A 54,311-nucleotide genomic window follows, 5' to 3' on the forward strand; every position below is an offset into this window, starting at 1 on the left:
GCGATCGGCAGGCCGGCCTGGTGCAGCGCGATCACGTCCATGTAGCCCTCGACCACCACGATGCGCTGCAGGTTCGCGTTGGCCTGCTTCACCTGCCACAGCGCGAACAGCTCGCGGCCCTTGTGGAACAGCGGCGTTTCGGGGGAGTTGAGGTACTTGGGCGACTGCTCCGAGCTCAGCACTCGCCCGCCGAACGCGATAACGCGCCCGCGGCGGTCGAGGATGGGGAACATCAGCCGTTCGCGGAAGCGGTCGTACTTGCTGCCGCGCTCGCCGGTGGAGACCATGCCTGCCTCGCCGAGCAGTTCCATCCGCCGCGGGCTGTTGCCCAGCGCCTTGGTCACGCCGTCGTAGCCGGCCGGTGCCCAGCCGAGGCGAAAGCGCGCGATGGTGTCGGCGTCCAGTCCGCGCTTCCTGCAATAGGCCTGCGCCTCGGTGTTTTTCGGCAGCTGCCCCTGGTACCAGCCTGCGCAGGCGTCGAGCAGGGCGTAGAGGTCAGTCTTGTCCTCGCGCGGGCGATCGTCGCGGCCACCTTCGCGCGGCACGGTGAGGCCCACCGACTGCGCCAGCTCCTCCACGGCGTCGGGGAATTCCAGCCGCTCGTAGTCCATCAGGAATTTGATCGCGCTGCCGTGCGCGCCGCAGCCGAAGCAATGAAAGAACTGCTTGGCGGGGCTGACGTAAAACGAGGGCGTGCGTTCGTCGTGGAACGGGCAGCATGCCGTCCACTCGCGTCCCGCTTTCTTGAGCGGCACGCGCCGCTCGATCACGTCGACGATGTCGACGCGGGCGAGCAGTTCGTCGATGAAGCTGTCGGGGATCAGGCCGCGCATAGGCCCCGTAGTTTAGAGGGTCGATCCCCCACGGGGGCGAACCGGCCAGGTACGGGTGGCGATGCGGCCAATCCGCGGGTCCTCGCCTGGCCGCGCCCTTGCTGCTGGCTAGCATGCAGCAGGCCCAGGCGGGGAAGGTGATGGCAGACAGTCCGGCAGTGCAGTTTCGGGTAGCCACCGCGCAGGACGCGGGGGCCGTGGTGCCGTTGATCTACAGCTCCGGCCCGGCGGCGTTCGACTACGTTTTCGCGCTGCCCGGACACGGCGACGCGCAGTCCTTCCTGCACCGCGCCTTTGTCGATGGCGCCGGCGAGTTCGGCTGGCGCAATCACGTGGTGGGCGAATGCGAGGGCGTGGTGGTGGCAACGGGCGCAGGCTACGGTGGCGAGACGCCGCTGGCGTTCACGCTGGCCGCGGCGCGGCAGATCCTTGCGCACTATGGCCTGCGCCGTGCGCCAGGGGTGATCGCACGCGGGCTGCGGGTGGAGCAGGTGATCCCGCCACCTGCCCGCGGCATGCACTACCTCGCGCACCTGGGGGTATCGCCGGCCCTGCGTGGGCAGGGCATCGGGCAGGCCTTGATCGACGAGCTGGTCCGGCGTGGCCTACAGCAAGGGCGACGACGCATGGTGCTGGACGTGGCCGCGAGCAACCCGCGGGCGCAGGCCTTGTACGAGCGGCTGGGCTTCGAGGTGACAGGCGAGCGGCATTCCGCGCTGGCCAATGCGCAGGGCGCGGTACCGGATCACCGGCGGATGGAACGGGTGCTCGGGTAAACAGGGTGCGGCACTTTCTCCACCCCCTGCCGGAGAGGGGCTGCCGGACTCGCCATGCCGAGGTGAATCCAGGGGTCATGGATCGGCGGGCGTCAAAGGATGCGGAACACCCCGATCACGGCCAGCACGGCGATCAGGAACAGGATCAGGAAGATCGCGAACAGGAACCTGGCGATGGTGGCGGCCACGCCGGAAATGCCGCGGAAACCGAGCATGCCGGTGACCAGCGAGATGATGGCGAAGATGATGGCCCATCGGAGCATGCGTTACTCCTGCGGCCGACGATGGCCGCATGCGAGGGAAGAGAGCCGCGGGTCGGGGGTATCCGCGGCACCTTGCTTGTAACGGCGCGCTCGTGAACGCAATGCATGTGGCTTGCGCCAGGCCGGCGCCATCGGCAAGCTGCCGCGGCACCGGATTCGGGAGAAAGCGATGCTGTTGACGGCGATGCTGATGCGCAGGCAGCGCGCGATCGTGCGTGCGTTCGAACAGGCCGGCGCGGTCACGGTGGACAGCGCGCGCAGCGTCGAGCAGCTGGGCTTGCCGGTGGGCATGGCCTGGCAGCAGTTGGCCAGCCTCGCCGTGCTGCGCAGCCCTGCCTCGGGGCGCTGGTTCCTGGATCGGCCGAACTGGCAGCGTCTGTGCCGGCGCCGGCTCAGGTTGGCCGGTGCCGTCGCGGCCGCCTTGCTGTTGGTCCTGCTGTTCGCCTGGTCGATGCGCTGGCGTTAGCCCGCCAGCTTCGCCTTGATGCGCGTCGAGACCTGGGCCATGTCGGCGCGGCCGGCAGCCTTTTCCTTTACCGCGGCCATCACCTTGCCCATGTCGCGCGGCGAGCTGGCGCCGGTGCCGGCGATGGCGGCATCGATCAGCGCGTCCAGCTCGGCTTCGTCGAGCTGGGCGGGCAGGTAGGCCTCGATCACCGTCATCTCGGCGCGCTCGACGTCGGCCAGGTCCTCGCGGCCGGCGCCGGCGTATTGGCTTACCGAGTCGCGGCGCTGCTTGAGCATCTTTTCCAGCACGGCCAGGGTCTGGGCGTCGTCCAGCTCGATCCGCTCGTCCACCTCGCGCTGCTTGACCGCGGCCAGGATCAGCCGGATCACGCCGAGGCGGTGCTTGTCGCCGCCGCGCATGGCGGTCTTCATGTCGTCGGTGATCTGCTGTTTGAGCGTCATGGCAGGTGTTCCGGATGGCGGAAAGGGGATTTTACGGAAACGACAAGGCCGGCGTTGCCTTGCGGCAACACCGGCCAGTCGAATTCCGGATGCGCGCGGTGGCTGCGAATGTCCGCGCCGACCGCGTTTCCTGCAGGTGCGGCGCAGGGCGCCGCCGTCCGCCAGAGAGGCGGAGCCAGGGAAACTCAGTACAGCCGGGTCTTGCGCGAGACGTCGCGCGACAGGCGGCGCAGGTGACGCTTCACCGCGGCGGCACGCTTGCGCTTGCGCTCCTGGGTCGGCTTCTCGTAGAACTCGCGCTTGCGCGTTTCGGCGAGGACACCGGCCTTCTCGCAGGTACGCTTGAAACGGCGCAGAGCAATCTCGAACGGCTCGTTCTCGCGGACTTTGACGTTGGGCATGGAAACTCCGAGTGTTAATCTGTCCCGCTTCCGGGACTGTTGAATACGGCGAGCCGCGAAGTATACCGTGTCTGACGACAGATTTTCAAAGCCGAATCCAGAGGCCGACAGCCGCCTGCCCGTGACGGGCAAGCCGGTGCTGGGCATCGAATCCTCCTGCGACGAGACCGGCGTGGCGATCCTGCGCTGGCAGCCGGAGGCGCCGGGCCGCGGTCTGCTGGCCCATGCCCTGTACAGCCAGGTCAAGCTGCATGCCGACTACGGCGGGGTGGTGCCGGAGCTGGCCAGCCGCGACCACGTGCGCAAACTGCTGCCGCTGGTGCGCGAAGCGCTGGCCGAGGCCGGCCTGCAGCCCGCCGACCTGGGCGGGGTGGCGTATACCGCCGGCCCCGGCCTGGTCGGCGCCCTGCTGGTGGGGGCGGCGGCGGGCCGGGCGCTGGCCTGGGCGCTGGGCGTGCCGGCGATCGGGGTGCACCACATGGAGGGCCACCTGCTGGCGCCGCTGCTGGAGGACGACCCGCCGGAGCCGCCGTTCGTGGCCCTGCTGGTGTCCGGCGGGCATTCGCTGCTGGTCGAGGTGAAGGCGATCGGCGAGTACCGCATCCTGGGCGACACCTTGGACGATGCTGCCGGCGAAGCCTTCGACAAGACCGCCAAGCTGATGGGCCTGCCGTATCCCGGCGGCCCCGCTCTGGCGAAGCTGGCCGAACAGGGCCGGCCCGGCGTATTCCGTTTCTCGCGGCCGATGACCGACCGGCCCGGGCTGGATTTCAGCTTCTCCGGCCTCAAGACCCAGGTGCTGCTGGCCTGGCAGCACTCGGACAAGAGCGAGCAGACCCGCGCCGACATCGCCCGTGGCTTCGAGGAGGCGATCGTCGACACCTTGCTGATCAAGTGCCGCCGTGCGCTGCAGGCCACCGACACCCACCGGCTGGTGATCGCCGGCGGCGTCGGCGCCAACCGCCGCCTGCGCGCGGAACTCGCCGCAGCGGGCGAAAAGGATGGCTTCCGTACCTATTTCCCGCGTCTGGCGTTCTGTACCGACAATGGCGCGATGATCGCGCTGGCCGGCGCGATCCGCCTTGCCGGCGGGCAGCATCAGGGCGAGGCGGTCGAGGTGCGCCCGCGCTGGAATCTGGAAGACTTGCCTGCGGCGTGATGTTCTCGTCGTAGGAGCGCACCCCTGTGCGCGATGCTTTCCGTTACGTGACGAAGAGCCATCGCGCACAGGGTGCGCTCCTACGGGAGGCTGCGGCTCACCACTGCGTGCGGCCGGGCAGCAGGCCTTTCAGTTCCGCATCGGTGAGGTTGCGCCACTGGCCCGGCTTCAGGTGGCCGAGCTTCACGTTGACGACGCGCACGCGGCGCAGCTGGGTCACGCGGTAGTCGAACGCGGCCGCCATCAGGCGGATCTGCCGGTTCAGGCCCTGGGTGAGCACGATGGCGAAGCCGAACTTGGCGATCTTGCGCGTGCGGCAGGGCTTGGTCATCTGGCCGTGCACGCGCACGCCGCGCGCCATGCCGGCGAGGAATTCCTCGGTGACCGGCTTGTTCACCGCCACCAGGTATTCCTTCTCGTGGTTGTTCTCCGCGCGCAGGATCTCGTTGACGATGTCGCCGTTGCTGGTGAGCAGGATCAGTCCTTCCGAATCCTTGTCCAGCCGGCCGATCGGGAAGATGCGCTGCGGGTGGTCGACGAAGCTGACGATGTTGCCGTCCACGCTCTGATCGGTGGTGCAGGTGATGCCCACTGGCTTGTTCAGCGCGATGTAGACCGCCTTCTTCGCGGCCGGCGTGGTGGCGAGGATGCGTGCTTTGACGACTTCGCCGTCCACGCGCACCTCGTCGCCCTCCAGCGCCTTGGCGCCGGTGCCGACGACTTCGCCGTTGATGGTGACACGCCCGGCGATCAGCCATTCGTCGGCTTCGCGGCGCGAGCACAGGCCGGCTTCGCTGATGTATTTGTTGACGCGCATCTTACGAACGCAAGCCGACGCCGCGCTTGAGCAGCTGCAGCCCGAACGCGGCGAGCGCGACCACGAAGCCCAGCATCACCGCGAACGCCACGCCCACGTGCACGTCGCTGATGCCGAGCACGCCGTAGCGGAAGGCGTTGACCATGTACAGGATGGGATTGATCCGCGAGATCGCCTGCCACGGCTCGCCCAGCATCTGGATCGAATAGAACACGCCGCCCAGGTAGGTGAGCGGGGTGAGCACGAAGGTGGGTACCAGGGCGATGTCGTCGAACTTCTTCGCGTACACCGCGTTGACGAAGCCGGCCAGCGAGAAGATCACCGAGCCCAGCAGCACCGAAGCGAAGGTGATCAGCGGGTGCTGCACGTGCAGCGAGGTGAAGAACAGCGCGATGCCCAGTACCAGCACGCCCACGGCGAGGCCGCGCACCACCGCGCCGGTCACGTAGCCGGTGAGGATCACCCAGTTCGGCATCGGCGACACCAGCATTTCCTCCACCGCGCGGCTGAACTTGGCGCCGAAGAAGGAGCTGGAGATGTTGCCGTAGCTGTTGGTGATGATGCTCATCATCACCAGGCCAGGCACGATGTACTGCATGTAGGTGTAGCCGCCCTGGATGGTGCCGATGCGGCTACCGATCAGCTTGCCGAAGATCACGAAGTACAGCGTCATGGTGATCGCGGGCGGGATCAGCGTCTGCGTCCAGATGCGCAGGATGCGCACGATTTCGCGGCGCACGATGGTGTTGAGGGCGACCAGGTTGGCGGCGGCGTTGCTCATGCGGCCTGCTCCTGGCCGTTGCGGCCCTGTTCCACCAGCCGCACGAACAGCTCCTCCAGCCGGTTGGTCTTGTTGCGCATCGAGGTCACCGTGATGCCGCGCGCGGTAAGTGCCGCGAACAGCGAGTTGAGGTCGTGGGTGCGCGCCATCTCCGCTTCCAGCGTGTGCTCGTCCACGCGGCGCAGCGCTACGCCGGGCAGCGCGGGCAGGCCATCCGGCGCGTGCGCCACGTCGAGCACGAAGGTCTCCACGTCGAGCTTGGCCAGCAGCTGCTTCATCGTGGTGTTCTCCACGATGGTGCCGTGGTCGATGATCGCGATGTTGCGGCACAGCTGCTCGGCTTCCTCCAGGTAGTGCGTGGTGAGGATCACCGTGGTGCCGGCCGCGTTGATGCCGCTGATGAACTGCCACATCGAGCGGCGGATTTCGATGTCTACGCCCGCGGTGGGCTCGTCGAGGATCAGCAGCTTCGGCTCGTTCATCATCGCGCGGGCGATCATCAGGCGCCGCTTCATGCCGCCGGACAGCATGCGCGCCTGGTGCTGTGCCTTGTCCCACAGGCGCAGCTCCTTCAGGTACTTCTCCGCGCGCTCGGCGGCGATCCGCCGCGGAATGCCGTAGAAGCCCGCCTCGTTGACGCAGATGTCGAACGGCTTCTCGAACTGGTTGAAGTTGATCTCCTGGGGCACCAGGCCGATCAGCTTCATCGCCTCGTTGCGCTGGCGGTTCACCGAGACGCCGAACACCTGTGCGTCGCCGCCGCTGGAGTTCACCAGGGAGGACAGGATGCCGATCAGGGTGGATTTGCCGGCGCCGTTGGGGCCGAGCAGGGCGAAGAAGTCGCCGGGCTGGACGGTCAGCGAGACGCCTTTGAGGGCCTCCACGCCGTTGCCGTAGGTTTTGCGCAAATTGTCGACGACGAGCGCGGGAACAAGGCTCATGGGCTGCACCGGAGTGGGCTAGCCTTTTATTATAGCGGGCCAACTTCCGCCGCCCGGTGCCACCGGGTACACGCACTGTTTCCCGGAACCCCTTCATGGCCGACCATTTCCAGCTACGCCTCGTCGACAGCCGCATGCTGGCGCCCACCGTGCGCCATCTCGCGTTCGAACGCGTCGACGGCCAGCCGCTGGCCTTCGTGCCCGGGCAGTTCCTGCAGATCCATTTCCACTACGACGACGGCACGCCCACCAAGCGCAGCTATTCGGTGGCCACCGTGGGCGATGGCAGCGCGCCGGGCGTGTCGATTGAAGCCGGACGCGTCGAGATCGCGGTGAGCTACGTGGACGGCGGTGCGGCCACCAAGCTGCTGGGCGAACTGCCGATCGGCGGCATCATCGACGCCAGCGGCCCCTACGGCCGCTTCTGCCTGCAGGCCGGCGACGTCCATCCGCGCTACCTGCTGCTCGCCACCGGCACCGGTGTCACCCCCTACCGCGCGATGCTGCCGCAGATCGAACAGCTGCTGGCGAAGGGCGGCCGCGAGGTGGTGCTGCTGTACGGCGCCCGCAACGAGACCGAGCTGCTCTACGGCGAGGAGTTCGAGGCCTTCGCCCAGACCCATCCTGGTTTCACCTTCCATGGCTGCCTCAGCCGCCAGCCGCGCGCTGTGCCGCGCGCCGGCGATCGCAGCGGCCATGTGCAGGGCATGCTGGCCGAGCTGGCCCCCCACGAGGGCCGCGACATCGCCTACCTCTGTGGCAACCCCAACATGGTCGACGCAGCCTTCGCCGCGCTGAAGGAATGCGGCCTGCCGGTGCCGCAGATCCGGCGCGAGAAGTACATCTCGTCGCGTTGACCCTTGTCGCATGGCGCGTCCGGGGTTCCCGGATGAACGGAAGCTGGCCGGCCCGAGCCGTTGGGCTCAGGTTTGTTATCGCGCAGTCGATAAAACCCGCGTGGGCACAGACGCCCCCTTTACTGCCAACTCACTGATCCGCGTACGCAGGTCGATCTCTTTCTGGAGTGTGATGAACATCACATTTCAGGAAGTGTGCCCGGCGCACACCATCAAGTCCCTATGGGAGGTGCCGACAGCCCTCCCAAGGTGCGCGATTTCTCGTGTGCCGGGCGAGGTGGATCATGAACGGTCGTTGCCGCTGGATGGTCGGTTCGCTTGTCGCGCTGGCGATGTCGAGCGCGTGGGCGGGTAGTGGTGGGCGGATCAGCTTCTCCGGCGCGGTGCTGGAGCCCACTTGCGCTGCCGACACGGTACCGGTCGACCCGGCCGGTCCGCTGCCGCTCCAGGCCGCGCAGGCACCCCGTCGCCTGGTGTGCGGGCAGACCGCGGCCGATGCAGGCCGAAGCTATTCGCGCAGCGTGCAAACCATCGACGCGGCGAGTGCCGCCAATGAACGCCTGCTCGGCTACTTAGCCAGCTACGCGCCTGTCGGACCCGATGGCAAGCCGGCGACCGGCTTGATCGTGCGCACCTACGATTGAGGGCGGGACCGGACGGTACGGTCCGACGTGTTGCCGAACGATTGTCCGGCACAGCGGGTGAGTCGCGCGATTACTGATAGGTCAGCGTGTAGGTGGCCGTGGCACTGACTTGGCCGACGGCCACGTTGCTAGTGGAGGTTTGGTAATAGCGCGCGAAGAAGGGCAGGCTCATCGTGCCATTCTGGGTGGGACCCTCGGAGATGGCCGTGCCGAATTTGACAGGGCTGACGCCGTCCTGCTGGAGGATCTGCACACCCACGTTGGTGGCGTACCCGGTGCCGGTGGTGTTGTTGATCACGCCAAGGTTATTGCTGTAGCTGCTGGTCGTGCTCAAGGTGATCCGGAGATTGGCGCCGGCGACGCAGTTCAATTGCACCTGGAACGGTTGTTGGCCTGCGGTGGAGTTCTTGCCGCTGAAAGCCGTGACGGGCACTGCGGAGAGCGTCACCACGGTGGGGTCGATCGCTGGGGTGCAGGTGGGGATGACGAAGTTGATGTTGGTGATCTTGAAAATCTCGACAGGATTCGTGCCGTTCGTCATGTCGACATTCCACTGCGCGAGCTGTCCGGCAGGAATGGTCATTTGCTGCGTGCTGCCCTGTTGACCCTGGGGGATGGGTCCGGTCACCACCAGCTGCAAGGCAGAAGCCACGCTGAAACCGATAAATCCCGCCGGTACGGACGCATTGTTCGGATAGGACGACAAAGGGTTGGACGTATCCGGATGCAGAATCCGGAAAGACAGCCATGAAAGATTGGTTGGATAGAGGGTCGCGTCGCCACCCGTCGGCGGGCCATAGGCACTCACGATGCCATTGTTGGTGGTGCCCGAGCAGTTGAGGCTGGGATAATTTGCGGGGGTGGCCTGCGACGATGTCCACAGGATGGTGCCCACGGCCACGCCGGTGCTCGACAAGGTGATCTGGCCACCGGGTGGCGAAAACGTCACGGTGCCGGGATTGTTGGTGCTGGAGCAAGTGGCATGGGCGTGGCCAGACAGGGCCAGCGCAACCAGCGCCAGCAGAAATACCAACCACTGCGCATATCTGGCGTGTGGCCGTGCCTGAGCTGGGACGGCAGCGGTTGCCGTCAGTCGTCCAGCCGCAGGGCAGAATGCCTGATGCGAGAGTGGCGTGCCGACGGTTGCCTTGCGGGTCATGCTCCACCCTCTTTCTGCGGCTGCGCCGCGGTATCGCGCGCGACGCAGGTGGCCTGGATCTGCTGGTACGCTGCCGCGGCCTTGCCGGAACCAGGCAGCGCGTATGGGAAGGCGCAGGCATGCGCCACGCCTTGCTCATCATCCCACTGGACGCTGAGCTCGCCGCTCGACCCTACGCCACGCAACAGCGTCAGACCGGCCTGTCCGACCACGCCCAGCGCTTCGTTCTTGGCGTTGAATACCTGGGCGCCAAACGGGGCCGGCGTGCCATCGGACAGGCGGATGCGCGCAATCAGCGGGTGACCGGACTTGCTCTTGAAATCCACCATCACCACGGCGCCGGCATACGGTGCCACCTGGGCGCTGGTGGCGTCCATCTGCACCCCTAGTGGCAGGCCTTGCGGGTCGATCTGGATGGTGTCGAGCTGGTAAGGGGTGAGGTACGGCACCAGCGCATAGCCGGCGTGGTCGACGCTGAGGCCAGGCGCGCTGAGGATGTGCGCGCCCGCGGCACCGGGCGCGTGCACGATGGCGACGGTGTCGCCGGTCGACTGGCCAAAGGTGATGCCGCCCGCGTGGATGGCCACCGCGCCGTTGGCGCCGACGGATGCCTGCGAGTAGCCGCTGCCGTTGCCCACGCTGGCGTTGAACGTGGCGTAAGGGCTGTTGTAGCCGGCGTTCACGCTGTAGGCGTTGCCGATGCCGTTGCCGCCGTGCGAGGCGGTGGCGCCGTAGGTGAACTGGTTCCACTGGCCCAGCGTGCCGTTGAGGGTGGCCTGTTCCTGCGTGCCGCCGCTGGTGTCGTGATCGAGATTGAACGAGATGCTCGGCGTATGCGCGGAGTGGCCCAGCGGCAGGCTGGCGTTGAAGGAAATCTGGTTGTCGTAGCCGCCCAGCGCCATGCGCCCGCGGCTGACCGAGACGCCATAGGTCAGGCGCTTGAAATGGTTGTTGTAGCCCACCTGGAACTGGGTGTCGTTGCCGCCGCGGTTCCAGTAGTTGTTGATCGTGGCGTTGGCGTACAGCGAGCCGCCGCTCTGGCCGAGCTGCTGGCTGAGCGTCAGGGTGAAACGGTTGCGCTGCTGCAGCAGGCCGCGGGCGGTATAGAGACTGTTGCTGTTGTAAACGGTGCCGCTCAGCGCGGCGAGCTGGGCCGGCGTAAGCAGGCTCTGCACGGGCAGGCCGTCGATCGTCTGCACGTTCGACGACTGGTATTGCAGCGCATCCATGCCGTGGTTGGCGTAGTAGCGCGCGGTTTCGGCGTCGCTCAAGCTCAGGAAGCCGCTGGTGGAGTAACGGTCGGCGGCGACGCTCAGCGACGTATTGGTTTCCGGGATGATCTTGCTGTAGCTGATGCGGAAGCTCTGCCCGTCGTAGGTGCCATGGCCGGGAATGCTTGCGTGGGCCTGCGTGATGTCCAGCGCCAGCGCGCCGAAGCGCGTGTTGAACGCGCCACCGACCAGCGCCGCGGCGTAGCCTTCCGAACCCTGCACGCCGGCGTAGCCGGTGAGGCGGTTGGTGAAGCCGTGCTGCACCGTGGCCTGGACCACGTTGGGCCGATCCTGCAAGGTGGTATCGCGCAGCTGGCCGGCGGCGATGTCAAAACGGGTGACACCGGGGCGCAACGATTGCGCCACCGAAGCGTAGGGCACGGCGATGCTGTGCTGGCGGCCGTCGGCCTCCGTCACGTTGACGATCAAGTCGCCGCCGTAGCCGGTGGGGTAGAGATCGTCGATCACGAACGGACCGGGAGCGACGGTGGTCTGGTAGATCTGCACGCCGTTCTGGGTCACCGTGACCTTGGCGTTGGTGTAGGCCACGCCACGTACCACCGGCGCGTAGCCGCGCAGCGACTGCGGCAGCATGCGGTCGTCGGTGCCCAGCTGCACGCCGCGCAGGGCGTAGCTGTCGAATACGGCGCCGTCGGTGTAGCTGTCGCCCACGCTCAGTTCGGCGCCCAGCCCGGGCAGCGCGCGCTGCACATAGGTATCGATGTTGTGCCAGTGGCGCTGGGTCGGCAGGCCGGTGCCCGACTGCAGCGTGGCAGTGCTGTCCTGCCGGAACTGCCAAAGGCCTATGTTGAGGCCGGCACGCAGGCCCAGGTAGGTGCTGGCCTGGTCTTGCCCGCCGCTGGTGGTGCGGTAGCTGTTGAGGTTGTAGTTGAGCAGGAACGCCGGCACGCCCGCATCCCACGAGGACGGGTTGACCCAGCCGCGCGGGCGCTGGTTCATGTAAATCTGCGGCACGCTGGCATCCATGCGCAGGGAGGGCATGTCGAAAGACAGCGTGGCGCCGGGGATCAAGTCGCCGAGACTCACGCAGTCGGACGGGGACGACAGCTTCGCAGCCGCCTCGGCGCCGGTCTTGGGAGGTACCAGGCCCAGGCGGTCGAGCAGCTCGGTGCTGACGCACGGTACGGCGTTGGCGTCCTTGGACGGTGCGCTGAAGCGCACATCCATGCGTCCCACCCAGCGTTGATTGAGATAGACGTCGAGGTTGTAGATGCCCGACAGCACCGGGTTTCCGTGTTCGAAGCGCGAGAGATCCGTGGTGCCGCGCCCGGCTCCCGCCAGCATGCTGCGATCGAAGTTGGCGAAGCCGCCTCCGGCGCTGGCGTCGGGCGATGCATCCACGGCGCTGGCCGCCCGCGCAGGACGCGGGCAGCTCGCGATAGCAGCCAGCGCCAGGCCACACGCCACCGCGAGCGCGGCATGGCGCCCGATCGGGTGGTGGTGCGTGGCGCGGCGCAAGGTCATGGCGCCACGGTGCCCTTGTGAACGTCGGTCGCGCCGAAGTCGTTGATGGTGGCAAAGGTGATGGGCGTGCCCGCGGCCGGCGCCTTCGCCAGGCCCTTCAGCGGCACGCGCAGGTCGCCGAACGGCGCGATCATGCCGGTGGCGCCATCGATCGGCTTGCCGTCAGCGCTGAACGACAGCGAGCTGATCGTGAGGTAGTACGGGGTCGGGTTGTGCGCTACCAGCGCCGCACCCGCGCCGTCGGCAGCCTTGAAGCTCAGCTTGTCGGGCGCCTGTATCGCGTTGCCCGGCAGGTTGGCCGGGCGATAGAAAAGCTTCAGCCGCGAACGGATCGCGAACTGCAGGTAGTTGCGGCCGGCGTACTGCGGGCCGCTGGGCTTGGGCGGGACTTCCAGCACGTTCAGCCAGAACAGCGACTCGCGGTCGGCCGGCAGCGGCTGGGAACCCTGGGTATAGATGATCCGCAGGCTCTGGTCCTTGTGCGCATCCATGCGGAACAGCGGCGGCGTGATCAGGAATGGCGTGCTGACGCTGTCCGGCGTCGATTTCGGGTCGCCCGTGTCGATCCATGCTTCGACCAGTGCGGGATTGTCGCTCGGATTGGACAGGCGCACGGTGTCCTCGCCCTGCTGGGCGGAAAACACGACGCGGGTGCCGCCGATGACGACACTGGCATGGGCTGGCGGCATCGCCAGGCACAAAGCGATCGAAGCCGCGCCAAGTGCACGGGTCAGGATCTTCATGGGTATCTCTTGCGAGGGGGGAAAGGGGTGCAGCAGGCTGCCGCATTCCTGCGAATACGGCAGCCTGCCTGCATGACCCTTAGTTGTAGGTCAGCGTGAAGGCGACCGACGCGGTCACCGTGCCGGCGGTGACGGCCGTGGTGGTCGGCTGGTAGTACTGCGCCTGGTAGCTGAGCGTGGCGGCGCCGGAGCCATTGATGGTGGCGCTGACCGGGTTGGGGTTCGTGTTGAGGTTGATGGCGGTGCCCGAACCGTTGGTCATCTGGACTTCCACATTGGAGAAGCCCGCGCCGGAGGTGTTCTGGATGGCGCCGGTGGTCGCATCGACGTTGGCATTGCCGCTGAACGACGCGCCGACCACGACACCCGACGGCGTCGTCGGGCAGCCGGTGAGGTTCAGCGAAAAGGGCGTCAGGCCGGCAGTGGAGCCCTGCGCGGTGAAGACGGTCTTGACCACGTCCGGCAAGGTGACGGTGACGACACCGCCGGATGCGTTGCTGACGGTGCAGGTCGAGGACAGGACCTTGCCGTTGAAGGTGATGGTGCCGTCGGCTGCGCGGGCAGCCTGCGGAGCGAGCGCTGCCACGCCGAAACCGGCGATCAGAGCAGCGGTGAGAACAGTCTTGATCATGCGTATTTCCTTTCGGAGTTGGGTGCTAACGGATTCGACGCGCTGTGGACAAAGTGGCCGCACTCCTGCGCCACCTCCGACTTCAGCCTTGCGCGCGGCTGGTCGACGGGGGTGTCAGCAATCTCTATGCCAAACAGTGCGTGCGGGTACGGCCGACGGCTTCTTGGCGCCGGGGCAAGGGTCAAGCCCTTGGCTGAACGTGAATCTTCCCCCGTCACTGCAGGCCGCAGTGACAAATTATGGCAGGCAAAAGTGCGAACTGCGTCACTCATTTAGCGTGATACTCGCATCAAAAGACGCGCAAGTTATTGCGATTGTGTTAATCGCACTCGACGTGTAAAGCGTGCTTGACATGCGCGCCGGGCACTTCGTATGCTCCACTTGTCAAGGTTGCTTGACATACGAAGGGGAGCGTCATGCACAAGATTCACTGGTTCCGCAGGCTCGCGGGATGGTCACTGCTCATCGCCGGGCTTGCTGGCGCGTTGCCGGCATTGGGGATGCCCGCGAACGGCCAGGTCGGCACGCTGAAATTCGAGCGCCATGGCGACCATGGCCACGCGGTAATCCTGATTCCCGGCCTGGAGGGCGGCCCGTGGGTGTGGAAGGACACCATCGCGCAGCTGGAAAAGAACCATGTGGTCTATGCCGTGACGCTGGCGGGGTTCGACGGCATGCCTGCGCCGGCCCGCAAGACCGGGCTGATGGACCAGGCCGACGCCTCGCTGCTGGCGCTGATCGAACAGCAGCACATCGACAAACCCGTGCTGGTAGGCCACAGCCTAGGCGGTACGTTGTCGCTGCGCTTCGCGGGTGAGCATGCGTCGCTGATCGCGGGCGCGGTGGCGGTGGACGGCCTGCCGGTCTTCCCGGGCATGGACCGGGTGGATGCAACCCAGCGGCAGGCGATCGCCGAGCGCGCCGGCGCACAGATGGCGGCGATGACGCCGGCGCAGTTCCAGGCGGCGGCACTGGGCTACATGCAGAACGTCGGCGTGATCGATCCGAAGCTGGCGGAGCACTACGCGCCGCTGAACGCGCGCAGCGACGTCGCAGCGAGTGCCGCATACGCGGCGGAGGACATGGCGGCCGACCATCGCCCGCTGCTCAAGCAGGCGAACGTGCCGATCCTGGAGATCTCGCCGTACTACGCGCCGGACTTCAGCAAGCCGCCGTTGCAGCTCAGCGAGGCGCAGAAAGCCGCGTATTACAAGGGGCTGCTGGCGAACGCACCACAGGCGAAAGTGGTATCGATCGCCCCCGCGCGACATTTCGTGATGCTCGACCAGCCCGTGAAATTCCAGCAGGTGCTGGGCGATTTCCTCAAAGAGCTCTGAGGCCGAAACGATCATGGCGATGAATCCCGTCCAGCGCCGCTACATGCGCGAATTCTGGCCACCGATGCTGGCCTACATCCTGATCATGCTGCTGGTGTGGCCCCTGGTCGACCACGTGCAGAGCCTTTGGGGGCGTACCGCGCTGGCGCTGCTGCCGATCCTGCCGGTGCTGCTGGTGACGCGTGCGATGGTGCGCCTCGTGATGGGCAGCGACGAGCTGGAGCAGCGCATGAACCTGATCGGCCTGGCCATCGCAGGCACGGCAGTGGGCACGCTGTGCCTTGCCGGCGGCTTCCTGGTCGCCGCCAAGGTGATCCGGCTGGATGGCACGGCGCTGATCTGGGTATGGCCGGCGATGGTGGTGCTGCATGCACTGGGCCGCGGCTGGGCCGCACGTCGTTATGGCGGCGATTGGACCATGGCCTGCAGCAACGATGGCCTGGCGCGGCATTGGCAGTTGTGGGCCTGCGCGGCGTCGTTCGGGCTGATCCTGCTGCTGGGCTGGGGCGCGTTCAGCGACTGGCAGCGTGGCCTGCTCAGCGGTCTCACGGCGTCGCTGGCGATCGGCGCATTGCTGCTGCAGATCTTCCGCGGCCGCAAGCCGGAGGATGGGGCATGAGCTGGCGCGGCGTGACGGAAGCCATGGGGCGCCATGCAAACGCTGGCCGGATGAGGCACGACGAGGTACTGGCGGGGGCGGGCGTGGTGGTGCTGTACGCCGACGCGCGACGCTGGGCGAGCCGGCGTTTCGCATGAACAACCGCGTGCGTGAACTGCGTGGCGAGCGGGGCTGGTCGCAGGCGGATCTCGCCGAGCGGCTGGAGGTGTCGCGGCAGACGGTCAATGCGATCGAGACCGGCAAGTACGACCCCAGCCTGCCGCTGGCATTCAAGATCGCGAAACTGTTTGGACATCCGATCGAATCCATCTTCGAGCCAGGAAGCGATACATGAGCATGAACCCAAGGAAACGCATGGCCGTCATCGTGGCCGTGGCTACCGCGATCTTCGCTGCCAACCACGCTGCGCGGCGACCGCAGCCCGGGCATGAGGAAACGGCCCCGCCGCAGAGCGCGCCTTCGGCACAAACGACGGTGAAACCCGCGCCGCCGCGCACCTGGAAGCTCGGCTCGCTCACCCTGACCGCCTGCAATCTGGGCCAGCCGAACAGCGGCCTGAGTGCCGCGGCGTGGTGCGGCTCGCTGGCGGTGCCGGAGAACCGCGCCGAGCCGCAAGGCCGGAAGATCACGTTGAAGCTGGCGGTGCTGCGTTCGAGCGCGCAGGTCGCGAGCCCGGACATGCTGGCCTTCCTCGCCGGCGGACCGGGGCAGGCGGCCAGCGACTACGCCGGCGCCATCGCCATGATGCTGGAGCCATTGCGCGCACACCGCGACGTCCTGCTGCTCGACCAACGCGGTACCGGCGGTTCCAACGCACTGGACTGCAAGGTCGACGGCAAGAGCGCGACGGACGAAGACACCGGCTTCGATCCCGCCAAACTGCGCGCCGATGCGGCGGCCTGCCTGAAGCAGGTGGAAGTACATGCCGATCCGCGCTACTACACCACCAGCGACGCAGTGCAGGATCTGGAGGACGTGCGCCGTGCACTGGGCGTCCCCGAGTTCGACCTGGTCGGCGTTTCCTATGGCACCCGGGTGGCGCAGCAATACCTCGGACGCTACCCCGATGCGGTGCGCAGCGTGGTGCTGGACAGCACGGTGCCGAACAGCGCGGTGCTGGGCGAGGATTTCGCGCGCAACCTCGACGAGGCGTTGAAGGCACAGTTCGCACGCTGCGACGCCGATGCCGCCTGCAAGCAGCGTTTTGGCAGCCCATACCAGACGCTGGTGCAGCTGCGCGACGCGCTGCGGGCAAACCCGCATCCGGTCAGCTTCCGCGATCCGGAGACCTACCAGACCGTGCAGCGCGTGCTGAGCGACGACGCGCTCGTCAGCGTGGTGCGCATGTTCGCCTACACGCCGCCCACCGCTGCACTGCTGCCGCTGTCGATCGATGCGGCCGCACATGGCGACGTGGGTCCGCTGCTGGGCCAAGCCAAGCTCCTCACCGTGGACATGGCCGATCTTGCCGGCAGCGGCATGTCCTATTCGGTGATGTGCAGCGAGGATGCCGACCTGCTGACCGCGCGCCCGCAGGACGCGGACACCTTGCTCGGCACGCATATGATCGATGCCTACAAGGCGATCTGTTCGGTCTGGCCGAAGGGTGCCCGCCCGGCGGATTTCCACCAGCCGCTCAAGACCGCCAAGCCGGTGCTGCTGCTGGCCGGCCAGTACGACCCGGTGACGCCACCGCGTTACGCCGAAGAGGTGGCGAAGCCCCTTGCGAACGCGCGCGTGCTGCTGTTCAAGGGCCAGGGCCACAGCGTACTGGCGGCGGGATGCGGGCCGCAGCTGGTGCAGCACTTCGTCGAACACCCCGACCCCAAGGCGCTGGATGCGAGTTGCCTCGACCGCCTGCAGCCGACGCCGTTCTTCATCGACTTCAACGGAGCCACGCCATGAGAAAGCCTTACGTGTTGGCGAACGCCCTGCTGTGGGCCGCGGCCATGCTCGCTGCCGCCGTGCTCAGGGCGCCCGTGTTCCTCACCATTGTCCTGCTGCCGATGCTGGCCACGCTGTCGACGCTCGCGGCCGGTCGGGACGCCTGCCTCAACCGGAGTGAGCTCTCGTGATCGAAGTCAGGGACTTGCATAAAGCATTCGGCACCGTGAAGGCGGTCGACGGCGTCGGCTTCACCGCGCGCGACGGCGAGATCACCGGCCTGCTCGGCCCCAACGGTGCCGGCAAGACCACCACGCTGCGCATGCTCTACACGCTGATGGCGCCGGACCGCGGCCAGGTGCTGGTGGACGGCATCGATGCCGCGGCCGATCCGCTGGCGGTGCGGCGCACGCTCGGTGTGCTGCCGGACGCACGCGGCCTGTACAAGCGGCTTACCGCGCGCGAGAACATCGAGTACTTCGCGCGTCTGCAAGGCCTCGACGAGGCCGCATTGCACGCACGCCGCGAGGCGCTGGTCGACGCGCTGGAGATGCGCGACATCCTCGACCGCCGCACCGAGGGGTTCTCGCAAGGCCAGCGAGTAAAGACCGCGATCGCCCGTGCGTTGATCCACGATCCGCGCAACGTGATCCTGGACGAACCCACCAACGGCCTCGACGTGATGGCCACGCGCGGCCTGCGCCGTTTCATGCAGCAGTTGAAAGGGGAGGGCCGCTGCGTGCTGTTCTCCAGCCACATCATGCAAGAGGTGGCGGCGCTGTGCGATCGCATCGTGGTGATCGCGCATGGCCGCGTGGTGGCCGACGAAACGCCGGACGCGCTGCGCGCGCAGACCGGGGAGACCAATCTGGAGGATGCCTTCGTGAAGATCATCGGCAGTGAGGAGGGCCTCGCCGCATGAATGCCACCACCTCGAAAACGCGCCGCGCCGGCGCCGCGCTCACCGTGTTCCTGAAGGAGGTGCGCGAGAATCTGCGCGACCGCCGCACCCTGATGAGCGCCTTCCTCACCGGCCCGCTGCTGGGCCCGCTGCTGTTCGTGATGCTGGTCAACGTGCAGGTGAACCGCGAGCTGGACAAGGCCGACCAGCCGCTGCACGTGCCGGTGATCGGTGCGCAGTACGCTCCGAACCTGGTCGACGCGCTGAAGCAGGGCGGCATCGTGCCCGACGCGCCGGTGGCCGATCCCGGCAAGGCCGTATACAAACAGGACGCCGACGTGGTGCTGCGCATCGCCGCCGACTACGGCAAGGCCTGGCGCAAGGGCGAGCCGGTGCAGGTGGAGATGTTCTACGACTCCTCGCGACGGGACACTGGCAGCGCGGTGGACCGGGTAAGCCAGCTGGTAGAGACCTATGCCCGCCAGCAGGGCGCGATGCGGCTGGTGGCGCGCGGCCTGTCGCCGGGCACGGCCTGGCCGGTGCAGGTGGCCAAGCGCGACCAGGCGACGCCGCAGTCGCGCGCGGTGCTGCTGTTCGCGATGCTGCCGTACTTCTTCGTGATCACCTTGTTCATGGGCGGCATGTACCTGGCGATCGATCTCACCGCGGGCGAACGCGAGCGGCAATCGCTGGAACCCCTGTTCGCCAACCCGGTGGCGCGCTGGAAGATCCTGCTCGGCAAGCTCGCGGCGATCTGCGCGTTCTCGCTGACCAGCCTCGCGATCACCTTGCTGGCGTTCGCCCTGGTGGGCCGCCTCATCCCCGCCGAGAAGCTGGGCATGGAACTGGATCTCGGCTGGCACTTCGGCGGCCACGTGCTACTGATGATGCTGCCGCTGGTGATGCTGCTGGCCGCGCTGCAGACCATGGTGGCGGCTTTCGCCAAGAGCTACCGCGAGGCGCAGACTTACATCTCGCTGCTGATGATGGTGCCGTTGATCCCCAGCGCCCTGCTGGCCTTCCTGCCGATCAAGGCGCAGGCGTGGATGTACGCGGTGCCGCTGCTGGGTCAGAACCTCGGCATCATGCAGCAGCTGCGTGGCGACGGCGTCAGCGGCGAACAGCTGTTGCTGTGCCTCGCCGGCACGCTGGCAGCGGCGCTGGTCGCGGTGGCGGTCACGGCGCAGCTGTACCGCTCTGAGAAGCTGGCGATCTCGAGCTGACCTTGCCGCAGGAGCGCACCTTGTGCGCGATGACCCTGGTGTTTTATCGAAGCCGGAGGCATTCGCGCACAGGGTGCGCTCCTATGAGGCAGACGTTGCGTGGCGCAGCAGCCATGCGGCGACCGCCTGCGGATGTTCCAGCTGCAAGTGGTGGCCGCCTGCCATGTGCTCGACGGCTATGCGCGGCACGCAGGCGGCACGCGCCTGCATCATCGCCGCGGGCAGGTAGGGCGTGGTGGGTTGCGACAGCAGCAGGGCGGTAGGTGCCTCTATGCCGGCGAGCAGGGCATGAATCTGCGTTTCGGCCAGCCGGATCGCGGTGGAGCGGACGAGGCGCGGGTCGCTACGCCATTGCCAGCCGCCGTCGGTCTCGCGCAGCCCGCGCTCCACGATGGGGCGCGCCAGTTCCGCGCGCAGGCCGCTGGCGATCGTGCGGGCGCTGGTCGCCTGGTCGATGTCGCGGAACACGCGCAGTGCCTTGCCGTCCGCCGGCGGCTTGGCCAGCGCGTCGCGATAACGCTGCAGCGTGTGTGTGCCATCGTCGGCCAGCGGACCCAGCCCTTCGATCAGCCACAGCCGTTCGATCCGCGCGGGCGCTGCAGCGGCCACCAGCGAGGCGATGCCGCCACCCAGCGAATGGCCGAGCAGGCTGCAGCGCGGCAGTTCCAGTGCATCGAGCGCGGCCAGCGCAGCGCGCACCTGGTCGAGGAAGTGGTAGCTGACGCCCGCGGGCAGGCGGTCGGAATGGCCGTGGCCGGGCAGTTCCAGTGCGATCACGCGGTAATGCGGCGCCAGCAGCGGCGCCAGCGCGGAGAAGCTGGCGGCGTTGTCCAGCCAGCCGTGCAGGGCGACCAGCGGCGGCGCGGATGGCTCGCCCCATTCCAGCGCGGCCAGCCCGAGATGGGGCAGTGCGATGTGCCGTTCGCGCGGCGCGTTCACGTTGCGGACCCCGGCCAGCCGCGGAGGTGGCGCCGAACCAAGGCGGCGAGTCCGCGCACCTGCGCCGCGCTGTCGTTGAGTGCAGGGATGTAGCGCAGCGATTCGCCGCCGGCGGTGGCGAAGAAGTCGCGGTTCTGCATCGCGATCTCCTCCAGCGTCTCCAGGCAATCCACCGCGAAGCCGGGACAGGCCACGTCGAGCCGTTTCACGCCTTCGCCGGCGAGGCGGCGCACGGTGGCGTCGGTATACGGCGACAACCAGGTCTCGCGCCCTACCCGCGACTGGAAACTGACCAGACATTGCGTCTCGTCCAGGCCGAGCCGCGCGCGCAGCAGGCGCGCGGTGGCATGGCATTGGTCGGCGTACGGATCGCCCAGGCGCACGTAACGCTCGGGGATGCCGTGGAAGGAGAGCAGCAGCTTGTCGCCGCGGCCATGTTCGTCCCACCAGCGCTCGATGCTCGCGGCGAGTGCCTCGATGTGGCCGGGATCGTCGTGGTAGTCGTTGACGAAGCGCAGCTCCGGCGGCCAGCGCAGTGTCTTCATCGCATCGGCCACCGCATCGATCACCGATCCGGTGGAAGTGGCCGAATACTGCGGATACAGCGGCAACACAAGCAGGCGGCGCATGCCTTCGCGCGTGAGCTGCGCGATCGTCGACGCCACCGCCGGTTCGCCGTAGCGCATGGCCAGCACCACGCGGGCGTCTTCGCCCAGTACCGTCTGCAGTGCGCGGGCCAGCGCCTCGCTGTGCCAGCGCAGCGGGGAACCTTGGGCGGTCCAGATACGTCCATAGGCGTGTGCGGAACGTTTCGGGCGCACGCGCAGGATCACGCCATGCAGGATCGGCCACCACTTCCAGCGTGGGTAGTCGATCACCCGCGGATCGGACAGGAACTCAGCCAGGTAAGGCCGCAGCGCCCCCGCGGTGGGTGCGGCGGGCGTGCCCAGGTTGACCAGCAGCACGGCTGTCTGAACGGATGCCGCCGCGGCAGGGATGGAAAGGCCGGTGGGGCCGGTATAGTGATCGTGGCTGGGCATCGCGGCGCTGGCGGAAGAGCTGCCATGAGTCTGCCACAAGCGCGCCGTGTCTCGTCCGCGCGCCCTTCCTTTCATCGACGGAGCTGCCCATGTTCAAGACATCTCTGCATCGCCTGCTGCTGGTCGGCGCGGCCCTGTTGTTGCCGATCGCCAGCGTGCACGCCGACGACGACACCCCGCAGGCGCGCGCGCAGAGCGCGGTGCGCGTGCTCAACGAAATCGAGCAGGCGCCGGACAAGGCCATTCCCAGCGATCTGCTCAAGGACGCGCGGGCGATCGCGGTGATTCCCGACGTGCTGAAGGTCGGCTTCGTGTTCGGCGGCCGCCGCGGCGAGGGGCTGGTCTCGGTGAAGAGCCCGGACGGCACCTGGTCCAATCCCAGCTTCATCTCCTTCGGCGGCGGCAGCGTGGGCTTCCAGATCGGCGTGTCGTCCACCGACGTGATCCTGGTGTTCCGCACCCAGCGCGGCGTGGACTCGATCGTCAACGGCAAATTCACCGTCGGCGCCGACGCCTCGGCCGCGGCCGGCCCGGTCGGCCGCACCGCCTCGGCCGCCACCGACCAGCAGCTGAAGGCGGAGATCTACTCCTACTCGCGCGCGCGCGGCCTGTTCGCCGGCGTGGCGCTGGACGGCTCGGTGCTGAAGATCGACCAGGACGCCAATGCGGCGGTGTATGGTCAGGGCATCACCCCGCGGCGGATCTTCGAGGGTGGTGTGAACAACGTGCCGCCGGCGGTGGTGAAGTTCCGCGATGCGCTGGAGGAGTACACTTCCAAGTGATCGCCGTGTGCGAAGATCGGCGAGTCGCGGGCGGAGCCGTTTCCGCCCCGGGTCGTCTCGAGGGACATCATGGGTTTTGACAGCATCTGGCATTGGCTTCTTCTTCTGGTCATCGTGCTGCTGATCTTCGGTACCAAGAAGATCGGCAACATCGGCTCCGACCTCGGCAACGCCGTGCGCGGCTTCAAGAAGGCCATGCACGGCGAGGACGACGAGAAGGCGAAGGAGTCGCAGCAGACGAAAGAGCAGCTGCGCGCCGATCCGCCGGCGGCCTCGTCGGCGAACGCCAGCACGCAGGACCAGCGCGACTCGCACGAGTCGAAGTAAGAGCGGGTTCGGAGTCCCGGGGCATGATTGAGATCAGCTTCGGCAAGCTGGTGCTGCTCGCGCTCGTCGCGCTGATCGTGCTCGGCCCCGAAAAACTGCCCGGTGCGGCCCGTACCGCGGGCGCCCTCATGCGCCGCGTGCGCAATGGCTGGGACAGCGTGCGCGCCGAAGTGGAGCGCGAACTGGAAGTGGAAGAGATCAAGCGTGCCGCCCGCGAGGCCGCCGCACGCGCCGAGGCCGTGCAGGCGGAGTTCAAGAGCGCCACCCAGAGCGCTGCCCAGGAAGTGAGCCAGCCGGTCGAGGAAGCGGTGTCGACGCTCAAGGCCGCGGCGACACCGGAGCCGACTGCGCCTCCGGCTGCGGACAGCAGGCCCGAGACGCAGCAGGAGCTGCCGCCGGGCGAGCCATCTGCGACGCCGGCAACCAAGGAGTCCGTGCATGGCGGCCGTTGAACCCGAGGAATCCGGCGACGACCTGCAGCAAGGCCTGTTCTCGCACCTGCTCGAGCTGCGCTCGCGCCTGCTCAAGGCGATCGCCACCGTGCTGCTGGTGCTGGTGGCGCTGGTGCCGTTCGCGAACAAGCTCTACTCGGAACTGGCCGCGCCGCTGGTGGCGCGCCTGCCGCAGGGTGCGCACCTGATCGCCACCGAGGTGGCCAGCCCGTTCATCACACCGCTGAAGCTGGCGTTCTACGCGGCGCTGTTCATCAGCATGCCGGTGGTCCTGTACCAGCTGTGGGCCTTCGTGAGCCCGGGCCTGTACCGGCACGAGAAGCGTCTCGCGCGGCCCTTGCTGGTCGCCGCGCTGGCGTTGTTCTACTGCGGCTGTGCGTTCGCGTATTTCCTGGTGCTGCCGGCGGCGTTCCGCTTCCTCACCGCGGTGACGCCAGCGGGTGTGGAGATGATGACCGACATCACGCATTACCTCGACTTCGTGATGCTGATGTTCTTCGCGTTCGGCCTGTGCTTCGAGGTGCCGGTGGCGGTGGTGATCCTCGCCGCGGTGGGCATCGTGGACATCGCCAAGCTGCGCAACGCGCGGCGCTACGCCATCGTGGGCGCGTTCGCGGTAGCCGCGATCATCACCCCGCCCGACATCACCTCGATGATCATGCTGGCGATACCGATGTGCCTGCTGTACGAGCTGGGCATCCTGGCAGTGCGCTGGCTATTGCCGAAGAAAGCGACGGATTGAGCCGTGCAGGAGCGCATGGCGCGCTCCTGCACAGGCGCCTTACGGCTGTGCGGTTGAAGCGGCGGCCGCCGGCGCGGCCGCCGTAGCCGCCGGTGCCGGCAATGGCGCCACCTTCGCGCCGTCGTCTGCCCGCCGCTTCAACCCACCTTGCTTGAACAGGTCGCTCGCCACTTGGTAGTAGGCGATCGCGGTGTCCACCAGGCCCTGCTTCACCGGCGTGACAGGCGTGGCGTCGCCGGTGGCAAAGTCCGGCTTCAGCTGTTCGAGGCGCCTGCGCGGTTCGAGGATGGTGAGCGTGTCGCCGTGCACGTAGCCCAGTTTCTCGTAGGTGCCTGGCAGCGCATGGCCCCCGTCCGGCGCTTCCTGGAACACGTCCTGGCCGAAGAAGCGCGTGCGGTAGCTGAAGTCGAGCAGGCCGAGCAGGGTCGGCGGGATGTCGAGCTGGCCCATCAGCGCCTCCACGCGCCGGGGCTTGAACTGCTTGGGCGCGTAGATCCACAGCGGAATGTGGTAGTGGTTGATCGGAATACTGGTCTTGCCCGCGCTGGAAGCGCAGTGGTCGGCGGTGATCACGAACACCGTGTCGTCGAAATAGGACTTCGCGCTCGCACGCTTGATGAAGTCCTCGATCGACCAGTCGGTATAGGCCACCGCGCCCGGCCGCGACGGCGCCTGCCACTTCACCCGGCCCTCCGGGTAGGTGTACGGGCGGTGGTTGGAGGTGGTCATGATGTGCAGGAAGAACGGCTTGCCGGCGGCATGCGCGTCGTCCATCTGCTTCAGCGCCAGCGTGTACAGATCCTCGTCGGAAACGCCCCATACGTTCTGGCTGTGGATGGGCGTGCCCGGCGCGATGGCGCCGCGGTCCACCGTCTTGTAGCCGTTGTGGCTGAAGAAGTAGTTCATGTTGTCGAAGTAGCCGTAGCCACCGTAGACGAACTCCGACTCGTAGCCGCGATCGTTGAAGATGCTGGCCAGCGAGAACAGGTTTTCGTTGTCGTGCTCACGCACCAGCGAATCGCCCGGCGTGGGCGGCACCGACAGCGACAGCGCCTCCAGCCCACGCACGGTGCGCGTGCCATTGGCGTAGAGGTTGTCGAAGAAGATGCTCTTGTCCACCAGCGAGTCGAGGAAGGGCGTCAGGCCTTCCTTGTTGCCGAAGGTGCCCAGATAGTCGCCGGACAGGCTCTCCACGCTGATCAGCACCACGTTGAGATGCTTCTCCGGACCCGCCGCGCGGATCTCGCGGGTGAGGTCGCGCGGGTCGTTGCTGGTAAAGCTGGCGTTCGGTGCCTTGAGCTGTTCGCGCACCAGCCGGAACGCCTCGTCGTCGGGCAGCGAGCGGTAGAACTTCTTGTAGTCGAGGTGGCTGCTGCGGAACGCGGCGAAGAACTGGTAGATGCCGTTGCCGGCCAGTTCGTTGACGTAGTTGTTGGCGGTGCGGTCCTTCATCTCGCCGTTGACCGCGGCCACTGAAATCGCGGTGAGCAGCAGCCACACCAGCGGCACGCGGGCGCGCTGCATGAGCGTGCTGCCGTCGTCGCGCGCGCGCAGGCCGCGCCGGGAGAGCACGAACACCACCAGCGCCAGCACCACCAGCAAGGTCAGCCAGGTGCCGATGGGGTAGGACTCACGGATGTTGCCGATCACCTCGGTCGTGTAGACGAGGTAATCCACCGCGATGAAGTTGAAGCGCGAACTGAATTCGTTCCAGAACACCAGCTCCGACGCCGCCACGAACAGCAGGCCGTACAGCAGCAGCAGCCCCAGGATGTACAGACCCCACTGCCCGCTGGCGCGGTTGTAGGCCAGCGCAGGCAGCGGCAGGAAGAACAGGAATACCGGAATCAGCGGCCGCACGTCCGCCAAGTGCGCGTGCCACAGCAGGTGCAGCACGCCGAAGCAGGCGGCGAACAGCACCACCAGGATGGCGAGCCAGGCCAGCCAGCGCATCAGCCCCGTCACCGACGCGCGCCGGGTCGGCACCAGCCACAGGAACAGCACCATCGGCCAGGCCAGGTAGAGGAAGGTGACCAGGTCGTAGCCCAGGCCCACGCCGAAGGCGTACAGCCAGTTCACCGGGTTCGGCGTCACGTTGCTGCCGGACATCACCAGCAGGGCGATGCGGGTGACGAAACTGATCGCGACGAAGGTGATGCCAAGCCACCACAGCGGCCGGAACCGCTGACGCAGCGGCGAGGGAGAGAACAGGGCGCGCGACACGGGCAGCTCCAGGGACAAAGGGAAAATGCAGGGGTGCCGGCACGGCCGGCATTCCGATAGGCGTTATACCCGCACGGGCTTAGATGTTACATAGTTTCATTTCGACGATAGCCGCGACGCGCGCGCGCTCCATCGCCGCGCCGATCGCCGGCCCCTGCAGTCCCTGCGCCACGAAGGGTGCGGCGACCACGGCTGCGGCGGCTCCGCGGGCACGGCGCAGGTAGTCGGCTTGCGGGTAGTCGTCGTGTTCGTGCCCCAGCCGGCCGCGCTTGTCGGCGAGGCAGGCGGCGAGAAAGCTTTCCAGCCGCTCCGGCCGGCGCAGCGCGTCCAGCGCGGTGAGCAGTTTCAGCACGGTGGCCGGCTTCAGTTCCAGCGCGCGATGTGCGTTGAGATGCTCGCGGCAGACCAGCTCGGCCAGCACGGCGTGCTCGGTCGGCACCTTGAGTCGCGTCGCCAGTGCGCGCAACGGCGCGACGCCGCGTTGTTCGTGCATCACGTGCCGCGGCAGCTCGTCGACGGGCGTCAGCGCCTTGCCGAGGTCGTGGGTGAGCGCGCAGAAACCCACCAGATCGTCGCCCGGCGCGATGCCAGCGGCGGCGTCCAGCACCATCTCCACATGCACGCCGGTATCGATCTCGGGGTGGAATTCCGCCCGCTGCGGGATGCCGTACAGCGCGTCGACTTCCGGGAACAGCGCGCGCAGTGCGCCGCAGCCGCGCAGCACGCGCAGGAAGGCGGAGGGCTGCGCCTCGCCCAGCGCCTTGCGCGTTTCCGCCCATACCCGCTCGGGCACCAGGTGATCCACTTCGCCCGCGGCGACCATATGCCTGAGCAGCGCCATGGTCTCATCGGCCACGCTGAAACCCAGCGGCGCGAAGCGTGCGGCGAAGCGTGCCACGCGCAGCAGGCGTACCGGATCCTCCACGAAGGCGGGCGAGACATGTCGCAGCACGCGCGCCTCGAGATCGCGCACGCCACCGAACGGATCGATCAGCACGCCGTGCTCGTCTTCGGCGATCGCGTTGATGGTCAGGTCGCGCCGCGCCAGATCCTGCTCCAGCGTCACCGCCGGATCGGCGTGGAAGGCGAAGCCGTGATAACCGTGCCCGGTCTTGCGCTCGGTGCGCGCCAGCGCGTATTCCTCGCCCGTGTCCGGATGCAGGAATACCGGGAAATCCTTGCCGACCGGCCGGTAGCCCTGCGCCAGCAATTCGTCGGGGCGCGCGCCCACCACCACGTGGTCGTGATCGACCACCGGCCGTCCCAGCAGTTTGTCGCGGACCGCGCCGCCGACCAGATAGATGCGCATGCAGGGATTGTTGCACGGCGCGACGTGCGCCTCGCGCGTGCTTCAGCGCCGGCGCCGCGCCGTATCCAGCCGCCGTTGCCGCGGCGAGCCTTCGAGCAACCGTGGCAACCACGGCGTGAACGCCTGCGGCACGATGCCGAGCGCCGCGTAACCGTCGATCTTGCCGACCGAATCGGTGCGCAGGGAGCGGAAGTTGTCCAGCGTGAACGGCTTACCGGGGAGCAGTCCGGCGACCTGTGCCTGCAACCGGCCCAGGCTGTCGGGCAGCGGGATGATCGGCGTGCGCAGTCCGGCAGCGGCGCGGATCGCACGCACGATGCCGTCCAGCGTGAGCACCTCGGGGCCGTACAGCTCGAAGCTGCGCCGCCGTCCACGCGCGGGTGCGGCGACGCAGCGGGCGATCGCCTCGGCCACGTCGCCCACGAAGGTGGGGGCCATGCGCGCGTTCGCGCGCGCCAGCGGCAGCACGGGCAGGCGCCGCAGCAGCGTGGCGAACCGGGTCACCAGGCCATCGCCTTCGCCAAAGATCACGCTGGGCTGGTAGATCGTCCAATCCAGCGGCGAAGCCTTTACCAGCACCTCCGCCTCGCCACGGGTCTTGAGGTACTGCGACAGGCCCTGGCCGGCCTTGAGCGCGCTCATCTGGTGCAGGCGCGGCACGCCGGTCGCGGCGCAGGCGGCGATCAGGCGACGGGTCAGTTCCCCGTGCGCGCGCTGAAGCGTATGCGGGCCTTGCGGATTGAGGATGCCGACCAGATTGACGGCCGCATCCGCCCCGGCCAGTGCCTGGCGAAGCGCGTCGTCGTCGTACACGTCGACGCTGCGCACGCGCACGCCCGGCAGTACGGCCAGCGCGCGGTGCCGCTCGCGGTTGCGCGAGAGCACGTCGATGCGATGCCCGTCGGCAACCAGTCGTGGCAACAGGTGGCTGCCGACGAAGCCGGTACCACCGAGGATGACGAGTCGCTGTGCGGCCATACGATCCACCCTGGCTCAGCGGCGGCGGCTGGTGGCTGGAGCAGGCGCGCCGCTGTCTGTCGCGGATGCCGCGCTGGCCGGCAGTTGTACCGAGCTCGTCGGCGCAGGCGGCGGCGGGGCGGGGCAGTCCACCGTCTTGCGCGGAGTCAGGCTGTTCGGCAACGCATAGGGCTGGCCGAACGGGGTGAGCCGACCGGAGATCGGCAGCGCCGAGCCGTGCAGGCGCCAGTCGTAGATCACGCTGAAGGCCATCACGCGTGTCACGTATTCGCGGGTTTCCTTGAACGGCATGGTGGCGATGAACAGATCGGGCGCCAGCGCGTTGCGCGCGTCCACCCATTGGTCGACGCGGTTGGGGCCGGCGTTGTAGGCGGCGCTGGTGAGCCAGGGCATGCCGTTGTAGCGCAAGGCGAGTTGCGCCAGGTAGCGCGTGCCCAGCGCGATGTTCACTGCGGGGTCGTACAAGCTGTCGCCGCCCGCCCACGTCAGGCCACTGCGCCGCGCCACTTCGGCGGCAGAGCCGGGCACCAGCTGCATCAGGCCACGCGCGTCGGCGCCGGAGCGGGCGTCGCTGACCCAGGCGCTTTCTGCGCGCAGGATGCCGTAGGCCCAGGCGGGGTCGATGCCGGCCTGCTGGGCCTGCGGCACCACGCCATCCTGGCTGGCCAGCGGGAAGCGCAGTGCGTAGTAGCGCAGCGTGTCGCCATAGGTGAAGGTGAACACCGCGCGGTCGAACCAGCCGCGGCGGTTCGCCAGTTCGGCGGCCTGTTCGCGGGTGCCGGCATCGGCGCCTTCCAGTGCGCGCGACCATTCGCGCCGGGCGAGTTTCGGCAGATCTACCGCGTACAGCTCGAAGGCGCGCAGCAGGCCGGGTTGCTGCAGCAATAGCTGTTCTTGCTGCGGGTTGCCGACCGGCGCCAGCGGGCAGATCGCATAGGACTGCTTGAGTTGGTCGGCGGCGAGAAAGCCGTAGAACGTGGCTTCGCCGGCCAGATCCTGATAGATGCCCTGCGCTTGTTCGGGGTGGCCGGTGGCGGCCAGCGCGCGGGCGCGGAACCAGCGCCATTCGCCGTCCTGTTGCTGCGTGGAGGGCATCGCCGCGATCGCCGCCAGTACGGCGGGCCAATCCTGCTCGGCCAGCGCTACGCGCGCGCGCCATTCCCGGGTGGCGGCTGTCTGCGCGGCAGCGGGCAGGGCGATCAAGCGATCGAGCGCCATGGTGTCGAAGTCGGTGGCGTGGAACAGCGCCAGGGCACGTTGGACCGTTTCGCGTTGCGTGCTGCTGAAGGGAAAGCGTGCCTGCAGTTGCTGCCAGGACGCATCCGCGGCCTTGGTGTCGCGCCGCGCCTGGCGTTCCAGCGCCAGCGTGGCGGCCTGGCGCGCGCGGGCGGTATTCGGCCAGTTCGAAGCGGCGGCCAGTGCGGCGGCGGGGTCGCGCAGGGCCTGTGCCAGCCGCTGCGCCTCTGCGTCCTGCGGTGCGGGCAGCCACGGTGCCAGTGTGGCGATGGTGCCGCTCTTGCCGGCGTCGGTGGCCCGGTCGATGCGTGTCCACAGTCGCGTGGTCGTCAGCAGTCCCTGGTCGTGCGCGGCCTGCAGCACGGGGTCGCAGGCGCCGGGGAGTTCGGGGCGGCTCCACAACGTGGCAAGGTCGGTGTCGAAGTTGAGTGGTGCGCCACCGGCCATGCGCGCCTGCAAGGCATCGCAGGCGAGCGCGTCGCCCAGGCCGGGCTGGTACAGCGCGAGGAAACTGCTCCAGTCCTTGCGCCGCGCCAGCTCCAGCAGGAAGTCGCGGCGCAGGTCCTGTGCCGGGATCAGCTCGGGGTACTGCTTGAGGTATGCCTGCACCGTGGCCAGGTCGGTCTGGCGGATGTCGTGTTCCAGCGCGGCGGCAGGCAGATAGGGGTACAGCGGATAGTCGCGCAGTTGCGCGGCCCAGGCGCGCCAGCCGTCGCCGCCTTGCTGTGCCGACGCCCAGGCCTGCTTGAAGGCGGCGCGTTGTGCTTCGTCAGGTGCAGCCGCGCGCGCGCCGGTGGTGGTGGCGAGCAGGGCACTGCCGGTCAGCAGCAGGGCCGCCAGGTGGGTGAGGGAACGGCGCCACGGCGCTGCCTTCGCGAACATGGAAACTCCTTGGTGATCCCCCGTCCCGGATTGTAGTGGATGCGTCCCGGCGCGCCGACCGGTGCGCAGGCTTTTGTTCCGCGCGTGCCTGATAAGCTGGCGCACCTCATCCTTCGTCCACACAGATCCGGCATGTCGTTTTCACCAGCGTCTCGCAGTCGTCGCCTCGTCGCCTGGCTGGTCCTGGTGCTGCTCGTGCTGGCCGGTGCAGCGTGGTGGTGGCTGGTCGGGCGGCCGGTGGATCTGCCCGACGCGCCTTCGGCGCGAATCGCCTGCGTTTCCTACGCGCCGTTCCGCGAGCCGGGCGAGACGCCGCTCGATCCGAATGCCTTCGTGAGTCCCCAGCGCATCGATGCCGACCTGCGTGCGCTGTCGGAGCGCTTCGACTGCGTGCGCACGTATTCGCAGGGGCAGGGCCTTTCCGCGGTACCGGGCATCGCGGCGCGTTATCACATGCAGGTGCTGATGGGGATCTGGCTGGGCCGGGATGCGAAAGCGAACGCCGAGCAGATCGCACTGGGCATCGCCACGGCGCGCAAATACCCGCAGGTGTTGCGCGGGGTGATCGTGGGCAACGAAGTGCTGCTGCGTGGCGAGCTGTCTGGCGCGCAGATCGCCGATGCCCTCCATCAGGTGCGCGCGGCGCTGCCGGCAGGTATCCCGGTGAGCTATGCCGACGTGTGGGAGTACTGGCTGCGCCATCCCGAGCTTGCCGATGCGGTGGATCTGGTCACCATCCACATCCTGCCGTACTGGGAGGACCAGCCGGTGCCGCCGGAGCGTGCGATCCAGCATGTCGAGGAGGTCTATGGGAAGGTGCGGCGCGCCTTCCCCGGCAAGCGCGTGATGATCGGCGAAACCGGATGGCCCAGTGAGGGCCGCCCGCGCCGCAGCGCCAACGCCAGCGTGGTGAACGAGGCGCGCTATCTGCGCGAGTTTCTGCGCTACGCCGCCAGCGTGGACATGCCGTACAACGTGATCGAGGCCTTCGATCAGCCGTGGAAGCGCGCGCAGGAAGGCACCGTGGGCGGCTACTGGGGCATCTTCGACGTGCAGGCGCAGCCGAAGTTCGCGATGCAGGGACCGGTGGTGGAGGTGCCGCGCTGGTGGCTGGGCTGGCTTGCCGGTGCGGCGGGCGCGGGATTGTTCGTACTGGCCGGCCTGCGCCGCCGCCGCTGGCAGCGCGGACGCGGCTGGCTGGCGTTGGGTCTGGCCGGCTTCGCCAGCGGCGCGGCGCTGGCCTGGCAATGGCGGCAGATGGCCTATGCCTGTCGCGATGCCTGGGAGTGGACGCTTTCGCTGGCGGCTTGTCTCGCCGCGCTGTTCACGGCGTTGCGACTGGCCAGCTGGCTGGCGGGACGTCTGGCAGGCGCACCGTTCAAGCCCGCGCCGGCGGGGCGGCTGCGTTTTGCATGGCTGTTCGTGCTGGCGCTGTATGGCTTGCTGCTGGTGTTCGACGGTCGCTATCGCGACTTCCCGCTGGGCTTGTTGGAGCTGCCCTGCGCGGGTTATGCGCTGGTGGCCTGGCTGGATGAGCGCATGCGCGCGCCTTCGCGCGAAGCGCTGTTCCTCGCCGCCTGGCTGCTGGTGCTGGCAGCCGTGGTCGTGGCTCAGGAACTGGGCGAGAACCCGGTGACCTGGCTGTGGCTCGCGCTCAATCTGTTGATCGCGGCGCCGGTGTTCGCAGCGTGGCGGCGCGCGCGTTTCGTGCCGACTGCCGCAGGCACTATGCTCGACGACCCCCGTTGATAAGGATGGAAATCATGCGCCTCGACAAACAACGCATCGTGGTGACCGGCGCCTTCGGCACCCTGGGGGCCGCCGTGGTACGCGCCGCGCTGGATGCGGGCGCCGCGGTCGCGGCCATCGACCGCGCGCCGGTGCCGGCGGACCTGGGCGCGGCACATGGCTTCGGCGGCGTGGACATGGCCGATACCGTGGCGGCGAAGCATGCCATCGATGCCGCGGCCGGAACGCTGGGCGGCCTCGATGCGCTGGTGAATATCGCCGGCACGTTCCGCTGGGAGACGCTGGCCGATGGCGATCCCGACACCTGGGACCTGCTTTACCGGATCAACCTGCGCACCGCGGTGGCAGCGAGCAAGGCCGCGCTGGCGCATCTGTCCGATGGGCACGGGCGCATCGTCAACATCGGTGCGGCCTCGGCACTGAAGGCCGGCGCCGGCGTAGGCGCCTACACCGCCTCCAAGGCGGGCGTGCTGCGCCTCACCGAGTCGCTGGCGGAGGAATTGAAGCCACGCGGCATCACCGTCAACGCACTGTTGCCCAGCATCATCGACACGCCGCCGAACCGCGCCGACATGCCCGACGCGGATTTCAGCCGCTGGGTGAAACCCGAGCAGCTGGCAGGCGTGATCGTGTTCCTGCTCTCGGACGCGGCGTCGGCGATTACCGGCGCGCTGATTCCGGTCACGGGGCGGGTGTAAGCCGAGCCGTGGCCTTGCCTGCGCCCTGCAGATGCACGAGGCGCAGGCAGCCGATCAACAGCGCCAGCGCACCCGGCTCGTAGTTGTAGAGCTGCAGCGCGACTGCGCCCAGCGCCGCGGCCAGCCAGGCCAGCGCAGGTGCGCGGCGCAACAGCGCCAGCGCGGCGACGAGGATCGCGGCGATGCCATAGACGTCGTGCAGGAAGCCCGATACCAGCGCCTGGCGCAGCGTGCACCACGCGGGCACCTGCGCCGCCGTGCAGATCTGCGCCATCGCCGGCGGCTCGATCAGGCCATAGCGCAGCCAGACCGCGGCAAGGCCCGCCAGCACGATCAGCAGCCAGGGAGCAAGCGTGCGCGACAGGCGTGCGGTCATCGGTGATCTCCGTGGCGTGGCGCGCCGCTTGCGGGCAGGCGGATCTCCGCCGCCAGCGCCAGATGGTCTGAGAAAGCCTGCGGCAGCGTCCACACCTTCTCCAGCGACACCGAGGGCGATGCGAGGATGTGGTCCAGCGCGCGCTTCGGTTTCCAGCTTGGAAACGTGGGCGTGGGCTGCTCGGGCGGCTGCAGTCGCGTATGGGCGAACAGGTGGCGCATCTCCGCGCTTTCGATGTCGGTGTTGAGGTCGCCCATCAGCACCGCGTGCGGGTGGTCCTGCAGGATTTCGGCAATGAAACCCAGTTGGCGCGCGCGCGACGGCGCACTCAGCGAGAGGTGGGCGACCATCACCGCCAGCGCATTGTGGCCGGCGCCGAACCGGGCCAGCAGCGCGCCGCGTCCGCGCAGGCGGCCAGGCAGCGGGTAGTCGATCACCGCGCTGGGCTCGATCCGGCTGATCAGGCCGTTGGCGGTGTGCGACAGCTTCGCCACCGGCCGGTTTGGCTGGTGGCTCCAGTACGGCATACCGGCAGTCTCGGCGAGGTAGCGGGTCTGGTTGAGGAAGCCCGAGCGCAAGCTGCCTGCATCGGCCTCCTGCAAGCCGATCACGTCGAACTGCGGCAGCAGTGCGGCGAGGCGATCGAGGTTGTCGATCTTGCTGCGCCCCGGCAGTACCGCGTTGAGGCTGCGGGTGACGTATTCGCTGTAGCGCTGCACGCTGGCGCCGGCGAGGATGTTGCAGCTCAGCAGGCGCAGGCGGCGTTCGGCGGGGGCAGGCGTACGATTCATGGAGCGCTGTACGGTACACGCAGCAGGCCGCGCCGGACGTGAACGCCCGCGCGGGGACGGTCAGACGGTCACTTGCCGCTCTTGTCCGCTTCGGACAGCTCGCGCTTGGCCAGCCACTGCGTCACGGCAGACAGTTCGTCCAGCGTTTGCACGTGGGCGACGCGATACTTGCCGTCGATCACGATGCTGGGCGTGCCATCCACGCCCCACTGCTGGATCAGCGCCAGGTCCGCCTTCAGTTTCGTGGTGGCGGCATCCGAGCTGGCGAGGCGCATGAATTCGGCGCGGTCGACGCCTTGGCGGGCGTAGAAGTCGGCCAGTTCGTCCAGCGAATTGATCGGATAGTGCTGGGCGAACTTTTCCTTGAACAACTCGAGATGGGTGCGATCCACCACGCCCAGCTGGTCGGCCGCGTAGTAGGCGCGCGCGAACGGCAGCCACTCGGCACTGAACGGTGCCGGCACCAGTTTGAACTTCACGCCCTTGGGCAACTGCGCCTTCAGCTTCTCCGCGATGGGAGAGAACTCGGCGCAATGAATGCAGCCGTAGGAGAACACCTCGACCACCTCCACCTTGCCCTCGCTGCTGTAACGCTGGTGCGGGCCGGGCAAGGTCACGTACTGGTCGCCCTCGGTGTACGGGGCGGGCGTGCCGGATTGTGCGGTGCAGGCGGTGGCCAGCAGCAGGCCGGCGATCAGGGTCAGTGCGCGCAGGCGGGCGAGGTGCTTCATCATGGGGATGCTCTGCAAGGTGGTGCTGGATGGGTAAGGTGGCGCCGGCTTACTTGCCGGCACCCGCGGCGGCTTCCTTCGCCACCAGCCATTGAATCACTTCGATCGTGCGCTGCGTGCTGCCGATGTCGTGCGGCGAGACGCGGTACTTGCCGTCCACCACGATGTTGGGCGTTTCGTTCACGCCGTAGGCCCGCTGCATGTCATCGGCCTGCTTCATCTTGGTGTTGACCGAGAAGGAATTGGCCACTGCGATGAACTCCTTGGGGTCCACGCCGAATTTGGCGTAGAACTTCGCGATGTCCTCGATCGTGGGCCATGCGCCCTTGGGCTTGGGCTGGCCGTTGGACAGATCGTAGGTGGACGTCTCGCCGGTCTTCCAGGTGGCGTCGTAGAAGGCATCGTGCGCCTTGGCGCGCACGCCCAGCGCCTCGGCGGCGAAGTACGCGCGCTGGTACACCACCCAGTTTTCGTCGGGGCGCATCGAGGAGGGCAGGTAATGCACTACGGCATCGGACGGCAGGCCGTGTTCGATCTGGTCCATCGTGCCGTGGAATTGCCAGCAGGCCGGGCAGGCGTAAGAAAACACCTCGACCACCTCGATCTTGTCGGTGGGGATGAACTTGGGCTGGGCCGGGTCGATGCGGTAATAGTCCTTGCCCTCGACCCACTTGCTGTCGTCGGCGACAACCGCGGCCCCCGGAGTCGCGGCTGCCGCGGTGGCCGCGGCGACAGGCGCGGCGGCACTGGCCGCGGCGGCAGTGGTGGTGGCCGGCGCAGCGCTGCTCGCCGATGCCGCTGTGCTGGTGGCCGCGGGTGCGGCCGTAGCTGGTGTGGTGCTGGCGGGTGCAGGCGTAGCCGGTGCGGCGGTGCCACCGTCGCCGGCATGGCCGCAGGCAGCGAGTGCCAGCCAGGCAGCACACAGAATCGGCAAGCGCTTCAGCATCGGTGCTACCTCGGGCAGGGGGCGGAACGGGAGTGACGGCGCCGGTTTACTTGCCGGCACCCGCGGCGGCTTCCTTTGCCACCAGCCACTGGGTCAGTTCGACCGCACGCTGCACGGTGTGCACGTCGGAAGGCGAGAAGCGGTACTTGCCGTCCACCACGATGGTGGGCGTGCCGGGCACGCCGTAGGCCTTGATGAGGTCGTCGGCCTGCTTCATCTTGGTGTTGACCGAGAAGGAGTTGGCCACCGCGGCGAATTCCTTGGGGTCCACGCCGAATTTGGCGTAGAACTTCGCGATGTCCTCGATCGTGGGCCAGGCGCCCTTGGGCTTGGGCTGGCCGGTGGACAGGTTGTAGGTAGCCGTTTCGCCGGTCTTCCAGGTGGCGTCGAAGAACGCGTCATGGGCCTTGGCGCGCACGTCCAGTGCCTCGGCGGCGTAGAACGCGCGCTGGTACACCGGCCAGTTTTCGTCCGCGCGGAACGCCGCGGGCAGGTAATGCACCACGGCGTTCGGCGGCAGGCTCTTCTCGATCTGGTCCATCGCGGAGTGGAAGGAGTTGCAGGCCGGGCAGGCGTAGGAGAACACCTCCACCACTTCGATCTTGTCAGTGTTGACGGCCTTGGGCTGGGCCGGATCGATGCGGAAGTAATCCTTGCCTTCGACCCACTTGCCGTCGTCGACGAACGGCAAGGCGGCGGCCGGAGTTGCGGCTGCCGCCGTCGCCGCGGCAGCGGGCGCGGCGGTGCTTGCCGCGGCGGCAGTGGCTGCGCTGGTCGGCGCGGCGCTGGCTGCCGGTGCCGGCGCGTTGGCGGTGGCGGGCGCGGCCGGCGTGGTCGCGGCGGTGCTGGCGGTCGCGGGTGCGGCCGGCGCAGCAGTGCCGTTGTCGCTGGAGTGGCCGCAAGCGGCCAGCGCCAGCAGGGCGGCGCACAGGATCGGCAGACGCTTCAACATGGGTTACCTCGGTAGTGCGATTACGCGGGACGCGGATGCGACGGCGTGCCGCCGGCGCATCCGGTAGGGATCAGGGCGTGGCGGCGGCCGGCTTCGGCAGGTCCTCTGCCGTGGCGGGATGCAGGCCTTCGACGTAGCTGGCCAGCGCGGCGATGTCATCCGTGCTCAGCTTCTGCGCGATGGCCGGCATGACCTGCGAGTGCGCGTCGGTGCCCCAGCTGGTGCCGTCGTGCCAGGCCTTCAGCGTGGCCTGGATGTACTGCGCGTGCTGGCTCTCCAGCTGCGGGTACATCGCGCCGGGATTGCCGCGGCCATCGATGCTGTGGCAGGCCATGCAGGCGGGAATGCCGCGCTTGACGTCACCCTCGCGGAACAGCTGCTGGCCGTGCTCGACCAGGGCCTGGTCGGCCACGCCGGGCAGCGCGGTCTTGCTGGCGAAGTAGGCGCCGACATCGTGCATGTCCTGCTCGGACAGCGGCGTGGCCATGCCCAGCATGATCGGGTTCTGGCGCTTGCTGCTCTTGAAGTTTTCGAGCTGGTGGACGATGTACTGCTCACTCTGGCCGGCCAGCTTGGGGTATTGCGGATCGGTGGAGTTGCCGTCCATGCCGTGGCAGGCGCCGCAGGCGGCGGCCTTGCCCTGGCCCGCGGCGGCATCGCCGGGCTTCGCCGCCGCTTCGGCAGTAGCCGGCGCAGCAGCAGGCTGGGCAGCCGTGGCGGCCTTGGCCGGCTCGGCCGTCGACTTGGCGGCATCCTGCGCTATCGCCGTACCCGCAGCCATGGCGAAGATCAGGACTGCGGCAGAGCTGAACACGGCGGGTCGAAAACCTGCGAACCGAAAACCCATACACTTCCCCTCCCAGAAACTGTCGAAGGCTGCCAACGCCGGTCGGTATCGGCGCCACGGGCAGAAACCATCGGATTATCCCCATGCCTTCGCACTCCGGTCAAACCATGCCCAACCCACTCCACGGCGCGCAATTCGTGCTCGCCGCCCACCGCGTCAACCAGCTGCCGCCGGATCTCGGTGCCGAGGTGGCGTTCGCGGGCCGTTCCAATGCCGGCAAGTCCAGCGCGCTCAACGCGCTCGCCGGCCACAAGGGGCTGGCGCGCACTTCCAAGACGCCCGGCCGCACCCAACAGATGGTCGCGTTCGCACTGCCGCCGTTGGCGCAGGGCGAGGGCGTGCCGCCGCTCACAGCTCGCCTGATCGACCTGCCCGGCTACGGCTACGCCAAGGTGCCGGAGGAGCTGCGCGCGCACTGGAAGCAGGAAATCGACGCGTATCTGCACCACCGGCAGAGCCTGCGCGGTGTGGTGCTGATCGCCGACATCCGCCATCCGCTGAAGGAGTTCGACCGGATGATGCTGGACTTCTGCTTCGCCACCGGCTTGCCTTGCCACTTGCTGCTGACCAAGGCCGACAAGCTCTCGCGCAATCAGGCCGCGCAGGCGCTGGCGGCGATGCGCAAGAGCTTTCCCGATGGCCTGCACGCTACCGCGCAGGTGTTTTCCTCGCCGGCCGGTACCGGCGTGGACGAGGCGCGGGCGCGGGTGGCGGAGCTGTTGCGCACGCCGCGCGAGTGACGATTTTGCCGCAGCGGCAGATCGTCGCAGCCGGGGCGGAAAAGGTGGTTCAGGTCGCGAGATTCGCCATGAACACCGCGCACAGCGCCTCCATGCCGGCGCGGTCGTCGTCGTCGAAGCGCGCCACGTGCGGGCTGTCCACGTCCCATACGCCGAGCAGGCTGCCGTCGGCCTTCACCAGCGGCACCACGATCTCCGACTGCGAGGCGGCGTCGCAGGCGATGTGGCCCTCGAAGGCGTTGACGTCGCGCACTACCTGCGTCTGCCGCGTCTGCGCGGCAGTGCCGCATACGCCCTTGCCCAGCGCGATGCGGATGCAGGCGGGCTTGCCCTGGAACGGGCCGACCACGAGTTCGTTGCCGTCGTACAGGTAGAAGCCGCACCAGTTGAGCCCTGGCAGGCTGTGGAACACCAGCGCGGAGAAGTTCGCCGCGTTCGCGACCAGGTCGCGTTCGCCGGCGAGCAGGCCACGGGCCTGCTGCACGAGATCGGCGTAGTGCCCGCGCTTGTCCGCGTAGGCCTGCGTATTCAGTTCGAACATGGCTTGGGTCCGCCGGCAAAGCCCGTATTATGCGCGTGTCGCCATAGGGAGGAATGCGCATGAGCCTGATCGAGCATCGCGAAGGCATCGAGGCGGGGCGGCTGGACATGTTCGTGGACGGCGCGTTCGCGTTCACGCTGACCTTGCTGGTGATCGGAGGCGACGCGGTGCCGAACAGCACCGCAAAGCTGATGGAAGTGCTGGGCGGGGTTCCGGCGTTTGCTGCCTGCTTCGCCCAGATCACCATGTTCTGGTACGGCCACGTGCGCTGGCGCCGCTTGTGCATGGGCAGCGACCGCACGGGGCGCTGGTTGTCGCTGTTGCTGGTGTTCTTCGCGCTGATCTTCGTCTACCCCTTGCACATGGTGTTCGCCAGCGTGTTCAACGGTCTCAGCCCATGGTTCCCCAGCGCATTCCAAGCGCACGGCCCGGCGGACATGCGTACTTTGTTCGTCTGCTACGGCCTGTCTTTCGCGTGCATGGCTGGCACGCTGGTGTTGCTGTTCCGGCATGCCGCGCGTTGTGCCGCGCGGGATGGCTCTGGCACGCTGGAAATGCGACGAGAAGCCTTGCTGTGGAGCATCCCGGTGGCGGTCGGCATGCTGTCCGTGGCGACAGCGCTGCTGCTGCCGTTGTCGGCGTCGGGCGGGTGGTGGGGCCTGCCGGGGTTTGCGTATTTTCTGATGATCCTGACCTGGCCTGTGATGAATAACTTCCGCCGGAGGCACGGCGTGGAATGAGCCCATTGTTCGTGTTCGTCGCCGGCACCGATACCGGCATCGGCAAGACCCACGCCAGTTGCGCGCTGCTGCACGCGCTGCGCGCGAGCGGCCTGCACAGCACTGGCATGAAGCCGGTGGCCAGTGGCTGCATCGAGACGACACACGGCTGGCAGAACGAGGATGCGCTGGCGCTGCGGGCGGCCAGCAGCACGCCGCTGCCGCCTTACACGCTGAGCAATCCGGTGGCGCTGCGCGAGCCGCTGTCGCCGCATCTGGCCGCGGCGCACGAGGGCGCGACGATCGCCTTGCCGCCTCTGCGTGCCGCTTTCGACGCGTTGTGCGCCGGGCACGACGCAGTGGTGGTGGAAGGCGTGGGCGGCTGGCGCGTGCCGCTGGCGCCGGGGCTGTTTGCCTCGGAGATCCCCAGGCAGTGGGGCTTGCCGGTGATCCTGGTGGTGGGGCTGCGCCTGGGATGTCTGAGCCATGCGGTGCTGAGCGCCGAGGCGATCCTGGCCGATGGCTGCCGGCTGGCGGGTTGGATCGGCAACCGCATCGATCCAGCCATGGAGGCGGTGGAGGAGAACCTCGCCACCCTGCATGAACTGCTGCCCGCGCCCTGTCTTGGCGTGCTGCCGCATGGCGTGGCGCCGGCGCGGGCGGCCGCGGGACTCAATCTGGCCGTACTGATTGGTTGAATTCACATCCGGCATGCCGGCCTGTACGCATGCTGGCGATTACTCGCAGGGAGAAGCCATGACCAGCCGCAACCACTACTACCTTTCCATCGCCGATCTGGCCCATGCGCGCGGCGGCGATGCCGCGCTGAGCTGGAACGGCGCCGGCCCCGGCGATTTCGCGGCCGCGCTGGAGGAGGCGCTGCGCACCCCGCTGCTGTTCGAGCGCTGGCGGGCACAGCAAGCGGAGCCGGACGAGGTGGATGCCGCGCTGGGCGCCACCGACGCGCAGGCGCAAGTGCGCGCACGGGTGGCCGACCTGCATGTCGAGGTGGACGTGCTGACCAGCCTGCCGATGAGCCTGTTGCGGCAACGCCTGAACTGGCTGATCGGCGCGGCGTGGCAGTTGCGCGACGTGCGCCCTGCGTGATGTCCATGCACCGGCGGCACGCGGAGTTTCGCTGCGCTGCCGCTGGCAAAAACCGGTCCGGTGTCATTAGAGTCGGCGGCTGCCGATTCTTTCCGCCCGTCCAGGGCGCCCCGACCGGGAATACCGCATGTTCCGTCTACGCATGATCGTCGTCGCCACCAGCATTGCCCTCGCAGCCTGTTCGCAAGGTTCGAACGAGGCCGGCAAGTCCGCGCCGGCGCCGGCTTCCACCGCGCCGGCCAAGCCGGGCAGCGCCGCCGCGCCGGTGGCCGACGCGAACGCCGCCAATCCGTTCTTCGCCGCCAGCACGCTGCCGTTCCAGGCGCCGCCGTTCGACAAGATCAAGGATGGCGACTACCAGCCGGCGATCGAGAAGGGCATGCAGGAACAGCTCGCCGAGTGGCAGAAGATCGCCGATAACCCGGAGGCTCCCTCGTTCGAGAACACCTACGTGGCGCTGGAGAAATCCGGCGCGCTGCTCAGCCGGGTGATGGCGGTCTTCAACGGCGTCACCGCGGCCAACACCAACGACGCGCTGCAGAAGGTGCAGGAAGAGGAAGCGCCCAAACAGGCGGCGCACGACGATGCCAAGTACCTCGATGGCAAGCTGTTCGCGCGCATCCAGAAGGTCTATGACGAGCGCGCCACGCTCAAGCTCGATCCGGAGTCGCTGCGCCTGGTCGAGGTGACCTATCGCAACTTCGTCCAGCACGGCGCCAAGCTGTCCGACGCCGACAAGACCAAGCTGAAGGCGCTCAACCAGCAGGAGTCCACGCTGGAAGCGCAGTTCAACAACAAGCTGCTCGCCGCCGCGAAGGATGGCGCGCTGGTCATCGACGACAAGGCCAAGCTGGATGGTCTCTCCGACGAGGACATCGCCGCCGCCGCGCAGGCCGCCAAGGATCGCAAGCTGGACGGCAAGTGGGTGATCACGCTGCAGAACACCACCCAGCAGCCGGCGCTGCAGAGCCTCAAGGACCGCGCCACCCGCAAGGCGCTGTACGAGGCTTCGTGGAACCGCGCCGAACGGGGCAATGCCGACGACACCCGCGACATCATCGAGCAGCTCGCGCAGATCCGCGCGCAGGAAGCCAAGCTGCTCGGTTTCCCGAACTATGCCGCGTGGACGCTGCAGGACCAGATGGCGAAGACGCCGGAAGCGGTGATGGGGTTCATGGGCAAGCTGGCGCCTGCCGCGGTGGCCCGCGCCAAGCAGGAGGCCGCCGACATCCAGGCGCAGATCGACAAGGACCAGAAGGCGCTCAACCAGCCCACGTTCAAACTGGAGCCGTGGGACTGGCAGTACTACGCCGAGCAGGTGCGCAAGGCCAAATACGACCTGGACGAGAGCCAGATCAAGCCCTACTTCGAGCTGGACAATGTGCTGCAGAACGGCGTGTTCTACGCCGCCAACCAGCTTTACGGCCTCACCTTCAAGGAGCGCCACGACATCCCGGTGTACAACCCGGACGTGCGCGTGTTCGAGGTGTTCGACAAGGACGGCAAGTCGCTTGCGTTGTTCTACTGCGACTACTTCAAGCGCGACAACAAGAACGGCGGCGCCTGGATGGACAACTTCGTCCAGCAGTCGAAGCTGCTCGGCACCAAGCCGGTGATCTACAACGTCGCCAACTTCACCAAGCCTGCAGCGGGCCAGCCGGCGCTGCTGTCGTTCGACGACGTGGTCACCATGTTCCACGAGTTCGGCCACGGCTTGCACGGCCTGTTCGCCGACGGGCAGTACCCGAGCCTGTCCGGTACCCAGACCGCGCGTGACTTCGTCGAATTCCCGTCGCAGTTCAACGAGCACTGGGCAACCAACGCCAAGGTGTTCGCGAATTACGCGAAGAACTACAAGACCGGCGAGCCGATGCCGCAGGCGCTGGTCGACAAGATGAAGAAGGCCGGCACGTTCAACAAGGGCTATGACATGACCGAGCTGGTGGCCGCCGCCATGCTCGACATGAACTGGCACATGCTGGGCGCCGATGCATCCAAGCAGGACGCCGACACGTTCGAGGCCGCCGCGCTGAAGAAGGACGGCGTCGACTTGAGCTACGTGCCGCCGCGCTATCGCTCCAGCTACTTCCTGCATATCTGGAGCAACGGCTATTCGGCCGGCTACTACGCCTACCTGTGGACGCAGATGCTCGCCGACGATGCGTTCGAGTGGTTCAAGGGACACGGCGAGCTGACCCGCGAGAATGGCGACCGCTTCCGCGGCATGGTGCTTTCGCGCGGCAACAGCGAGGAACTGGCAAGGATGTACAAGGATTGGCGCGGACAGGATCCGAGCATCGAACCGATGCTGATCGACCGCGGCTTGAAGGATGCGCCGAAGAAGTGAAGCAAGGCGCCTCTCCGGGCACGCACGCCGTTACGGGTGCGCCGCCCGGGGTCTGGCAGCTGGGCAACACGCAGCTGTCAATTGCAGGAAGGTTGAACGGAACATCGCAGTTGCATCCACTTAAGGAGAAAGTCATGCAAAAGCTGCCGTTTTTACTGCTGTCAATTGTCGCTACAGGGGCTGTTGCAACGTTCGGTGTGATACCGAAGGCACATGCCCAATCGCAGACTGGCGTCGCGCTTTCATGCGGCACCAACATATGTCAGGCAACGGTGACCAGCCCCGGTTCGCCCTTGCCGTTCACCTACAACTGGTCCTTCAGCGGCATCGCGCATCTGGCGGCGCCGTTCAGTTGCAACGGCAAGCTCCTGCAGCACAGCGGGAGCTGCCGGTTCCAGTGCCTGCAACCGTACTCGGACCGCATCACCATGCACGTCAGCGTGTCCGACGCGAACGGAGCCTACCTCGGCGATGCGTCGGCCAATGCCGTCTGCAACGGTAGCGTCGGCGACGGTTGATCGTTGATCGAACGCAGCTGGCTGTTTCGAATGGGTCGGCAGACATGCCGACCCATTTTCGTTGCGTGGCTGCCTAGTAGGCGAACTCGCGGAACGCCGGGTCCACGCTGCCGCCCCAGGCGCCATGGAACAGCTCCAGCTTGCGCTCGGCCGGGGTCTGGTTGGCTCCGACGATCTCGATTAGCGGTTCGAGGTAGATGCGTTCGTCGGCGCCGTTGCGGTTGAGCTTGCCGCGGCGCGCAAGGCCGTGGGCGGCGATCTTCAGCGTCTCGTTGGCGAGCTCGCGCACGCTGCCGTGGCGGAACGGCAGCTTCAGTGCCTGCTTCGGCACGCCGTCACGCAGGGCGTGGCGTTCCTCGCGGGTGAAATCCTTGACCAAGTCCCAGGCGGCATCCAGCGCCTCGTCGTCGTAGAGCAGGCCCACCCATAGCGCGGGCAGGGCGCACAGGCGGTTCCACGGGCCGCCGTCGGCGCCACGCATTTCCAGGTACTGCTTCAGGCGCACCTCGGGGAAAGCGGTGGTGAGATGGTCGGCCCAGTCCTTCATGGTGGCTTTCGCGCCGGGCAGCGCGGGCAATTCGCCAGCGAGGAAGCGTTTGAAATCCTGGCCGGCAAGGTCGATGTACTTGCCGTCCTGGTAGCTGAAGTACATCGGCACGTCGAGGATGTAGTCGACGTAGCGCTCGTAGCCGAAACCGTCCTCGAACACGAAGTCCAGCATGCCGGTGCGGTCGCGGTCGGTGTCGGTCCAGATGTGCGAGCGGTAGGACAGGTAGCCGTTCGGCTTGCCGTCGGCAAACGGCGAGTCGGCGAACAGCGCGGTGGCGATGGGCTGCAGTGCGAGGCTGGTGCGGAACTTCTTCACCATGTCCGCTTCGCTGGAAAAATCCAGGTTCACCTGCACGGTGCAGGTGCGCGTCATCATGTCCAGGCCGAGCTGGCCGACCTTGGGCATGTACTCGCGCATGATCTTGTAGCGGCCCTTGGGCATCCACGGCATCTCGTCGCGGCGCCACTTCGGCTGGAAACCCATGCCGAGGAAGCCGAGGCCCAGGCCATCGGCCACCGAACGGACTTCATCGAGGTGGCTGTTCACCTCGCAACAGGTCTGGTGGATGGTTTCCAGCGGCGCGCCGGAGAGTTCCAGCTGGCCGGCGGGCTCCAGCGTGATGTTGGCCTTGCCGCGGGTCAGCGCTACCGGCGTCTCGCCTTCGCGGGCGATATCCCAGCCATGGCGGGCGGCAATGCCTTCGAGCAGCGCGCGGATGCCGCGCTCGCCTTCGAACGGTGGCGGTTTCAGGTCGTCGGTGCGGAAGCCGAACTTCTCGTGCTCGGTGCCGATGCGCCAGGCTTCGCGCGGCTTCTCGCCGGCGGCGAGGTAGTCGACGAGCTGCTGGCGACCGGCGATCGGGGTGCTCTTGACGGCACTGGGTATGGACACGGGCGCGACCTCGCAGGGTGAGGCACCGACTATGGAGGCGTTGTGTGACCGCGAAAAGGGGTTGACGGAAAATTTTTGTACGGGGCGGTATAGGTGGCTCCCTCCGCTATGCCGCGCAAGGTCCGTCAGGGGACGGCGGCGGTAGTCGGTGCGTGGCAGGTCAGGCGCTGTACCAGCGCATCCGGCAGGTGTTGGCGGCGGGCGCTGGCTCCGCGGCGGTAGCGGGCTGCAACACGCAGAGCGCAGGCGATCAGGGCGAGACGAGCAAGCATTCCGTGTTTCCCCGCATCAGGCGCCGCAAGCACGGAGCCGGGCGCGGGCTCCGGCAAGCGGAAACGACAAGGCCGGCACATGGCCGGCCTTGTCGCTGATGCTGGCGGTGAGGCGGACCCTCAGCGCTTCATCGAATTGAAGAACTCGTCGTTGGACTTGGTGTTCTTCATCTTGTCGAGCATGAACTCCATCGCGGCCAGCTCGTCCATCGGGTGCAGCAGCTTCCGCAGGATCCAGATCTTGGCCAGCATGTCCGGCTCGATCAGCAGGTCCTCGCGGCGGGTGCCGGAGCGGTTGATGTCGATGGCGGGGTAGACGCGCTTCTCGGAGATGCGGCGGGACAGGTGCACTTCCATGTTGCCGGTGCCCTTGAACTCCTCGTAGATCACCTCGTCCATCTTGCTGCCGGTGTCGATCAGCGCGGTGGCGATGATGGTGAGGCTGCCGCCTTCCTCCACGTTGCGCGCGGCGCCGAAGAAGCGCTTCGGGCGCTGCAAGGCGTTGGCGTCCACGCCGCCGGTGAGCACCTTGCCGGAGCTGGGCACCACGGTGTTGTAGGCGCGGGCGAGGCGGGTGATCGAGTCGAGCAGGATGATCACGTCGCGCTTGTGCTCGACCAGGCGCTTGGCCCGCTCGATCACCATCTCGGCCACCTGCACGTGGCGCACGGCAGGTTCGTCGAAGGTGGAGCTGATCACCTCGGCGCGTACGGTGCGGGCGATCTCGGTCACTTCCTCCGGGCGCTCGTCCACCAGCAAGATGATCAGGTGGGCGTCGGGGTGGTTGTACTGGATCGCCTGGGCGATGTTTTGCAGCATCATCGTCTTGCCGGACTTCGGCTGCGAGACGATGAGACCGCGCTGGCCGCGGCCGATCGGCGCGACCAGGTCGAGGATGCGGCCGGTGATGTCCTCGCTCGAACCGTTGCCGCGCTCCAGCTTGAAGGCCTTGCGCGGGAACAGCGGGGTGAGGTTCTCGAACAGCATCTTGTTCTTGGACGCCTCCGGCGGATCGCCGTTGATGTCGTCCACGCGCAGCATCGCGAAATAGCGCTCGCCTTCCTTGGGATGGCGCACGCGTCCGGTGATGTAGTCGCCGGTGCGCAGGTTGAAGCGGCGGATCTGGCTGGGGCTGACGTAGATGTCGTCGGGGCCGGCCAGGTAGCTCTCGTCGGCGGAGCGCAGGAAGCCAAAGCCGTCCTGCAGGATCTCCAGCACGCCTTCGGCCCAGATGCCGCCGCCCGAGCGCGCGTGCGCCTTCAGGATCGAGAAGATCACATCCTGGCGGCGCGCACGCGCCACGCCCTCGCGGATGCCCAGCGACTCGGCGAAGGCCAGCAGCTGCGGCGCCTTCATCCGCTTGAGTTCGGTGAGGTTGATCAGGCGGTCGTCGCTGCCCGGATCGGCGTTGTCGTCATCCACCGGCAGGCCGTGCGGATTGTTGTGGCGCGGGTTGGGGTTGCCACCACCACCGCCACCACCGCTGCCTTGCTGGCGCTGCTGGTTGCGTTCGTGGCGGCGGCGCCGGCCGCGGCCTTCGCGGTCGTTGCGGTTGCCGTTGTTCTGGCCCTGTCCCTGCGGGTTCTGCGGCTGGCCGGGTTCGCGCGCTTCCGCCGCCGGGGCGCTGGACTCGCCTGCAGGTGCGGCGGGCGCTGTCGGCGCAGGGGCCTCGAAGCTTGGTGCCGGCGGGGCGGCTGGGGCGGCGCTGGTCTCGGCCGCCGTTTCGCCGGCAGCCGGCTTGGCGCCGCGGGACGACTGGCGGCGCGGTGCGCGCGGACGCGACTCGGGCGAGCTCTCGGCGCCGCCGGCGTCGTTCGGAGTGGTGCTATCGGTATCGGACACGGGCAATCCTCGCGGGGCGCCGTTGGAAAACAGGAGGGAAGGATGTGCGTCGCGCTAGACAGGCGCAGGGGGACCAAGAGGATCCCGACGGACGCGGAGGGGAATCTAGCACCCGCCGCGTGTGGCCGTAAAGCACGCGGCGGGCGATAAACCGGCGATCAGATCGCTTTTTCGATCATCTGGGCCAGCTGGCCCTTGCTGACGGCACCGATCTGGGTGGCCTCGACCTTGCCGTTCTTGAACACCATCAGGGTGGGGATGCCGCGCACGCCGTAGGTGCGGGGGGTCTTCTGGTTGTGGTCGATGTTGATCTTCACGACGCGCAGCTTGCCCTGGTACTGGCCGGCCAGCTCGTCGAGGATCGGTGCGATGGCCTTGCACGGGCCGCACCATTCGGCCCAGAAGTCCAGCAGCACGGGGGTATCGGACTTCAGCACTTCCTGCTCGAAGGCGTCGTCGCTCACATGGGTAATCAGGTCGCTCACCGGGGTCTCCGAAAGACGGGTGGAAGGAAGGTTTGACGACCACGCGGCCAGCATCGGCTACACTGGGGCGCCCATGAAGCGCGGGTCGAACCGGGAAAGAGGGGCTTTGGCCATTGCGGCCCGGGGCCTCATTGCAACGTAACTCGGGGCGCGATTCAAGCGATTCAAGGGCGGCAACGGACGGTTCCGTTGACATAGGCGAGGCGGCTTGCAGGGAGCCGCCTCGCCTATGCCAGCGGGACTGCCGGTTGCGCCGCCATCGTTTCCGGCGCCCTGTGCGGCCCCGGAGCGCCGGCAGGCGAGCCCGACCCGCCTGCTGTGCGCTGCATGCCGCCACGCGCCGCTCATCCACTCGCTCCATGCCGCCACGGGCGGTGGAGCCGGGCCGGCCCTGACGCCTGTGCCCGCACCCCACTGGCTTTTCCTTCCATGTCCCAAACCGTACTCACCGATACCTTCTTCACCAACTTCGAACTTCATCCCCTGCTGCAGCAAGGCCTGGCCGAAGCCGGCTTCACCCGCTGCACGCCGATCCAGGAGCTGACCCTGCCGGTGGCGCTGTCCGGCCGCGACGTCGCCGGCCAGGCGCAGACCGGTACCGGCAAGACCTGCGCCTTCCTGGTCGCGCTGATGAACCGCCTGCTCACCACGCCCGCCGTGGCCGAGCGCAAGGACAGCGATCCGCGCGCGCTGGTGATCGCGCCCACCCGCGAACTGGCTATCCAGATCGACAAGGATGCGCGCAACATCGGCCGCCACACCGGCCTCAAGACCGCGCTGATCTACGGCGGCGTGGATTACGACAAGCAGCGCCAGCAGCTGCACGACGGCTGCGACATCATCATCGCCACCCCCGGCCGCCTGCTCGACTACTACAAGCAGCAGGTGTTCGGCTTCAACGGCGTCGAGGTGATGGTGATCGACGAGGCGGACCGTATGTTCGACCTCGGCTTCATCAAGGACGTGCGCTTCATCTTCCGCCGCCTGCCGGCGCGCGAACAGCGTCAGGTGCTGCTGTTCTCCGCCACGCTGAGCCATCGCGTGCTGGAACTGGCCTACGAGCACATGCACGAGGCCGAGAAGCTGGTGGTGGAGAGCGACAACGTCACCGCCGACAAGGTGCGCCAGGTGGTCTACTTCCCGGCCAAGGAAGAGAAGCTGCCGTTGCTGCTCAACCTGATCGACAAGCACCAGCCCAGCCGCAGCATCATCTTCGTCAACACCAAGGCCGCCGCCGAGCGCGTCACCGAGCGGGTCAAGCGCCACGGCTGTCGCGTCGGCGCGATTTCGGGCGACGTGCCCCAGCTCAAGCGCCAGAAACTGCTGCAGCGCTTCCAGGACGGTCAGCTCGACATCCTGGTCGCCACCGACGTGGCCGCGCGCGGCCTGCACATCCCGGCGGTCAGCCACGTCTTCAACTACGACCTGCCACAGGACGCCGAGGACTACGTGCACCGCATCGGACGCACCGCGCGCCTTGGTGCCGAGGGCGACGCGGTCAGCTTCGCCTGCGACCTGTACGCGATGAGCCTGCCGGACATCGAGAGCTACATTGGCCAGGCCATCCCGGTGGCGACCATCGAGCCGGAACTGCTGGTGATGCCGAAGCCGCGCGATGTCGATCCCGAGTTCGCCGCGAATGCCGCCGCCGACAGCGCCGCGTTCGGCGACCACGTGGAGCCGCGGCACGACGACAAGAAGGGTGGGCGTTCGCGCCGCGGCGGCCGTGACGGCGAACGCGCGCCGCGCGAGCGCCGCACACACGAGTCGCGGCCGCCACGCACGCCGCGCACCGAAACGGCGGCGGCGGAAGTCGCCGCGCCTGCCGTGGCGGCACAGGATGGCCAGGCTACCGTTGTGGCCGCCGAGGGCGAGCACAAGCGCCGGCGCCGGCGCGGTGGCCGCAACCGCCGCCGCGAGGGCGGCGAGGCAACGGCGAACGCCGCACAGGGCAAGCCGCAGGCAGCGCCGGCCGAGGCTGGCCGGCCGCCGCGCGGCGAGCGTCGCGCGCCGCGCGAGCGTGCACCGGCCGAGGCCGCGGCGGTTTCCGGCCGTCCTTCGCGGCAGGTAGCGGCCACTACCGGCGAGCATCCGCATGCGAACAAGCCCAGCTTGTTCCGCCGGCTGACCCGCTTGTTCACCGGCCGCTGAGCGGGATGGCCGCCGGCGCTGAACCGGCGGCACCGACTGCTCCGAGCGATGGCGATCTTGCGTCTCGCATACCGTATCCTTGCTGCTTGATACGGCAGGCTGGCGGGGACGCGCGGTGATCCAGTTCGAGCAGGTGAGCAAGCATTACGAGGGCGGCCACGAGGCGCTCTCGCAGCTTTCCTTCACCATACCCACAGGCGAGATGGCCTTCATCACCGGCCACTCCGGCGCGGGCAAGAGCACCTTGCTCAAACTGCTCGGAGTGATCGAGCGGCCCAGCCACGGCACGATCACGATGGACGGCCAGAGCCTCGCCAAGGTGCGCGGACGCGGCATTCCCAAGCTGCGCCAGCGCATCGGCATGGTGTTCCAGGATCATCGCCTGCTGATGGACCGCACAGTGTTCGCCAACGTCGAGCTGCCCCTGGCGATCGCCGGCATCGCCCGCCAGGAACGCGGCCGGCGCGTGCGCGCGGCGTTGGAAAAAGTGGGTCTGCTTTCCTATGAGCGCCAGCTGCCGGCCACGCTCTCCACCGGCGAACAGCAGCGCGTGGGCATCGCCCGGGCGATCGTCGGACGGCCCTCGCTGCTGATCGCCGACGAGCCTACCGGCAACCTCGATCCGCAGCTGGCCGTGGAAATCATGGGCTTGTTCGCCGAGTTCCAGCAGGTGGGCACCACCGTGCTGGTCGCCAGCCACGACCTGCCGTTGATCAAGCGCATGCGCAAACGCGTGGTGGTGCTCGATCACGGTCGGCTGGTGGCCGACCTGGCTGCCGAGGAGGTGCTGTGACCATGGCCGCCGACACCGCCCGCCGCGACGCCGAGACCCCGCCGCGCAACGAACCCAGCCATACCCGCCGCGTGGCCAGCTGGCGCGAGCACCACGGCTGGAGCGCCGCGGCCAGCCTACGCCGGCTTGCCGCGCGTCCGCTCGGCAGCCTGCTCACCATCGCGGTGATGGGGCTGGCGCTGGCCTTGCCGCTGGCGTTCTATCTGCTGCTCGGCAATGTGCAGCAGCTCGGCCAGGCGCTGGGCCAGGACCAGGCGATCAACGTGTTCCTGCAGCCGGACCAGGTCGCGCCGCAGGCGCAGCTGCTGGCGAAGCAGCTGGGCGAGCGTTCCGATGTGGCCGCGGTGACAGTCAAAACGCCGCAGCAAGGCCTGGACGAGCTGGCGAAGATGCAGGGTTTCTCCGGCGCGTTGGACACACTGGACCAGAATCCCTTGCCCTATGTCCTGATGGTGCAGCCGAAGCAGGGCCTGGACGCCGCTACGGTGGAACGGCTGGTGAGCGACATGCGCGATATGCGCAGCGTGGCCCAGGTGCAGGACAGCGGTACCTGGCGGCAGCGGCTGGATGCGCTGCTCGGCGTCGGCGACCGCGTGGTGGTTGCGCTGGCGTTGATGCTGGCGCTGGCCGCGCTGCTGGTGGTGGGCAACACGGTGCGGGTGGACATCGCCAGCCGCAGCGAGGAGATCGGCGTGCTGCTGCTGGTGGGTGCCAGCGGCGCCTTCGTGCGACGGCCCTACCTGTATGCGGGCATCTGGTACGGCCTGTTCAGCGGCATCCTCGCCGCGCTGCTGGCGTTGGCGATCGAGTTCGCGCTGAGCGGACCGGTCGCACGGTTGAGCCAGGCCTATGATGGCAAGCTGCATGTCGGTGGCCTGCCGCCGTGGCTGCTGCTGGCGGTGCCGCTGGCTGCCGCGGCGCTGGGCTGGCTGGGCGCGCGGCTGGTCAGCGCCTGGCAGTTGCGCAAAGCGGCCTGAGCGGGCAAAGGGGCAAACGGGCAGGCATGAGTACAAGTATCAGCAACCGGCTGGTCAGCACGGCGCCTCGCGTGCTGGTGGTCGACGGCTCCAGGATGGTGCGGCAGCTTATCGGCCGCGTGCTGCAGACCGAACTGCCGGGCGTGGAGGTGGTCGGCTGCGGCAGCGGCGGCGAAGCGCAGCAGCTGCTGGGCGAGGGGGTGTTCGACTTCATCACGATCGCGCTGCGCCTGCCCGACATGGACGGGCTGGAACTGGCGCGCTTCGTGCGCGAATCCGCGCCGCAGACCTACGTGCCTATCGTGGTGGTCTCCGGCGACGTGGACGACCGCCTGCACCGGCGCACCCTGGGCGAGGACGTCACCGACTATTTCGACAAGGCGCTGGGTTTCCAGGCGCTGGCCGAGTTCATCCGCGGCTACGTGCGTCCGGAAGGCAGCGCCGACGGCGAGGTGCTGTACGTCGAGGACAGCCGCGTGGTGGCGCTGGCCACCCGTCGCATGCTGGAGAAATACGGCCTCACCGTGCGCCACGTGATCAGCGTGGAGGACGCGCTGGCGCTGCTGGAAACCGCCCAGGTGCGTGGCGAAGTGGGCGCCGATGTGGTGCTGACCGACGTCAGCCTGAAGGGCGAGCTCACCGGCGGCGATCTGCTCGAACGCATCCGCCGGGACTTCGGCTACGGCAAGGGCCGGCTGCCGGTGCTGGTGATGACGGGCGACGAGAACCCGGCCAACCAGGCCGCGTTGATCAAGGCCGGCGCCAACGATCTGGTGGAGAAGCCGGTCGAGGAGAAGCTGCTGGTGACCAAGCTGCTGTTCCAGCTGCGCGTGGCGCGGCACCTGAGCCAGCGTGGCGACGCCGCATGAGCGAGGTGCGGCTCGAAGCCTCGTGGAAGGCGCGCATCGGCGCCTATCTGGAACGCCCGGAAATGCAGGCGCTGGCCGATTTCCTGCGCGCGGAAAAGCATGCCGGCAAGGCGATCTATCCGCCAGGGCCGGAGATCTTCGCGGCCTTCGCGCATACCCCGTTCGACGCGGTGCGCGTGGTGATCCTGGGGCAGGACCCGTACCACGGCCCCGGCCAGGCGCACGGCTTGTGTTTCTCGGTGCGCCCCGGCGTGCCGGCGCCGCCCTCGCTGGTGAACATCTTCAAGGAGATCCAGCGTGACCTCGGCGTTGCACCGCCCGACCACGGCTGCCTCACGCCGTGGGCCGACCGTGGCGTGCTGTTGCTCAATGCCGTGCTCACCGTCGAGCGCGGGCTGGCCGCCTCGCACCAGGGCAAGGGCTGGGAGGGCTTCACCGACGCGGCCATCGATGCGCTCAACCGCGAACGCGAGGGCATCGTGTTCCTGCTCTGGGGCAGCTACGCGCAACGCAAGGGCCAGCTGATCGACACCCGCCGGCACTGCGTGCTGAAGAGCGTGCATCCCTCGCCGCTGTCCGCCCATCGCGGCTTCCTCGGCTGCGGGCATTTCTCGGGCGCCAACCGCTATCTCGAAGCGCACGGGCAGGCGCCGATCGACTGGTCGCTGCCGCCACGTGCCGCGTTGCAGGGCTGATTAGCCGACGACTTCCGCCCACATCCGCAGCAGGTTTGCATGCGAGCGGCTCACGGCGTCGAAGGCTTGGCTCTTGCCCTCGCGGCCGAAGATGTCGCGCTTGGCGCTTTCCAGATCCCACAACAGTTCGCGGCGGGCCGAGTCGCGCACCATGCTTTGCACCCAGATGATGGCGGCGTCGCGTACGCCGCGAGTCACCGGGCTGACGTGGTGCAAGGTATTGCCCGGGTAGGCGATGGCGGCACCAGCATCCAGCTTGAAGCTGTATTCCATGCCGCCGCTGGCGTGCGTCACCAGCTCGCCGCCGTCGTAACTGCGGGGGTCGGAGAGGAACACGGTGATCGCGATGTCGGTGCGCAAGGCGTTGCCTATGCCGCCCATCACCGGGGCATCGACGTGCGCGCCGTACTCCATGCCGCCGGCGTAGCGGTTGAACAGCGGTTGGGTGGTTGCCGCCGGCAGCAGTGCGGCCTGCAGCAGGCTGTTGCGATGGAAAGCGGCGCGCACGATGTCCGCCACCCGTGCGTAGCTCGCGCTGTTGGTGTCGATCTGCTGGTTCTTCTTTACGGTCCGCGCCGACCAGCCGGCCGTGACGGAGCCGTCGACGAAGGGGGCGCTCTGCAGTTCGGCCCGGATGGTTCCGAGCTCCTGGGCTGTCAATACATCAGGTACGCAGACGATCAAGTGAACTTCCCCTTCGGCATGGCATGTTCCCCGCATTGTAGTAAGCGGGCGCAGCGCCCGGCGACCGTTTCAAGCTCTGCCGAACGGCCCATGCCGGCGTCGGTACCGATGCCAGCGTCGAATCCCTAGACGGCTTCAGTCGAATCCAAGGCCATGATGTGTAGAAATTTTCCGTATCCGGCCACTACCGTACACCTGCGCTATCGACACATTCAGGGCACAAAACTGCCGTGCCGACCGCTTTAAGGGTGCTCCCTGCTGGTGCGCTTAGCGCGGCCGGCGCCCGCAGCACGCTGGGACCCGTGCACTATTTCCCCCAAGAATAAAGCCATTCCGTGGCGCGGGACGGCTAGTGCGACATAGACGGATCAGCTTCAGTGGACCCGTCGACAGTGGTCGGGATTCCGCTTGTCCGGCAGACATGGACTGCCCGCTGTGTTCGTCGATAAACAGGTGGTCGACTTGCCATATCGCTGCTCGGTTTGATGTTGGCAAC

Annotated in this window: 58 protein-coding genes (1 of these 58 cut by a window edge); 29 read left to right on the plus strand and 29 right to left on the minus strand. The window is 67.8% G+C overall.

The features are described 5' to 3' along the window. A protein-coding gene (dnaG, locus tag ISP14_RS05540; protein ID WP_404536926.1) for a DNA primase crosses the window boundary here: on the minus strand, positions 1-833 show its 5' portion. It extends 901 nt beyond the left edge of the window; only the first 833 of its 1,734 coding nucleotides appear in the window; the start codon lies at positions 831-833; its stop codon lies off the left edge, out of view. Between the two features lie 140 nt (positions 834-973). On the opposite strand from dnaG, the gene ISP14_RS05545 reads away from it, so the two are divergent. Then, entirely contained in the window at positions 974-1,609 is a 636-nt protein-coding gene (locus ISP14_RS05545) for a GNAT family N-acetyltransferase (protein WP_404536929.1), read from the plus strand. A 92-nt stretch (positions 1,610-1,701) separates the two neighbouring features. Here the strand turns inward: ISP14_RS05545 and ISP14_RS05550 are convergent, their stop codons facing one another. Then, complete coding sequence (locus ISP14_RS05550) at positions 1,702-1,872, minus strand: DUF1328 domain-containing protein (RefSeq protein WP_404536931.1); 171 nt, start codon at positions 1,870-1,872, stop codon at positions 1,702-1,704. A gap of 169 nt (positions 1,873-2,041) precedes the next feature. On the opposite strand from ISP14_RS05550, the gene ISP14_RS05555 reads away from it, so the two are divergent. Then, complete coding sequence (locus ISP14_RS05555) at positions 2,042-2,338, plus strand: hypothetical protein (protein ID WP_404536933.1); 297 nt, start codon at positions 2,042-2,044, stop codon at positions 2,336-2,338. Here the strand turns inward: ISP14_RS05555 and ISP14_RS05560 are convergent. Both ISP14_RS05560 and rpsU read right to left on the minus strand, forming a co-directional pair. Beyond that, the gene (locus tag ISP14_RS05560; RefSeq protein ID WP_404536935.1) at positions 2,335-2,781 is read right to left on the minus strand and encodes a GatB/YqeY domain-containing protein; all 447 of its coding nucleotides are present in this window, start codon (positions 2,779-2,781) and stop codon (positions 2,335-2,337) included. The genes ISP14_RS05555 and ISP14_RS05560 overlap by 4 nt on opposite strands. Positions 2,782-2,966: 185 nt before the next feature. Further along, entirely contained in the window at positions 2,967-3,182 is a 216-nt protein-coding gene (gene rpsU / locus ISP14_RS05565; RefSeq protein ID WP_077483322.1) for a 30S ribosomal protein S21, read from the minus strand. Positions 3,183-3,318: 136 nt separating this feature from the next. Here rpsU and tsaD point away from each other — a divergent pair, with 136 nt between their 5' ends. Next, positions 3,319-4,341: a tRNA (adenosine(37)-N6)-threonylcarbamoyltransferase complex transferase subunit TsaD gene (gene tsaD / locus ISP14_RS05570; RefSeq protein WP_404537139.1), complete on the plus strand. Its 1,023-nt coding sequence runs from the start codon at positions 3,319-3,321 to the stop codon at positions 4,339-4,341. Positions 4,342-4,438: 97 nt separating this feature from the next. On the opposite strand, the gene ISP14_RS05575 is transcribed toward tsaD, so the two are convergent. From ISP14_RS05575 to ISP14_RS05585, 3 genes are read right to left on the minus strand one after another with little or no spacing between them, the layout of a single operon-like run. Then, positions 4,439-5,158, minus strand: coding sequence for a pseudouridine synthase (locus ISP14_RS05575; RefSeq protein ID WP_404536938.1), 720 nt, complete (start codon positions 5,156-5,158; stop codon positions 4,439-4,441). A 1-nt stretch (position 5,159) separates the two neighbouring features. After that, entirely contained in the window at positions 5,160-5,939 is a 780-nt protein-coding gene (locus tag ISP14_RS05580; protein ID WP_404536940.1) for an ABC transporter permease, read from the minus strand. Further along, a complete protein-coding gene (locus tag ISP14_RS05585) occupies positions 5,936-6,880 on the minus strand; it encodes an ABC transporter ATP-binding protein (RefSeq protein WP_404536942.1) in 945 nt (314 codons plus the stop codon). Before ISP14_RS05585 ends, ISP14_RS05580 begins: the two co-directional genes overlap by 4 nt. Positions 6,881-6,975: 95 nt before the next feature. Between ISP14_RS05585 and ISP14_RS05590 the strand changes: the two genes are divergently transcribed. Continuing rightward, complete coding sequence (locus ISP14_RS05590; protein ID WP_404536945.1) at positions 6,976-7,737, plus strand: ferredoxin--NADP reductase; 762 nt, start codon at positions 6,976-6,978, stop codon at positions 7,735-7,737. Positions 7,738-8,021: 284 nt separating this feature from the next. After that, on the plus strand, positions 8,022-8,381 hold the full coding sequence (locus ISP14_RS05595) for a hypothetical protein (protein WP_404536947.1): 360 nt from the start codon (positions 8,022-8,024) through the stop codon (positions 8,379-8,381). A 70-nt stretch (positions 8,382-8,451) separates the two neighbouring features. On the opposite strand, the gene ISP14_RS05600 is transcribed toward ISP14_RS05595, so the two are convergent. The 4 genes from ISP14_RS05600 to ISP14_RS05615 all read right to left on the minus strand — a co-directional run bounded on the left by ISP14_RS05600 (position 8,452) and on the right by ISP14_RS05615 (position 13,670). Continuing rightward, on the minus strand, positions 8,452-9,540 hold the full coding sequence (locus ISP14_RS05600) for a fimbrial protein (RefSeq protein ID WP_404536950.1): 1,089 nt from the start codon (positions 9,538-9,540) through the stop codon (positions 8,452-8,454). Continuing rightward, positions 9,537-12,296: a fimbria/pilus outer membrane usher protein gene (locus ISP14_RS05605; RefSeq protein ID WP_404536953.1), complete on the minus strand. Its 2,760-nt coding sequence runs from the start codon at positions 12,294-12,296 to the stop codon at positions 9,537-9,539. The genes ISP14_RS05600 and ISP14_RS05605 overlap by 4 nt, the downstream gene beginning before the upstream one ends. Beyond that, a complete protein-coding gene (locus tag ISP14_RS05610) occupies positions 12,293-13,039 on the minus strand; it encodes a fimbrial biogenesis chaperone (protein WP_404536955.1) in 747 nt (248 codons plus the stop codon). The genes ISP14_RS05605 and ISP14_RS05610 overlap by 4 nt, the downstream gene beginning before the upstream one ends. Before the next feature lie 79 nt (positions 13,040-13,118). Continuing rightward, a complete protein-coding gene (locus ISP14_RS05615; RefSeq protein WP_404536957.1) occupies positions 13,119-13,670 on the minus strand; it encodes a fimbrial protein in 552 nt (183 codons plus the stop codon). A gap of 416 nt (positions 13,671-14,086) precedes the next feature. Between ISP14_RS05615 and ISP14_RS05620 the strand changes: the two genes are divergently transcribed. The 7 genes from ISP14_RS05620 (at position 14,087) to ISP14_RS05650 (ending at position 19,634) form a co-directional block, all read left to right on the plus strand. Next, on the plus strand, positions 14,087-15,007 hold the full coding sequence (locus tag ISP14_RS05620) for an alpha/beta fold hydrolase (RefSeq protein ID WP_404536960.1): 921 nt from the start codon (positions 14,087-14,089) through the stop codon (positions 15,005-15,007). 19 nt (positions 15,008-15,026) lie between these two features. Next, positions 15,027-15,626, plus strand: a complete 600-nt coding sequence (locus ISP14_RS05625) for a hypothetical protein (RefSeq protein ID WP_404536963.1) — start codon at positions 15,027-15,029, stop codon at positions 15,624-15,626. A gap of 133 nt (positions 15,627-15,759) precedes the next feature. Then, positions 15,760-15,960: a helix-turn-helix transcriptional regulator gene (locus tag ISP14_RS05630; protein ID WP_404536968.1), complete on the plus strand. Its 201-nt coding sequence runs from the start codon at positions 15,760-15,762 to the stop codon at positions 15,958-15,960. After that, on the plus strand, positions 15,957-17,531 hold the full coding sequence (locus ISP14_RS05635; RefSeq protein ID WP_404536970.1) for an alpha/beta hydrolase: 1,575 nt from the start codon (positions 15,957-15,959) through the stop codon (positions 17,529-17,531). The genes ISP14_RS05630 and ISP14_RS05635 overlap by 4 nt, the downstream gene beginning before the upstream one ends. Then, positions 17,528-17,701: a hypothetical protein gene (locus ISP14_RS05640; RefSeq protein WP_404536972.1), complete on the plus strand. Its 174-nt coding sequence runs from the start codon at positions 17,528-17,530 to the stop codon at positions 17,699-17,701. Before ISP14_RS05635 ends, ISP14_RS05640 begins: the two co-directional genes overlap by 4 nt. Beyond that, positions 17,698-18,432: an ABC transporter ATP-binding protein gene (locus ISP14_RS05645; RefSeq protein WP_404536974.1), complete on the plus strand. Its 735-nt coding sequence runs from the start codon at positions 17,698-17,700 to the stop codon at positions 18,430-18,432. Before ISP14_RS05640 ends, ISP14_RS05645 begins: the two co-directional genes overlap by 4 nt. Next, the gene (locus ISP14_RS05650; protein ID WP_404536977.1) at positions 18,429-19,634 is read left to right on the plus strand and encodes an ABC transporter permease; all 1,206 of its coding nucleotides are present in this window, start codon (positions 18,429-18,431) and stop codon (positions 19,632-19,634) included. Before ISP14_RS05645 ends, ISP14_RS05650 begins: the two co-directional genes overlap by 4 nt. Positions 19,635-19,715: 81 nt before the next feature. Here the strand turns inward: ISP14_RS05650 and ISP14_RS05655 are convergent, their stop codons facing one another. Together ISP14_RS05655 and hemH are read right to left on the minus strand one after the other, a co-directional pair. Next, positions 19,716-20,573 (minus strand): alpha/beta fold hydrolase, encoded by an 858-nt coding sequence (locus ISP14_RS05655; RefSeq protein WP_404536980.1) that lies wholly within the window; start codon positions 20,571-20,573, stop codon positions 19,716-19,718. After that, complete coding sequence (gene hemH, locus ISP14_RS05660) at positions 20,570-21,613, minus strand: ferrochelatase (RefSeq protein WP_404536985.1); 1,044 nt, start codon at positions 21,611-21,613, stop codon at positions 20,570-20,572. Before hemH ends, ISP14_RS05655 begins: the two co-directional genes overlap by 4 nt. Positions 21,614-21,702: 89 nt before the next feature. Between hemH and ISP14_RS05665 the strand changes: the two genes are divergently transcribed. The 4 genes from ISP14_RS05665 (at position 21,703) to tatC (ending at position 23,916) form a co-directional block, all read left to right on the plus strand. After that, entirely contained in the window at positions 21,703-22,395 is a 693-nt protein-coding gene (locus ISP14_RS05665; RefSeq protein WP_404536988.1) for a lipid-binding SYLF domain-containing protein, read from the plus strand. Positions 22,396-22,464: 69 nt separating this feature from the next. Further along, entirely contained in the window at positions 22,465-22,722 is a 258-nt protein-coding gene (gene tatA / locus ISP14_RS05670; RefSeq protein WP_404536991.1) for a Sec-independent protein translocase subunit TatA, read from the plus strand. A gap of 23 nt (positions 22,723-22,745) precedes the next feature. Further along, complete coding sequence (gene tatB / locus ISP14_RS05675; RefSeq protein ID WP_404536994.1) at positions 22,746-23,174, plus strand: Sec-independent protein translocase protein TatB; 429 nt, start codon at positions 22,746-22,748, stop codon at positions 23,172-23,174. After that, complete coding sequence (gene tatC, locus ISP14_RS05680) at positions 23,161-23,916, plus strand: twin-arginine translocase subunit TatC (RefSeq protein ID WP_404536996.1); 756 nt, start codon at positions 23,161-23,163, stop codon at positions 23,914-23,916. Before tatB ends, tatC begins: the two co-directional genes overlap by 14 nt. Before the next feature lie 39 nt (positions 23,917-23,955). Here tatC and ISP14_RS05685 read toward each other — a convergent pair whose 3' ends face one another. The 4 genes from ISP14_RS05685 to ISP14_RS05700 form a co-directional block, all read right to left on the minus strand. After that, positions 23,956-26,139, minus strand: a complete 2,184-nt coding sequence (locus tag ISP14_RS05685) for an LTA synthase family protein (RefSeq protein ID WP_404536998.1) — start codon at positions 26,137-26,139, stop codon at positions 23,956-23,958. Positions 26,140-26,218: 79 nt separating this feature from the next. Further along, complete coding sequence (locus tag ISP14_RS05690) at positions 26,219-27,448, minus strand: multifunctional CCA addition/repair protein (protein WP_404537000.1); 1,230 nt, start codon at positions 27,446-27,448, stop codon at positions 26,219-26,221. Between the two features lie 42 nt (positions 27,449-27,490). Next, the gene (locus tag ISP14_RS05695; protein ID WP_404537002.1) at positions 27,491-28,426 is read right to left on the minus strand and encodes a complex I NDUFA9 subunit family protein; all 936 of its coding nucleotides are present in this window, start codon (positions 28,424-28,426) and stop codon (positions 27,491-27,493) included. Positions 28,427-28,441: 15 nt separating this feature from the next. Next, entirely contained in the window at positions 28,442-30,544 is a 2,103-nt protein-coding gene (locus ISP14_RS05700) for a transglycosylase SLT domain-containing protein (protein ID WP_404537004.1), read from the minus strand. A 132-nt stretch (positions 30,545-30,676) separates the two neighbouring features. Between ISP14_RS05700 and ISP14_RS05705 the strand changes: the two genes are divergently transcribed. Both ISP14_RS05705 and ISP14_RS05710 read left to right on the plus strand, forming a co-directional pair. Then, positions 30,677-32,293 carry a glycoside hydrolase family 17 protein gene (locus tag ISP14_RS05705; protein WP_404537006.1) on the plus strand — a complete coding sequence of 539 codons (1,617 nt, stop codon included), beginning with the start codon at positions 30,677-30,679 and terminating at the stop codon, positions 32,291-32,293. A gap of 14 nt (positions 32,294-32,307) precedes the next feature. Next, positions 32,308-32,991 carry an SDR family oxidoreductase gene (locus ISP14_RS05710; protein WP_404537008.1) on the plus strand — a complete coding sequence of 228 codons (684 nt, stop codon included), beginning with the start codon at positions 32,308-32,310 and terminating at the stop codon, positions 32,989-32,991. Here ISP14_RS05710 and ISP14_RS05715 read toward each other — a convergent pair. From ISP14_RS05715 to ISP14_RS05740, 6 genes are all read right to left on the minus strand, one after another. Continuing rightward, positions 32,975-33,367 (minus strand): hypothetical protein, encoded by a 393-nt coding sequence (locus ISP14_RS05715; protein WP_404537010.1) that lies wholly within the window; start codon positions 33,365-33,367, stop codon positions 32,975-32,977. The genes ISP14_RS05710 and ISP14_RS05715 overlap by 17 nt on opposite strands. After that, a complete protein-coding gene (locus ISP14_RS05720; protein WP_404537012.1) occupies positions 33,364-34,158 on the minus strand; it encodes an endonuclease/exonuclease/phosphatase family protein in 795 nt (264 codons plus the stop codon). Before ISP14_RS05720 ends, ISP14_RS05715 begins: the two co-directional genes overlap by 4 nt. Before the next feature lie 68 nt (positions 34,159-34,226). Further along, positions 34,227-34,892 carry a thiol:disulfide interchange protein DsbA/DsbL gene (locus ISP14_RS05725; RefSeq protein ID WP_404537014.1) on the minus strand — a complete coding sequence of 222 codons (666 nt, stop codon included), beginning with the start codon at positions 34,890-34,892 and terminating at the stop codon, positions 34,227-34,229. 46 nt (positions 34,893-34,938) lie between these two features. Then, on the minus strand, positions 34,939-35,835 hold the full coding sequence (locus tag ISP14_RS05730) for a thiol:disulfide interchange protein DsbA/DsbL (protein WP_404537016.1): 897 nt from the start codon (positions 35,833-35,835) through the stop codon (positions 34,939-34,941). A 46-nt stretch (positions 35,836-35,881) separates the two neighbouring features. After that, positions 35,882-36,787 carry a thiol:disulfide interchange protein DsbA/DsbL gene (locus tag ISP14_RS05735; RefSeq protein ID WP_404537018.1) on the minus strand — a complete coding sequence of 302 codons (906 nt, stop codon included), beginning with the start codon at positions 36,785-36,787 and terminating at the stop codon, positions 35,882-35,884. A 70-nt stretch (positions 36,788-36,857) separates the two neighbouring features. Continuing rightward, positions 36,858-37,634 (minus strand): c-type cytochrome, encoded by a 777-nt coding sequence (locus ISP14_RS05740; protein ID WP_404537020.1) that lies wholly within the window; start codon positions 37,632-37,634, stop codon positions 36,858-36,860. A 107-nt stretch (positions 37,635-37,741) separates the two neighbouring features. On the opposite strand from ISP14_RS05740, the gene yihA reads away from it, so the two are divergent. Then, on the plus strand, positions 37,742-38,374 hold the full coding sequence (gene yihA, locus ISP14_RS05745) for a ribosome biogenesis GTP-binding protein YihA/YsxC (RefSeq protein ID WP_404537141.1): 633 nt from the start codon (positions 37,742-37,744) through the stop codon (positions 38,372-38,374). A 49-nt stretch (positions 38,375-38,423) separates the two neighbouring features. On the opposite strand, the gene ISP14_RS05750 is transcribed toward yihA, so the two are convergent. Continuing rightward, positions 38,424-38,915 (minus strand): GAF domain-containing protein, encoded by a 492-nt coding sequence (locus tag ISP14_RS05750; protein ID WP_404537021.1) that lies wholly within the window; start codon positions 38,913-38,915, stop codon positions 38,424-38,426. Positions 38,916-38,974: 59 nt separating this feature from the next. Between ISP14_RS05750 and ISP14_RS05755 the strand changes: the two genes are divergently transcribed. The 5 genes from ISP14_RS05755 (at position 38,975) to ISP14_RS05775 (ending at position 43,606) form a co-directional block, all read left to right on the plus strand. After that, positions 38,975-39,655, plus strand: coding sequence for a TMEM175 family protein (locus ISP14_RS05755; protein ID WP_404537023.1), 681 nt, complete (start codon positions 38,975-38,977; stop codon positions 39,653-39,655). Next, positions 39,652-40,332: a dethiobiotin synthase gene (bioD, locus tag ISP14_RS05760; RefSeq protein WP_404537025.1), complete on the plus strand. Its 681-nt coding sequence runs from the start codon at positions 39,652-39,654 to the stop codon at positions 40,330-40,332. Before ISP14_RS05755 ends, bioD begins: the two co-directional genes overlap by 4 nt. A gap of 58 nt (positions 40,333-40,390) precedes the next feature. After that, complete coding sequence (locus tag ISP14_RS05765; RefSeq protein ID WP_404537027.1) at positions 40,391-40,741, plus strand: TIR domain-containing protein; 351 nt, start codon at positions 40,391-40,393, stop codon at positions 40,739-40,741. Positions 40,742-40,868: 127 nt separating this feature from the next. Further along, on the plus strand, positions 40,869-43,088 hold the full coding sequence (gene dcp, locus ISP14_RS05770) for a peptidyl-dipeptidase Dcp (protein WP_404537029.1): 2,220 nt from the start codon (positions 40,869-40,871) through the stop codon (positions 43,086-43,088). 134 nt (positions 43,089-43,222) lie between these two features. After that, positions 43,223-43,606, plus strand: coding sequence for a hypothetical protein (locus tag ISP14_RS05775; protein WP_404537031.1), 384 nt, complete (start codon positions 43,223-43,225; stop codon positions 43,604-43,606). Between the two features lie 73 nt (positions 43,607-43,679). On the opposite strand, the gene ISP14_RS05780 is transcribed toward ISP14_RS05775, so the two are convergent. The 4 genes from ISP14_RS05780 to trxA all read right to left on the minus strand — a co-directional run bounded on the left by ISP14_RS05780 (position 43,680) and on the right by trxA (position 47,646). Then, on the minus strand, positions 43,680-45,047 hold the full coding sequence (locus ISP14_RS05780; RefSeq protein WP_404537033.1) for a glutamate--cysteine ligase: 1,368 nt from the start codon (positions 45,045-45,047) through the stop codon (positions 43,680-43,682). 125 nt (positions 45,048-45,172) lie between these two features. Further along, on the minus strand, positions 45,173-45,319 hold the full coding sequence (locus ISP14_RS05785; RefSeq protein ID WP_404537035.1) for a hypothetical protein: 147 nt from the start codon (positions 45,317-45,319) through the stop codon (positions 45,173-45,175). Positions 45,320-45,439: 120 nt separating this feature from the next. Next, a complete protein-coding gene (gene rho / locus ISP14_RS05790) occupies positions 45,440-47,161 on the minus strand; it encodes a transcription termination factor Rho (RefSeq protein ID WP_404537037.1) in 1,722 nt (573 codons plus the stop codon). 158 nt (positions 47,162-47,319) lie between these two features. After that, positions 47,320-47,646, minus strand: a complete 327-nt coding sequence (trxA, locus tag ISP14_RS05795) for a thioredoxin TrxA (RefSeq protein ID WP_449757833.1) — start codon at positions 47,644-47,646, stop codon at positions 47,320-47,322. A 429-nt stretch (positions 47,647-48,075) separates the two neighbouring features. On the opposite strand from trxA, the gene ISP14_RS05800 reads away from it, so the two are divergent. The 5 genes from ISP14_RS05800 to ung all read left to right on the plus strand — a co-directional run bounded on the left by ISP14_RS05800 (position 48,076) and on the right by ung (position 53,131). Continuing rightward, a complete protein-coding gene (locus ISP14_RS05800) occupies positions 48,076-49,797 on the plus strand; it encodes a DEAD/DEAH box helicase (protein WP_404537040.1) in 1,722 nt (573 codons plus the stop codon). Between the two features lie 115 nt (positions 49,798-49,912). Continuing rightward, positions 49,913-50,590, plus strand: coding sequence for a cell division ATP-binding protein FtsE (gene ftsE, locus ISP14_RS05805; RefSeq protein ID WP_404537143.1), 678 nt, complete (start codon positions 49,913-49,915; stop codon positions 50,588-50,590). A gap of 2 nt (positions 50,591-50,592) precedes the next feature. Further along, positions 50,593-51,567 (plus strand): permease-like cell division protein FtsX, encoded by a 975-nt coding sequence (gene ftsX / locus ISP14_RS05810; RefSeq protein ID WP_404537042.1) that lies wholly within the window; start codon positions 50,593-50,595, stop codon positions 51,565-51,567. A gap of 26 nt (positions 51,568-51,593) precedes the next feature. Then, positions 51,594-52,436 carry a response regulator gene (locus ISP14_RS05815; protein ID WP_404537044.1) on the plus strand — a complete coding sequence of 281 codons (843 nt, stop codon included), beginning with the start codon at positions 51,594-51,596 and terminating at the stop codon, positions 52,434-52,436. After that, complete coding sequence (gene ung / locus ISP14_RS05820) at positions 52,433-53,131, plus strand: uracil-DNA glycosylase (protein WP_404537046.1); 699 nt, start codon at positions 52,433-52,435, stop codon at positions 53,129-53,131. The genes ISP14_RS05815 and ung overlap by 4 nt, the downstream gene beginning before the upstream one ends. On the opposite strand, the gene ISP14_RS05825 is transcribed toward ung, so the two are convergent. After that, positions 53,132-53,815 carry a Fe2+-dependent dioxygenase gene (locus ISP14_RS05825; protein ID WP_404537048.1) on the minus strand — a complete coding sequence of 228 codons (684 nt, stop codon included), beginning with the start codon at positions 53,813-53,815 and terminating at the stop codon, positions 53,132-53,134. Positions 53,816-54,311 lie beyond the last annotated feature (496 nt).

This window comes from Dyella agri, assembly GCF_044904705.1.
Lineage (GTDB): Bacteria > Pseudomonadota > Gammaproteobacteria > Xanthomonadales > Rhodanobacteraceae > Rhodanobacter_A > Rhodanobacter_A agri.

Excerpts from the sequence above, each read along its gene's own strand:
- ISP14_RS05690 (WP_404537000.1), bottom strand. The coding sequence starts at position 27,448 with ATGCGCATCTATCTGGTCGGCGGCGCGGTCCGCGACAAACTGCTGGGA.
- dcp (WP_404537029.1), top strand. The coding sequence starts at position 40,869 with ATGTTCCGTCTACGCATGATCGTCGTCGCCACCAGCATTGCCCTCGCA.
- ftsX (WP_404537042.1), top strand. The coding sequence starts at position 50,593 with ATGGCCGCCGACACCGCCCGCCGCGACGCCGAGACCCCGCCGCGCAAC.
- ISP14_RS05750 (WP_404537021.1), bottom strand. The coding sequence starts at position 38,915 with ATGTTCGAACTGAATACGCAGGCCTACGCGGACAAGCGCGGGCACTAC.
- ISP14_RS05765 (WP_404537027.1), top strand. The coding sequence starts at position 40,391 with ATGACCAGCCGCAACCACTACTACCTTTCCATCGCCGATCTGGCCCAT.
- ISP14_RS05640 (WP_404536972.1), top strand. The coding sequence starts at position 17,528 with ATGAGAAAGCCTTACGTGTTGGCGAACGCCCTGCTGTGGGCCGCGGCC.
- ISP14_RS05560 (WP_404536935.1), bottom strand. The coding sequence starts at position 2,781 with ATGACGCTCAAACAGCAGATCACCGACGACATGAAGACCGCCATGCGC.
- tatC (WP_404536996.1), top strand. The coding sequence starts at position 23,161 with ATGGCGGCCGTTGAACCCGAGGAATCCGGCGACGACCTGCAGCAAGGC.
- ISP14_RS05665 (WP_404536988.1), top strand. The coding sequence starts at position 21,703 with ATGTTCAAGACATCTCTGCATCGCCTGCTGCTGGTCGGCGCGGCCCTG.
- ISP14_RS05800 (WP_404537040.1), top strand. The coding sequence starts at position 48,076 with ATGTCCCAAACCGTACTCACCGATACCTTCTTCACCAACTTCGAACTT.
- ISP14_RS05735 (WP_404537018.1), bottom strand. The coding sequence starts at position 36,787 with ATGTTGAAGCGTCTGCCGATCCTGTGCGCCGCCCTGCTGGCGCTGGCC.
- ISP14_RS05730 (WP_404537016.1), bottom strand. The coding sequence starts at position 35,835 with ATGCTGAAGCGCTTGCCGATTCTGTGTGCTGCCTGGCTGGCACTCGCT.
- ISP14_RS05700 (WP_404537004.1), bottom strand. The coding sequence starts at position 30,544 with ATGTTCGCGAAGGCAGCGCCGTGGCGCCGTTCCCTCACCCACCTGGCG.
- ISP14_RS05740 (WP_404537020.1), bottom strand. The coding sequence starts at position 37,634 with ATGGGTTTTCGGTTCGCAGGTTTTCGACCCGCCGTGTTCAGCTCTGCC.
- ISP14_RS05580 (WP_404536940.1), bottom strand. The coding sequence starts at position 5,939 with ATGAGCAACGCCGCCGCCAACCTGGTCGCCCTCAACACCATCGTGCGC.
- ISP14_RS05715 (WP_404537010.1), bottom strand. The coding sequence starts at position 33,367 with ATGACCGCACGCCTGTCGCGCACGCTTGCTCCCTGGCTGCTGATCGTG.
- ISP14_RS05585 (WP_404536942.1), bottom strand. The coding sequence starts at position 6,880 with ATGAGCCTTGTTCCCGCGCTCGTCGTCGACAATTTGCGCAAAACCTAC.
- ISP14_RS05550 (WP_404536931.1), bottom strand. The coding sequence starts at position 1,872 with ATGCTCCGATGGGCCATCATCTTCGCCATCATCTCGCTGGTCACCGGC.
- ISP14_RS05605 (WP_404536953.1), bottom strand. The coding sequence starts at position 12,296 with ATGACCTTGCGCCGCGCCACGCACCACCACCCGATCGGGCGCCATGCC.
- ISP14_RS05615 (WP_404536957.1), bottom strand. The coding sequence starts at position 13,670 with ATGATCAAGACTGTTCTCACCGCTGCTCTGATCGCCGGTTTCGGCGTG.
- ISP14_RS05725 (WP_404537014.1), bottom strand. The coding sequence starts at position 34,892 with ATGATGAAGCACCTCGCCCGCCTGCGCGCACTGACCCTGATCGCCGGC.
- rpsU (WP_077483322.1), bottom strand. The coding sequence starts at position 3,182 with ATGCCCAACGTCAAAGTCCGCGAGAACGAGCCGTTCGAGATTGCTCTG.
- ISP14_RS05720 (WP_404537012.1), bottom strand. The coding sequence starts at position 34,158 with ATGAATCGTACGCCTGCCCCCGCCGAACGCCGCCTGCGCCTGCTGAGC.
- ISP14_RS05600 (WP_404536950.1), bottom strand. The coding sequence starts at position 9,540 with ATGACCCGCAAGGCAACCGTCGGCACGCCACTCTCGCATCAGGCATTC.
- ung (WP_404537046.1), top strand. The coding sequence starts at position 52,433 with ATGAGCGAGGTGCGGCTCGAAGCCTCGTGGAAGGCGCGCATCGGCGCC.
- ISP14_RS05590 (WP_404536945.1), top strand. The coding sequence starts at position 6,976 with ATGGCCGACCATTTCCAGCTACGCCTCGTCGACAGCCGCATGCTGGCG.
- bioD (WP_404537025.1), top strand. The coding sequence starts at position 39,652 with ATGAGCCCATTGTTCGTGTTCGTCGCCGGCACCGATACCGGCATCGGC.
- ISP14_RS05755 (WP_404537023.1), top strand. The coding sequence starts at position 38,975 with ATGAGCCTGATCGAGCATCGCGAAGGCATCGAGGCGGGGCGGCTGGAC.
- ISP14_RS05545 (WP_404536929.1), top strand. The coding sequence starts at position 974 with ATGGCAGACAGTCCGGCAGTGCAGTTTCGGGTAGCCACCGCGCAGGAC.
- ISP14_RS05625 (WP_404536963.1), top strand. The coding sequence starts at position 15,027 with ATGAATCCCGTCCAGCGCCGCTACATGCGCGAATTCTGGCCACCGATG.
- ISP14_RS05695 (WP_404537002.1), bottom strand. The coding sequence starts at position 28,426 with ATGGCCGCACAGCGACTCGTCATCCTCGGTGGTACCGGCTTCGTCGGC.
- ISP14_RS05610 (WP_404536955.1), bottom strand. The coding sequence starts at position 13,039 with ATGAAGATCCTGACCCGTGCACTTGGCGCGGCTTCGATCGCTTTGTGC.
- ISP14_RS05635 (WP_404536970.1), top strand. The coding sequence starts at position 15,957 with ATGAGCATGAACCCAAGGAAACGCATGGCCGTCATCGTGGCCGTGGCT.
- ISP14_RS05775 (WP_404537031.1), top strand. The coding sequence starts at position 43,223 with ATGCAAAAGCTGCCGTTTTTACTGCTGTCAATTGTCGCTACAGGGGCT.
- ISP14_RS05575 (WP_404536938.1), bottom strand. The coding sequence starts at position 5,158 with ATGCGCGTCAACAAATACATCAGCGAAGCCGGCCTGTGCTCGCGCCGC.
- ISP14_RS05785 (WP_404537035.1), bottom strand. The coding sequence starts at position 45,319 with ATGCTTGCTCGTCTCGCCCTGATCGCCTGCGCTCTGCGTGTTGCAGCC.
- ISP14_RS05555 (WP_404536933.1), top strand. The coding sequence starts at position 2,042 with ATGCTGTTGACGGCGATGCTGATGCGCAGGCAGCGCGCGATCGTGCGT.
- tatA (WP_404536991.1), top strand. The coding sequence starts at position 22,465 with ATGGGTTTTGACAGCATCTGGCATTGGCTTCTTCTTCTGGTCATCGTG.
- ISP14_RS05595 (WP_404536947.1), top strand. The coding sequence starts at position 8,022 with ATGAACGGTCGTTGCCGCTGGATGGTCGGTTCGCTTGTCGCGCTGGCG.
- ISP14_RS05620 (WP_404536960.1), top strand. The coding sequence starts at position 14,087 with ATGCACAAGATTCACTGGTTCCGCAGGCTCGCGGGATGGTCACTGCTC.
- yihA (WP_404537141.1), top strand. The coding sequence starts at position 37,742 with ATGCCCAACCCACTCCACGGCGCGCAATTCGTGCTCGCCGCCCACCGC.
- ISP14_RS05650 (WP_404536977.1), top strand. The coding sequence starts at position 18,429 with ATGAATGCCACCACCTCGAAAACGCGCCGCGCCGGCGCCGCGCTCACC.
- tatB (WP_404536994.1), top strand. The coding sequence starts at position 22,746 with ATGATTGAGATCAGCTTCGGCAAGCTGGTGCTGCTCGCGCTCGTCGCG.
- ISP14_RS05710 (WP_404537008.1), top strand. The coding sequence starts at position 32,308 with ATGCGCCTCGACAAACAACGCATCGTGGTGACCGGCGCCTTCGGCACC.
- hemH (WP_404536985.1), bottom strand. The coding sequence starts at position 21,613 with ATGCCCAGCCACGATCACTATACCGGCCCCACCGGCCTTTCCATCCCT.
- ISP14_RS05815 (WP_404537044.1), top strand. The coding sequence starts at position 51,594 with ATGAGTACAAGTATCAGCAACCGGCTGGTCAGCACGGCGCCTCGCGTG.
- ISP14_RS05705 (WP_404537006.1), top strand. The coding sequence starts at position 30,677 with ATGTCGTTTTCACCAGCGTCTCGCAGTCGTCGCCTCGTCGCCTGGCTG.
- ISP14_RS05630 (WP_404536968.1), top strand. The coding sequence starts at position 15,760 with ATGAACAACCGCGTGCGTGAACTGCGTGGCGAGCGGGGCTGGTCGCAG.